The following is a 56,486-nucleotide window of genomic DNA, read 5'->3' as shown; positions in this document are numbered from 1 at the left end:
AGAACAGCCGCCAGCGCTTCAGGCCCGCCTCGATCCTGAGCCGGCGAACGCTGAAGCGGGTGTTGGCGTTGAAGCGGATCGAGACCCGGCGGCGGCGCCAGCCGAACTGATCGAGCACGCCGAGGATCGGATCGGCGACCATCTCCGGCAAGGCGTCGATCAACTCGTCGAGGCGCAGCTTCTTGACGTCGTCGGCGGAGCGCGCCGCAAGGCCGCCCGCCGCATTGACTTCGCCGAGCTTGAGCTGCGCGATGCGGATCGCATCCTCATAGGCCATGCGCTCGGCCATCAGCCGCGCGATCTCTGCCAGCAGGGTGTCGTCAACGCCGCGGCGCCCGACGAAGCGCTTGAGCCGGTCGATATAGAGCTGGGCGTAGCTCGTGCTCTGATAGACGATCAACAGCTGGATGGCCGCGGTGACCGCCGGCCCGAGATGGTCCGGGCAGGCCTCGGGCAACACCGGCGGTCCCTCGTCCTCGTCGCCGATGATATCGGCAAACAAGTAACGGAGCGAAGCCAGCAGACTGTCGTCATCCGGCACTGCGGCGCCTCCAGAACTGGTCGCGGGGCTCATGCAGGTTTTGGCTCCGCGACCTGTGGGGTGGCGTGTTGCGCGAGCCGTTGCTCGAGCGTCGCGATATTCTGGAACAGGCGGGCGCTGAACAGACGCAGCAAATAGAAGCCGAACGCCGGGTTCTGCACGTAAAGCTGCTCGACCTGGTCATAGGTCACCGACAGCACCATGCCGGTTTCGACGCACTCCAGCGTCTGGGTTCGCGTGTTCGACGGCGACAGCATGCCGAACTCGCCGACCAGGGCGCCGACCGGCAGCTCGATGCCGGATTCGACCAGGCGGAAGCGGCCGCTGACGATGTAGAAGATGCTGTCGGCCTTCTCGTCCTTGTAGAACAGGACCTCGCCCGCGGTGCATTTGCGCTCCGTCGTGAACGGCCGGAGCCAATCCATGGACAGATCGCTGTTGACCGATTTCTTCACGTTGCGGACCAGTTGCAGCATCTGGTGCAGACGATAGGTGTTCACCGGCAGCAGCACCGCGTGCAGGATCAGCGTCGCGTAATTGTGGGTCGGGACCGCGGTCGCGATCAGGATGATGTTGGTCAGGATGGCGAAGACGCGCAACGGGATCATGGTGCGCATCGAGAGCGTCGCAACCACGAAGATCGATGCGAAGAAACTGCCGGCGGCACCGGCGTGCTGGGCGAGATGTGAGGTATCCATCGGAAACCAACCAATTCTCAAGAAGTGAACAAGATCGCCTTATTAGTCGCTTCATTCCTGCTCAGGTTGCCCGCCCAAGTCGCATAGCTATCGCGTCCGCCGGCATCCTTGATATATGGGGAAAAAAGCGACGATTTGTCCGATTTCTCACATTCGCGGGCGCAAAAACGGGCCAACATGGTTAGGCCATTCGTCCAACAGACGGGACTTTCGCCGCGATCATCCCGCCGCGGCCTGCGCGTTGACGGCCTCAACCGGGAGAGGCACGTTGTGACACAGGCTCCACCGCTCGCGGGGCCTTGATTCCAGCAGTTCAGCGACAGGCAAGCTCCGTTCCGATGTCCAAGCCGCTCGTCCTTCCGGCCTTGACGCGCTTCGTTTCCGCCACCGCCGGCCGCAATATGACCACGGCGGCCTATGTCGCGGTCACGGTCGGCGTTGCCATGATGACGCTGCTGACGGTCGCGCCGGCCTATGACGCGGTGCCGCGCTGGGTCGATGCGCTGCTGTGGGCCTGCCTTGCCTATTTCGTGTTCGAATGGCTGGTGCGGCTGCGCCACATGCGGCGGCAGGACAAGTTCTGGTTCTACCAGCTGTCCAGCGCCGGCATCGTCGATGCGATCGGCGCGCTGGCGGTGCCGCTGGCGCTGCTCGCCGGCATCGAGCCGAAGACCGCATGGCTGCTCGGCGTGCTCTGGGTGCTCAAGGTGGTGCCCGGCATTCCCGGCCTGCGCCAGCTCCGCCGCGTGCTGGTAGTGGAATCCGGCCCGCTGCTCAGCGTGCTCGTGATCTTCCTGATGGTGGTGTTTCTGGCCTCGGTCGCCGAATACTTCCTGGAACGGGACGTCCAGCCGCAAACCTTCGGCAGCGTGCCGGCGGCGCTGTGGTGGGCGGTGGTGACGCTGACCACGACCGGCTATGGCGACGTGGTGCCGATCACCCCGCTCGGCCGCATCGTCGCCGCCATGGTGATGATCTCGGGCCTCGGCGTGTTCGGGTTGTGGACCGGTATTCTGGCGACCGGCTTTGCCAACGAAACCCGCCGCGACAATTTCCTGAGAACCTGGGAGACCGTCAGCAAGGTGCCGTTCTTCGCACATCTCGGCCCCGCCGCGATCGCCGACGTCACCCAGGTGCTGCGGACCATCGACCTGCCGCCGCGCACCATGATCATCCGCAAGGACACCAACGGCGATTGCATGTATTTCGTCGCCGCCGGCGAGGTCGAGGTCGACCTGCCCGGGCGCAAGGTCAAGCTGGGCGAAGGCGCGTTCTTCGGCGAGATGGCGCTGCTCGGCAACGCCAAGCGCGGCGCCAGCGTCGCGACCAGCAAGGTGACCCGGCTGTTGGTGCTTGACCTGGTCGATTTCCGCCTGTTGATGGCAAGGCATCCCGATCTCGCCGAGACCATCGATGCCGAGGCGAAGCGGCGCGAACGTGAGAATCAATAATGGAGACCAAGATGGCTGACGCGGCCGACACCGCCAGCGGACCCGTGCTCGAAATCGCGGGCGCGCGCGCCACGATCCGCCTCAACCGGCCGAAGCATCTCAACCGCCTGCAGGCTGAGGACCTCGGCGAGCTCGTGAAACTGTTCGACCGGATCGAGGCCGATCCTGCGATCCGGGTGCTGGTGCTGACCGGAACCGGCCGCGCGTTCTCGGCGGGCTACGATCTCAACTCGGTGGCCGAGCGCGCGGTGAGCGCCAATGAGCAGCAGAGCGCGGGCTCGGCGTTTGAGGTCGTGGTCAACCGGCTTGAGGATTTGAGCGTGCCGACGATCTGCCGGCTCAATGGCGGCGTCTATGGCGGCTCGACCGACCTTGCGCTCGCCTGCGACTTCCGCATCGGCGTCGATACCGCCGAGATGTTCATGCCGGCGGCGCGGCTCGGGCTGCACTATTACAAGAGCGGCATCCAGCGCTACGTCACGCGGCTCGGCGTCGACAACGCCAAGATGCTGTTCCTGACCGCGCAGAAGATCACGGCGCCGGAGATGCTGCGGATCGGCTACCTCACCGCGATGGTGTCGCTCGACCTGCTAGACGAGGAGGTCGACAAGCTGGCGACGATCCTGGCCGGCAATGCGCCGAAGGCAATGGCCGGCATGAAGCGCGCGATCAACGAATTCGCCCGCGGCGAGCTGGATGAGGCCGCCGCCGACGCCCGCCATCGCGACAGCATGCGCGGCGACGAGATCAAGGAAGGCATCAAGGCCTTCGCCGAAAAGCGGGCGCCAAGGTTCTAGGGCACCGCCCCACACTATCAGCACCGTCACCCTGAGGAGGCCGCGGAGCGGCCGTCTCGAAGGGTCGACGGCCCAGCTGGTGGCCGTGCATCCTTCGAGACGCGCGGAGCCTGTCATCGGGCCGCGCTTCGCGCGGACCCGTTGGCCCTCCTCAGGATGACGGGTCTAGCAGGAACGCACTGATACCACCTTACCCTGGAGGGGGAGGGTCGTTGCGCATGCAGCGCAGCGGAATGTAAGACGGGGTGGGGTGATCTCTCAACACGGGCAGCGCCCGATTGGAGAGATCACCCCACCTCGCCGCTCATTTCATTCGCGTCGATCCTCCCCCTCCAAGGGAGGATAAGAAGGGGACCTTACGCCCGCTTGCTCCGCATCGCGCGGGTCTGCGTGATGTCGGGGTCGCGCGCCAGTGCCTGGTAGCGCTTGCTGTCGACGGCGTAGATCGCGATGCGGCCTTCGGCGTCGGCGTGCACGCCCCAGCCGAAGCGTTTGCCGAGCGGCGAGGCGCGCATGCACGCCTGGCCGCGCGAGAAAAAGGTCTCCCGCGCGAGGCTGCGCTCCTTCTTCGCCGCCTTGCTATCGAGCGCGCGGCCGGCCGACGACGTGGCGAACACCACGTCGTCGGAGGTGTATTTGTAGGGCGCGCCGGAAATCATCCGGAATTGCAGCACGGCGACCGTCGGCTGGCCGCCGCGCAGCTGCGGCTCCTCGCCGCTCCGCGCCGGGCAATCCTCGGCGACGCGGATCAGGGTGTTGAAGCAGTTGGTGCTGTGCAGCTCTTTCGCCATCGGCACGATCCGTATCACACTCCCACGGCCGCCGCATGCTGCGCCGCCATCTCGTCGTCGGCCTTCGATATCCGTTCGAAAGCCGGGCGCGCGGTGATGCGTTCGGCGTAGCGGACGAAGACGTCCCTTTTCGGTACGATGCCGAACATCATGGTCCAGCTCAGCGCGACGCCCCACAGGATGTCGGCCGCCGTGATCGCATCGCCGAACAGATAGGGCCCCTTGGCGAGCTGCGCCTCCAGCGCGCCCAGCATGGTGTCGTAATCGGCATAGGGCGACTGCGTGATCGGTGCCGGCGCGCGCTTCATGAAATGGTCGATCACCGCCGGCTCGAATGAGGAGCCATAATAGGCGATCCAGCGCAGATACGGGCCGCGGCGCGGGTCGTTCAGCGCCGGCGTCAGACCGGCCTGCGGAAACAGGTCGGCGAGATAGATGAAAATCGCGACCTGCTCGGTCACCAGCGCGTCGCCATGGCGGATCGCCGGCACCTTGCCGAGCGGATTGATGGCGAGATACGCGTCCTTGCGCTGCTCGGCCGCCTTCATGTTGAGGACATGCAGATCGTAGGGCGCGCCAAGCTCCTCCAGCAGCACCCGGGTGCCGGTGGCGCGGCTCTGTGGCGAGTAATACAGCGTGACACGGTCCGTGGGTGCAGCATTGGTCATAGGCAGGTCTCCTTGTGCCGACAGGGGCATCGCCTCCTTATGTCCGCCTATACCTGACATCTTGTGTCAGGTATGATTTGGCCATGCGCGCGAGCCGGCTGTTTTCCATCCTCACCACCCTGCAGGCGCGGGGACAGGTCACCGCGCCCGAATTGGCCGAGGCCTGCGAGGTTTCGGTACGCACGATCTATCGCGACATCGATGCGCTGGCCGCCGCTGGCGTGCCCGTCTATGCCGACCGCGGCGCCGAGGGCGGCTATCGGCTGCTCGACGGCTACCGCGTGCGGCTCAACGGACTGTCGCAGGGTGAGGCCGAGGCGCTGTTCATGGCGGGACTGCCCGGCCCCGCCGCCGCGCTCGGCCTCGACGCCGCGATGGTGGCGGCGCAGACCAAGCTGACGGCGGCGCTGCCGGAGCATTTGCGGCCCACCGCGAACCGGATGCAGCAGCGCTTCCACTTGGACGCGCCCGGCTGGTTCGGCGAGACCGAGGAACCGAAGCATCTGCGCGCGATTGCCGGCGCGGTGCTGCGCGAAAACCTGATCGAGATACGCTACCAGAGCTGGAAGGCCGAGAAGCGGCGGCGCGCGGCGCCGCTCGGCCTCGTGCTGAAGGGCGGCAGCTGGTATCTCGCCGGCCTCGTCGACGGCAATGTGCGCACCTACCGCGTCGCGCGCGTGCTGGATTGCACCGTCCTGGAGACGCCGTTCGCGCGGCCGGTGGACTTCGACCTCGCGGCCTATTGGCGTGCCTCGATCGAGCGGCTCGAGGCCGAGCTGCATCCGAACGAGGCCACGGTGCGGCTGTCGCCGCTCGGGCTAAAACTGTTCGATGCGCTGGCGCATCCTTACGTGAAGGCGCGGATGCGGCTTGCTGATGGTACCGACGCCGACGGCTGGCACATCGCCACCATGCCGGTCGGCAAGACGGTGTGGCATGCCGCGACCGAGCTGCTGCGACTCGGCGCCGAGGTCGAGGTGATCGCGCCCGACGGGCTGCGCGAGAAGATGGCAGAACTCACCGGCGCGATGGCCGCGCGCTACGCGAATGCGCCGCGGCAGCGCCGCGTGGCGGGACGCAGGGGCTAATAGCGGCTGTCGGAGCTGATGACGAAGCGGTCGAGGAAATTGACCGGCAGGATCTCGAACTTGTCCAGCTCCAGCGTAATCCCGGTCACGAAATCGACGCCCTTGATCGTGCCCTGGAGATCGATCCTACGGCCGCGGCGCAGGCCGCGTGTTTCCGGATGTTGCTCGATGTCGATATAGGCATAGATCGGATTGTCGAGCCGTGCATGGCGGTGCCAGCCGCGTTGCAGAAAGCTGAATTGCAGCACCTGGCCCGCGCCCCAGTCGATCGCGTCGAAGAAGCGGGTCTTCCAGGCAACAGGCTGTCCCAGATAATGCGCGGCAATGAACGCGTCGCGCTCGAGCGCAGGCAGACGGTGCAGTTGCCAGCTGATCTCGGCTGGCGTCGGAGCGGCGTTGTTCGCCATTGTTCTTCTTGGGTTTTTCTTGTCGCTTCTTCTTGTCCTCGGCGGAGGGATAAGTTCCGCCTTGAGGAAATTATACATCAACGAATGTGACAGTATCAGCCACAGTTGCGCGCGAGGTGCGGTAGCTGTTCACCTTGTGCGCGTTGTCGGCATAGCCGAACGAGATACCGCAGACAACCCGGCGGTCGTCAGGCAGGTTGAAATGGCGGCGGATCAGCCCGGAATGACGCGCGAGCGCGGCCTGCGGGATAGTGCCGAGCCCGAGCGCCTGCGCGGCCAGCATGAAGTTCGAGACATAGCCGCCGCAGTCGATCGCACCATAGATGCCGAGCGGCTCGTTGGTGTGGATGACTGCGACATGCGGCGCGCCGAAGAAATTGTAGTTCTCCAGCGCCTGCTTCGAATAGGCCGCCTTGTCGCCGCGCGCGATGCCGAGCGTGTTGTAGAGCTGGAAGCCGCTCTCGCGGCGTCGCTCCAGATAGACGCCGACATATTCGCGCGGCGGCGTGAAGTCGTGGTCGTCCTTGGCGCCGGACGCAGCCTCGGCATAGATCGCCTTGCGGAAGCGCTCCTTGGCCTCGCCGGACGCGATCAGCACCTGCCATGGCTGGCTGTTGCACCAGGACGCGGTGCGCTGCGCGACGCTGAGGATATGTTCGATGACGTCGCGCGGCACCTCGCGCGGCAGGAACGCGCGCACCGAGTAGCGCTCGTTGAGCAATTCCTCGAGCGCGCCGATGCGGTCTTCGGATGAATAGCGCGGGCCCGGTGTCTTCGCGTCCATGGCGCTTCCTCTTTCCTGTCATTCCGGGGCGCGCGCAGCGCGAACCCGGAATCTCGATCCAAACCTCTGGATTCCGGGTTCGATGCTCCGCATCGCCCCGGAATGACGACTAGCCCCGCCCCTTGGTCGGGATCTTGTTATAGGGCACGTCCTTGTCGACGCGGATATCGCCGGGCAGGCCCAGCACACGCTCGGCGATGATGTTGCGCAGGATCTCGTCGGTGCCGCCGGCGATACGCATCGAGGGCGAAGACAAGAGCATCTGCTGGAACTGGCCGTTGGCCTGCTCCTCGTCCATGCCGGTGAGGCTGCCCGCGGCGCCTTCCAGATCCATCGCATAGGTCGCGATGTCCTGCAGCATCAGGCCGGAGACGAGCTTGCCGATGGAATTTTCCGGACCCGGCCGCTCGCCCTTCGACAGCGCCGAGATCGCGCGGTAGCTGGTGTATTTCAGCCCGCTCGCTTTCACCGCCCAGCTCGCAAGCTTGGAGCGCACCGCCGGATCGTCGATCGCGAGACCATCTTCCAGCATCAGATTGGAGCAGAACTCGAACATCTCGGGCACGCCGGTCGCAAGCCGCGCGCCGATCGACATGCGCTCGTTCATCAGCGTGGTCAGCGACACGCTCCAGCCCTCGCCGACGGCGCCGAGCCGCTGGCTGTCCGGGATCACGACGTCGGTGAAATAGACCTCGTTGAATTCCTGCATGCCGTTGGCCTGCTTGATCGGCCGCACTTCGACGCCGGGGCTCTTCATGTCGAGGAAGAACATCGTGAGGCCCTTGTGCTTGGGCACATTCGGATCGGTGCGCGCGATCAACAGGCCGTAGTCGGAGTAATGCGCGCCCGAGGTCCAGATCTTCTGGCCGTTGACGACCCAATTGTCGCCCTTCTTCTCGGCGCGGGTGCGCAGGCCCGCGACGTCGGAGCCGGCCGACGGCTCGGAGAACAGCTGGCACCAGATCTCCTCGCCCGCAGCAAGCTTCGGCAGATAGCGGCGCTTGGCCTCTTCGCTGCCCCAGGCCATCACGGTCGGGCCGCACATACCTTCGCCGATCTGGAACGGTTGCGTCAGCTTGCCGTAGACGCCTTCTTCCTGCTGCCAGATCACGCGCTCGATCGGGGTGGCACCGCGGCCGCCATATTCCTTCGGCCAGTGCAGGCAGGCCCAACCGCCTTCCGCCTTCTTCTTCTGCCAGGCCTTGCCGACCTCGACCATGTCGTGCTTGGCAAGCCTGATACGGCCGAGCGAGGACTTCGAGAGCTCCTCTTCGAACTCCCTCGGCGCGTTGGCGGCGATCCACTTGCGGGCGATGGACCGGAATTCGGCTTCCTGCGGCGTGTCATGGAAATTCATGGCGGCTCCTTTTTCTTTGTCATTCCGGGGCGATGCGAAGCATCGAACCTCAGATGCGCAATTGCGCATCGGGGAATCTGGAGATTTGTTATTCGGCTCGAGGTTCCGGGTTCGCCGCTGCGCGCTGCCCCGGAACGACAGTCATGACCTTCCCTTGGTCGGGATCTTGTTGAAGGGAACGTCCTTGTCGACCCGGATGTCGCCGGGCAGGCCCAGCACGCGCTCGGCGATGATGTTGCGCATGATCTCGTCGGTGCCGCCTTCGACGCGGGTGCCCGGCGCGCGCAGCAGCATCGCCTGGAATTTGCCGGCGACCTCGGCATCCTCGGGACCGCTCAAGGCACCTGCGGCGCCCTGCAGATCGAGCGCGTAGGTCGCGACGTCCTGGATCATCGAGCCGGCGACCAGCTTGCCGATCGAGTTCTCCGGTCCCGGACGCTCACCGCGCGACAGCGCGGAGATCGCGCGCATGCTGGTGTATTTCAGCCCGCTCGCCTTCACCGCCCAGTTCGCGAGTTTCGAACGCACCGCGCGGTTCTCGATCGCGGGACCGTCTTCCAGCATCAGGCTGTTGCAGAAGTCGAACAGCTCGGGGAAGCCGGTGGCGACGCCGGCGCCGATCGACATGCGCTCGTTCATCAGCGTGGTCAGCGACACGTTCCAGCCGTCATTGATATTGCCGAGCCGCTGCGAGTCCGGAATCCGCACGTCGGTGAAATAGACCTCGTTGAAGTCGGACGCTCCGCTCGCCTGCTTGATCGGCCTGACCTCGACGCCCGGGCTCTTCATGTCCAGGAAGAACATGGTGAGGCCCTTGTGCTTCGCGACCGTCGGATCGGTGCGGGTCAACAGGATGCCGTAGTCGGAATAATGCGCGCCGGAGGTCCAGATCTTCTGGCCGTTGATGACCCATTCGTCGCCGTTCTTCTCGGCGCGGGTGCGCAGGCCTGCGACGTCGGAGCCGCCGGCCGGCTCGGAGAACAACTGGCACCAGATCTTCTCGCCGGAGGCGAGCGGCGGCAGATATGTGCGCTTCTGCTCCTCGCCGGCGAACGCCATCATGGTCGGACCGCACATGCCGTGGCCGATAATGAACATCGAGCTGAGGCGGCCGAACGGGCCCTCCTCCTGCTGCCAGATCACGCGCTCGATCGGCGAGGCGCCGCGGCCGCCATATTCCTTCGGCCAGTGCAGGCAGGCCCAGCCGGCATCGGCTTTCTTCTTCTGCCAGGCCTTGGCGACCTCGAGAATGTTGGCGCCCTTGAGCGCAACGCGGCCGAGCGAGGCCTTGCGCAGCTCGTCCTCATATTGCTTCGGCGCATTGGCCGCGATCCAGGCTTTCGCCTCGGCGCGGAATGCGGCCTCCTGCGGGGTGTCGTCGAAATTCATCCTGATCTCTTTCCGTCATTCCGGGGCGATGCAAAGCATCGAACCCGGAATCTAGAGGTTATTTACTCATCTCGGGATTCCGGGTTCGCGAGCGTTGCTCGCGCCCCGGAATGACGACTCGGTGTTACGCCGCGTTCTTCTTGCGCATGCGATCGATCAGCGCGTCTTCCCAATAGGACAGGCTGCCGAGACCGAGCGCCATCGCATTGGCGCGGCGATAGTACATGTGGCAGTCGAACTCCCAGGTGAAACCCATGCCGCCGTGAACCTGGATGTTGTTCTTGGCGCAGTGCTGGAACGCCTGCGTCGCGCTGATGCGCGCGGCGGCGGCGGCTTCCGGCAGTTCGCCGGCATTGGTCGAAAGCGCCCAGGCGCCGTAGTAGCAATTCGAGCGCGCCAAGGTCGCCGAGACATACATGTCGGCCAGCATATGCTTGACCGCCTGGAACGAGCCGATCGGACGGCCGAACGCGATACGGTCGAGCGCGTAGTCGCGGCCCATCTCCAGCGCGCGGTCGGCGCCGCCGACCTGCTCGAACGCCGTCAACACGGCGGCGCGATCGAGCACCTGGGCGATCACGCTCCAGCCCTCGCCGGCCGCGCCGAGCGGCTCGGCCTTGCAATCCTTGAAGGTGATCTCGGCCTGGCCACGGGTGAGATCGATGTTGGTCAGCGACTTCACCTCGACGCCGCCGGCCTTGAGATCGACGATGAACAGGGAAATGTCCGACTCGCGTCCGCTTGAGCCGGTGCGCGCCGCGACAACAGCGAAATCGGCGATCGCACCATCCGGCACAGGCTTCTTGACGCCGTTGAGCACGCCGCCATTGGCGGTGACCTTGACCGCCTTCGGCGAGGGATTGCCCTTGCCCTCGAACAGCGCCAGCGTGCCTATGGCATCGCCCGAGGCGATCTTCGGCAGCCACTTCTGCTTCTGCGCGTCACTGCCCGCGATCAAGATCGCCTCGGCGGCGAGATAGACGGTCGAGGAGAACGGCACCGGCGCCAGCGCGCGGCCCATTTCCTCCGCGATCACGCAGAGCTCGAGATGGCCGGCGCCCGCACCGCCGAACTGTTCCGGGATCGCAACCCCGAGGAAACCCATCTCGGCGAGGCCCTTCCACAGCGACTTGTCGTAAGACGCCTTGCCGTCGAGCACCTCACGCACGGCCTTCGGCGGGCACTGCTCGCTGAGGAACTTCCGCGCCTCGTCGCGCATCTGCTTCTGTTCGTCGGAGAAATCGAAATTCATGGCGTTACCTTCTTGGTTCTTGTCGTTTCAATTAGCCGTCATTTCGGGGCGCGCGCAGCGCGAGCCCGGAATCCATGGAACAGCAGAGTATGCGGCTTGATGGATTCCGGGCCTGGGCCTCGGCGGCGCATCCCGGAATGACGAATGGAGAGAGAGACTAGCCTCAGCACAGCACGATCACCTCGCCGCAGGGCTGCTCGGCATAGAGCTTCTCCACCAGTGCGGCGCGGCGTTCGAGGCCGGCGCGCTGGTTGATGTAGCCCTTGTCGGTGAGCTCGTTGCCGTCGATCGACGGCGGCTCGACCATCAGCATCGCACGCGCGATGCGCATGCTGCTGCCGGTGGTGGACGCGTTGTGGGCCTGCAGGCCCTTTTGGAGACAGGCGATCACGTCGGGATGCCGGATAACGTCCTCATAGCTCGCGTCGGCATTGCCGACGAGCTGACGGCAGGCATGCAGGTTCGGCCAGCACAGCAGGCCGATGAACTCGCGGTCCTGCCCCGCCACCAGCGCATCATGCACGACCGGCGTCGCGGCCGCGATCGCGTCGGTGCGCAGTGAGCCAACATGGACGAAGGTGCCGGTGGTCAGCTTGAAATCCTCGACCACGCGGCCAGCGAAGATGATGCCTTGCAGCGGATCCGCAGGATCCACGAACACGCCGGCATCGCCGATGCAGTAGAAGCCTTCCTCGTCGAACATCTTCGCCGTGAGATCGGGCTGGCCGAAATAGCCCGGCGTGACGTTGACGCCGCGCAGCCGCAATTCGTATTTCGAGCCGCACGGCACCATCTTCAGCTCGACGCCGGGGAACGGCAAGCCGATCAGGCCGACGCGCTCGGTGTCCCAATAGGTGCCGGTCGAGGTCGGCGCGGTCTCGGTCGAGCCCCAGCCGGTGTAGAACACGATGCGCTCGCCGGTCGTTTTCACCGCCAGCGCCTGCATGCGGTCATAGAGATCGTCGGGCAGTCGGGCGCCGCCATAGGCCATGATCGAGAGATTCTTGAAGAAGCTCCGACAAAGCGCCTCGTCCTTCTCCATCGCGGCCGCGAGCGCGGCATAGCCGGCCGGCACGTTGGCGTAATAGGTCGGCGACACCTCGCGCAGATTGCGGATGGTCTCCTCGAACTGGCCCGGCATCGGCCGGCCGTCGTCGATATAGAGCGTGCCGCCATCGACCAGCACCGGATTGAACGCGGCGTTGCCGCCCATGGTGTGATTCCACGGCATCCAGTCGAGCACGGTCGGAATCGGCCCCGCCGTTTCGCGTGGCCGCACCTGCATCATCATCGCCGCGTTGGCGCACATCATCTGCTGGGTGTTGATGACGGCCTTGGGCATGCCGGTCGAACCCGAGGTGAACAGCAGCTTGCCGACGGTATCGGGCGTGATCTTCGCGATCGAATTGCCCACATCAGCCGTGACAGGCGTTGCCGCGAGCTCGGCAAACGCCACGCTCTTGATGCCCTCGCAGGGCCGCAGCACGTGCACGACCGTGATACCGGTGAGGTCGATCGCCCTGAGCGCCTTCTCGAAGGTCGGGCCATCCTGCACCATCACGACGGCGGGCTTGATCAGATTGAAGAGATATTTGAGCTTGAGATGATCCTGGCTCATCAGCGAATAGGCCGGCGACACCGGCGCGGCCGGCAGCCGCGCCTGCATCGCGGCCTGCGTCATCAGCGCGTGCTCGATCGAATTGCCCGACAGGATCGCGACAGGCCGGCCGTCGGCAATGCCGAGGTCGAGCAGGCCTTGCGTCAGCGCATCGACGGTGCGCTTGGCTTCGCCATAGGAGACCTTGCGCCATTGCCGGTCGGGACCGCCGCGTTGCGCGAGCCAGATGCGCTCAGGCGCCTGCGCCGCCCATTTGGCGAGATAGGCCGGGATGTGCGTCTCATAAGCCTGGAGCGGAATCCGCGACTTCAGGACGACGGTGCCGTCGCCGCGCCGATCAATCGCGATGTCACGCGCGAGCCAATCCACCTTACGGAAGGCGGGTTTCGTCAGCATCGCCGCGTCTCCATCCATTTTGCGTCTCCCGGAATTCTTGTCCTTTTGAGGATCTGTTCTCAGCGCCTGATATAGACAGGCTTTCGTTTCTCAAGGAAGGCCCTGATGCCTTCCTGGAAATCTTCCGAGCGGCTGCACAGCACCTGGTTGCGATCCTCCATCGCGATCACGGCCTCGATCGATCCGGCATCGACGCTCATGTTGATGCATTCCTTCGAGAGGCGCAGACCGACCGGCGAGGCCGTCATCATCGCATCGACATAAGGATTGGCGGCGGTATCGAGATCGGCGGCCTCGACGACTTCAGACACGAGACCGACAGCGAGCGCGCGATCGGCGTTGATGAAACGCCCGGTGAGGATCAGTTCGGAGGCGACCGACACGCCGACGAGGCGCGGCAGGAAATAGCTGGTGCCGATGTCGCAGCCCCCTAAGCCGAGCTTGATGAAGGCACAGTTCATCCGCGCGTTCTTCGCGGCGATGCGGATGTCGGCGGCGAGCGCCAACGCGAAACCGCCGCCGGCGGCAGCGCCCTGCACCAGCGCGATGATCGGCTGCGGAGCGCGCCGCATCAGCATCACGATGTCGGCAATGCGGCGCTGCGAGTCCAGGGAGTCAGCGACGCTCGGCGGCTCGCTCTGCCCGCCGCGCCGCGCCATCGCGTGCTTGAGGTCGAGCCCGGCGCAGAAATTCGCGCCGGCGCCCTTCAGCACCACGACGCGAGTGTCGCGATTGCGCTGCAAGCCCTGGAAATAGACGTTGAGCGCGTCGATCAGCGAGGGATCGAGCGCGTTGAGGCTTTCGGGACGATTGAGCGTGACCCAATCGACTCCGTCGTGATGTTCGATCAGCAGCGGATTTGTCACGCGCATGGTCCTCCCGATCGTCGTCCCGGCCAAGCGAAGCGCGAGCCGGCACCCATAACCACAGGCTTTTGTTGTTTTGCGCGGCGTCTGCCAGGTCTGCCTGTTACAGACGCCGCGGAGTATGGGTCCCTGCGCCAGCGCGCAATTGCGCGCAAGGCCGGGACGACGGCGGAATATGCCGCTAGCGCGGCGCCATGCGGATGGCGCCGTCGAGGCGGATGGTCTCGCCGTTGAGCATCGGGTTCTCGACGATGTGGACGGCGAGATTGCCGTATTCCGAGGCGTCGCCGAGGCGGGCCGGATGCGGCACCTGGGCGCCGAGGCTCTTGCGGGCTTCCTCGTTGAGACCCATCAGCAGCGGCGTCAGGAACAGACCGGGCGCGATGGTGTTGACGCGGATCTTCAGGCTGGCGAGGTCGCGCGCGGCCGGCAGCGTGAGGCCGACGACGCCGCCCTTCGAGGCCGAATAGGCGATCTGGCCGATCTGACCTTCATAGGCCGCGACGGATGCGGTGTTGATCACGACGCCGCGCTCCTCACCGATGGTCTCGGCGGTGGCGAGGCGCTCGGCGAACAGGCGGAGCACGTTGAAAGTGCCGATCAGATTGACATTGATGATGCGGACGAATTTCGCCAGCGGGTACGTTCCGTCCTTGCCGATAATGCGCTGCGAGCCGCCGATGCCGGCGCAGTTCATCAAGACGCGCGCGATGCCGTGCGCGGCCTCGGCCTTGGCGATCGCCGCCTTGATCGCTTCCTCGTCGGTGACGTCAGCGTGCAGGGCAACGCCCTTCACCTCAGCGGCGACCTTCTCGGCGTTTTCCTTGTTCTGGTCGATCACGCCGATCTTGGCGCCCTTGGCGGCCATGGCGCGCGCGGTTGCGGCACCGAGGCCGGAGCCACCGCCGGTGATGAGAACGGCAACGTCTTTCAACTGCATAAGAGCAACCTTTCCTTGGGCGTTTCTTCTCTAGACTTCGAACTTTTATCCGGCGGCGACCGCTACCGTTTCCTTATCGGGATTGAGCACGCCGCCGAAGATCAAGGCTTCCATATGCTTGATGTATTCGCGGCAGACCTCGTCGGTGACCGGACCGACGCCGACCGCGCGCGACATCGCGTGGCGGCCGAAGAACAGGTGATCGCAGGCACCGATCAGGCTGGTGTAGAACAGCACCGGATCGATCTTGCGGAATTGGCCGGCCTTGATGCCTTCTGCGAGCAGCCGGCGGTGAAAATCGAGCAGCGGCGCGACGAAGAATTTCGACACCTCGTCCGCGGCAGAGGGCGAGCTCTCGTGCAGGAGATAATGGATCAGCCGGTTCATATAGGGGAACTGGTGATAGGCGCGGATGATGCCGCCGATATGCAGGCGCAATTTCTCCGCCGGCGTGATCGGCTGCGCCAGCAGATATTCGAGCTGCGATATCTCGGTGGCGGCGTCGCGCGCCAGCAGCGCCAGCAACAGCCCGTCCTTGTTGCCGAAATGATATTTCACCAGCGCAGCGTTGACCCCGGACTTCTGCGCGATGTCGGACAGCGAGACCTCGATCGAGGCGCGTTCGATCATCAGCTCGCTGGCTGCGACCAATAGCTTGTCGGCAGTGGCGTTTCTGCCGGCGGCGAGTTTCGTCGGTACGCTGGTATTCAACTGCGCTCTGGTCCCGCTCTGTATCTGGGCTCGACGGTAAATCGCACATAAGCCCATGGCGGGGCTGCACTCAAGAGTTAATTGATTGATTGACTAAATGCTGAGCTGCCCCTTAAATCCGGCCCAACTTTTAGGACCCCCAATCCAGAAACATCAGGGAGATCAGACATGGCCGAGGCATACATCGTCGCCGCCGCTCGCACCGCGGGCGGCCGCAAGGGAGGGCGCCTCGCCGGCTGGCATCCGGCCGATCTGGCCGCGACCGTGCTCGATGCGCTGGTCGAACGCTCCGGAGCCGACCCGGCGCAGGTCGAGGACGTGATCATGGGCTGCGTGATGCAGACCGGCGAGCAATCCACCAACATCGCGCGCAACGCGGTGATGGCCTCCAAGCTGCCGGAGAGCGTACCCGCGACCTCGATCGACCGCCAATGCGGCTCCTCGCAGCAGGCGCTGCACTTCGCGGCGCAGGCCGTGATGAGCGGCACCATGGACTGCGTGATCGCCGCCGGCGTGGAATCGATGACCCGCGTGCCGATGGGCCTCGCCTCCTCGCTGCCCGCCAAGAACGGCTTCGGCCATTACAAGAGCCCGGGCATCGAGGCGAAATATCCCAACATCGTCTTCAGCCAGTTCACCGGCGCGGAGATGATGGCCGAGAAGTACGGCCTGTCGAAGGATGAGCTCGACGAATACTCCTACAACAGCCATCAGCGCGCGATCGCGGCGACGCAAGCCGGCCATTTCAAGGATGAGATCGTGCCGGTCAAGATCACCCGCGCCGACGGCTCGACTGACACCCACCACATCGATGAAGGCATCCGCTTCGATGCCAGCCTCGACGGCATCAAGGGCGTCAAGCTGATCGCCGAGAACGGCAAGCTGACCGCGGCGAGCGCCAGCCAGATCTGCGACGGCGCCTCCGGCGTGATGGTCGTCAACGAGAAGGGCCTCAAGGCGCTCGGCGTCAAGCCGATGGCGCGCATCCATCACCTCACCATGATGGGCGGCGACCCCGTGATCATGCTGGAAGCGCCGCTGCCGGCGACCCAGCGCGCGCTGCAGAAGGCCGGGATGAAGATCGACGACATCGACCTGTTCGAGGTCAACGAGGCCTTCGCCTCGGTACCGACCGCATGGCTGAAGACCACCGGCGCCGATCCGGCCCGGCTCAACGTCAATGGCGGCGCGATCGCGCTCGGCCATCCGCTCGGCGGTTCCGGCACCAAGCTGATGACGACGCTGCTGCATGCGCTGAAGCAACGCAACAAGCGCTACGGCCTGCAGACCATGTGCGAAGGCGGCGGCATGGCGAACGTCACGATTGTCGAGCGGCTGTAACGTCGCGCGAAACGAGGCACACAGCCTCCACATCAAAGATGTCGTCCCTGCGAAAGCAGGGACCCATAACCACAAATGCCCGTGGTTAGGCGCGGCTGGGGCCACACTCAGTCCAACAACAAAAATTGGTGGTTATGGTCCCCGCGTTCGCGGGGACGATCACTTTTGATGCCTCGAGGAAACACAATGACCCATCCGTCGATCCACGCGCGCAACCATCCGGACAAGATCGCCTACCAGATGGCGGCGTCCGGCAAGGCGATCACCTATCGCGAGCTCGACGAGCTCTCGAACCAGGGCGCGCATCTGTTCCGCTCGCTCGGCCTGAAGCCCGGCGATCACATCGCGCTGCTGATGGAAAACCGCCTCGCCTTCATGGAGATCTGCTGGGCCGCACAGCGCTCGGGGCTGTATTACACGGCGATCAGCCGTTACCTCACCGAAGAAGAAATCGCCTACATCATCAGGGATTGCGGAGCGAAGGTGTTCATTACCACCCCGCAGTGTGCCGACAAGGTGAAGGGCCTGATCAAGGGTGAGGCGGGCGAACCGCTGTTCTACATGATGGATGAGCCTGCACCGGGCTTCCGCTCCTTTGACAAGGAGGCCGCCGCGCAGCCGACCACACCGGTTGCCGACGAGGTCGCCGGCTACGACATGCTGTATTCCTCCGGCACCACCGGCCGCCCCAAGGGCATCAAAAAGGAGTTCGAGGGCAACCGGATCGACGTGCCGAACCCGTTCCTGCGGATTCTCACCGCCGACATGTGCGGCATGAATGCCGACAGCATCTATCTGTCGCCGGCGCCGCTCTATCACGCGGCTCCCCTGCGCTTCAACATGATGGCGACAGTGCTGGGCGGCACCTCCGTCATCATGGAGCATTTCGACGCCGAGGAGTTCTTGAAGCAGGTCGAGAAGCACAAGGTGACGCAGTCGCAGCTGGTGCCGACCATGTTCGTGCGCATGCTGAAGCTGCCCGACGAGGTGCGGAGCCGCTACAAGGTCTCCTCGCTGAAGGGCGCGATCCACGCCGCGGCGCCCTGCCCGGTCGACGTCAAGGCCAAGATGATCGACTGGTGGGGACCGATCCTGATCGAGTATTACGCCGGCTCCGAAGGCAACGGCGTCACGGTCTCGACCTCGCAGCAATGGCTGACCCATCGCGGCACCGTCGGCCGCGCGGTGGTCGGCAAGGTCAAGATCCTGGACGAGAACGAGGAGGAGGCGCCGACGGGGCAGATCGGGCAGGTCTATTTCGCCGACGCGCCGGCTTTCAGCTATCACAACGATCCCGAGAAGACGAAGAAGGCCTACAACGCCAAGGGCTGGTCGACGCTCGGCGATGTCGGCTACCTCGACGAAGAGGGCTTCCTCTATCTGACCGACCGCAAGAGCTACATGATCATCTCCGGCGGCGTGAACATCTACCCGCAGGAGACCGAGGACGTGCTGATCACGCATCCCGCGGTCTCCGACGTCGCGGTATTCGGCGTGCCGAACGAGGAGATGGGCGAAGAGGTCAAGGCCGTGGTGCAGCCGCACGACATCGGCAAGGCCGGCAAGGCGCTCGAAGCCGAGCTGATCGCGTTCTGCCGCCAGCATCTGTCGCCGATCAAATGTCCGAAGAGCATCGACTTCGAACAGGAGCTGCCGCGCACGCCGACCGGGAAGCTGGTGAAGCGGCACCTGCGCGACAAGTACTGGCCGAAGGCTCCCGCCAAGGCGTGACGCGCCTCACCTCCCCTGGAGGGGACGCCTCTTATCCTCCTCTGGAGGGGGAGGATCGGTTCGCATGAAATGCGAACCGAGGTGGGGTGAAGGTCCATCCACTCGGGCGCTGCCCGAGCGGAGAGATCACCCCACCCCGGCTCACATGTCTCGTCCTACGAATCTGGCTCCACCTACAACTCCGCCGCCGGCTCGCAGGCGGCGGAGGCTGCGGCGCGCAGATGCAGCTGGCCGTGCTTGCCTGATGCCGTGGTGGTCCACTGTGCATCGATCTGCTGCAGATCATCCGACAGCTTGCCGCGATGGCTGCCGTCGGACTCGAACGCACCGTCGCCATCGGGCGGCCGTTCGAATATCTCGACCTCGAGATCGGAGAGCCGGATGAACATCTCGACGCCGATCTTGGTCACGTGGCGACCGACCTCATATGACCCGCAGCCGCGCGCTTCGGCATTCTGCTCGTTCAGGGCCTTCACCTTGTCGAAGGTGATGACGACGTTCTGCACCGTATTGTCGCCATCCCACAGGAATTCACCGATATAGGCGCGCGGCAATTTTTCGGTCAGCTGCTTGATGTCGGCGGCTCGCGCGGCCGAAATCAGCACCAGACTCGTGGCCACGATGGTCAGACCGAAACGCGCCGTCCAGCCGGGCAGCTCTGCAATCCTCGCGTAGCGCATGCGGTATGCATCCTCTGGGCAAAGTTGCTATCGTCAGAACAATGGCCGCCAGCATACAGCCAATTGCGCTGGTTGTGCGGCGATGCCCAACAGGTGATCCCAGATGGAAGCCCTTCCCGACGTCCCGCTCCCCTCCATCATCCGCTCGCGCTATGTCGACGGGATCAACGGCCTCACCATGCATGTGCTCGAAGCCGGCTTCGAAACGTCAGGCCGGCCCTGCCTGTTGCTGCTGCACGGTTTTCCGGAGCTGGCGTTTTCCTGGCGCAAGGTGATGCCTGTCCTTGCCGCCGCCGGCTATCACGTGATCGCGCCGGACCAGCGCGGCTATGGGCGCACGACGGGCTGGAGCGCGGATTATGACGGCGATCTCGCATCATTCCGCCTGCCCAATCTGGTGCGCGATGCGCTCGGGCTGGTCGCGGCGTTCGGCTACAGCCACGTCGATGCGGTGGTCGGGCACGATTTCGGCTCGTCGGTCGCGGCGTGGTGCGCCTTGATCCGCCCCGACGTGTTTCGCGCGGTCGTGATGATGAGCGCGCCGTTCTCGGGCCCGCCGTCGCTGCCGTTCAACACCGCCAACGAACCGGCAAAGCCCGCGACTGACGACCCCGTGCATCGCGAGCTCGCCGCACTGCCGCGTCCGCGCAAGCACTACCAATGGTACTATTCGACCCGTCCGGCGAATGACGACATGCATCGCGCCCCGCAAGGCGTGCACGACTTCCTGCGCGGCTACTACCATCACAAGAGCGCGGACTGGAAAGACAACAAGCCGTACCGGCTGGAGTCGTGGTCTGCGGGCGAATTGGCAAAACTGCCGACCTACTATGTGATGGATCTCGCCAAGGACATGGCCGCGACCGTCGCCGAACAGATGCCCTCGCGCGAGGCGATCGCCGCCAACAGCTGGCTGCCGGACCGCGAGCTCGCCTATTACAGCGCCGAGTATCAGCGCACCGGATTCCAGGGCGGACTGCAATGGTATCGCTGCGGCACCTCAGGCGCGTTCACGGCGGAGCTGCAGACCTGGAGCGGCCGTACCATCGACCAGCCATCCGCCTTCATCTCGGGCAAACAGGATTGGGGCACCTATCAGCGTCCCGGCGTGTTCGAGGCGATGCAGACCAAGGCCTGTACCAAAATGATCGGCTGCCATCTGGTCGACGGCGCCGGTCACTGGGTGCAGCAGGAACAGCCGGATGAAGTGGGCCGGCTGCTGCTTCAGTTCCTCGCGCGCGCGGCGCAGTGACGGGCTGACGCAAGAAGAAATCTCCGGGAAATTCGTCGGGACATTTACGGGAACATTCCATGGAACCTGGCGTTGCAGCCAGCCGGTCTTGTCCGGCGGACCGAAGTGGAGAGGACTATGGAAAAGAAGATTGCCGGATTGTTGGGAGCGGTCGCATCGCTGGGCGCGCTCGGAGCAGCGCAGGCTGCGCCGGCACCCGCGCCGACTGACGTACTACAGGCGAACTCCTACGCAGAACTGCTGGAGCCGATCACCAACGCCTCGGCAAAGCTGCAAGCCCTGGACGAGGCGACGCCTCCTCCGGCGCGCGAGACCGTCCAGCTCGCGCAGTTCTATCACCACCATCATCATCACCATCACCACCACCATGGCTACTATCGCGACTATGATCGTGGCTATGGACCTCGGGTCATCGTGGTGCCGCGCTATCGGCGATACCATCACCATCATCACCACCACCATCATCACCACAGCTTCTATCGACGCGATTACTGAGCCGCGGCGGTTGGGCGACGCGACAACGGGGCCTGCGGGCCCCGTTTGTTTTCCCTGCAATGATGCGACGGCGCCTCAGGTCCCTCGCGTCTTCTCCTTGGCGGCGCGGTGGAGATGGCGGTAGGTGCCGTCGAACACCGTGTCGGTCGACGAGGTCCATTCGGTGCCGGCGGCCAGTTTGGGCCGATTGCTGTAGATGCGGCGCGCCTGCAATTCGCGCTCGGCGGCTTCTTCCTCGCCCATCGGCTCGAGCTGGAAATCCGCCTCTTCCGGAATCACGATGATCTGCGCGAACGGCTCATTCGGCCGGAAGATGTGCGTGCGTCCTTCCGCCGGTGCCTTGAACACACAGAAGAACATCATCGGCCACCAGTTGCGGATCAGCGCCGGAACGGCGATCGGCACGGTGTCGGTGCGGTCGGTGTAGAAACGCGGATGCGGCTCGGTGCGTACCGCCATGCCCTGTTCGACCTTGAGGTCGAGCAGGATCTGGTAGGTGTAGAACGTGTCGCCGAAATTCCGGAACGGCGGCCACTGCACGACGCTGTCCGGCGGCTCGCCCCAATCCGCATCGAGGTGCAAGCGGCCGTCGCGCATGGTGACGTGCAGCTCGAAGTCGTAGGGGTAGAACAACTCGATCCCATACTGCGCGCCTTCCGAGAACGGCACGCAGTGCCAGACCTGCTCGCGTGAACCGTCGGTGCGCGGCTCGCGTCGTCCCGCCCAGCCCGGAATCTCGAGCTTGGTCCGCCGCGGTGCCAGCCGTGGATCGTTCAGGCGATATTTGACCGTGCTCATGGAGTCTCCGCTGATCAGGACCGGAACTCGAACGGGCGCGAGATCGCCTGGTTCCCCCGTTCGTGATCAAAAACGCAACGAAGGCACGGCCCTTTGGATTGACCATGGCGTCGCGAAGCAATATTAGAATTATTCTAATTCTAAAGAAGGTGCTGCTGTGAAGAATTTCGCCGATCTGACCGAGCGCGAGGTGCTGGCGGTCGCAATTGCCTCCGAGGAGGAGGACAGCCGCATCTATATGTCCTTCGCCGAGGACCTCGCCGGCCGCTATCCCGATACCGCAAAAATCTTCGAGGAGATGGCGGAGGAGGAGCGCGGCCATCGCCACCGGCTGCTCGAGACCTACGAGCAGCGCTTCGGCCCGCATCTGCCGCCGATCCGGCGCGAGGACGTCAAAGGCTTCCTGCGCCGGCGTCCGATCTGGCTGACCAAGAACCTGCCGCTCGACACCATCCGCAAGGAGGTCGAGACCATGGAGCTGGAAGCCGAGCGCTTTTATGCCAAGGCGGCGGAGAAGGCCGAGGATACCGGCGTACGCCGCCTGCTCGGCGACCTCGCCGAGGAGGAGAAGGGCCACGAGAAACTCGCGGTCAAGCTGACCGGCGACATCCTCAAGCCCGACGTACGCGCCGAGGAAGACCGCACGCGGCGGCGGATGTTCGTGCTGCAATATGTGCAGCCGGGCCTTGCCGGATTGATGGACGGCTCGGTCTCGACGTTGGCGCCGCTGTTCGCCGCCGCCTTCGCCACCCATCATAACTGGCAGACCTTCCTGGTCGGCCTTGCCGCCTCGATCGGTGCCGGCATCAGCATGGGCTTTGCCGAAGCGCTGTCCGACGACGGCTCGCTGACCGGCCGCGGCTCGCCCTGGCTGCGCGGCATCACCTGCGGATTGATGACGACGCTCGGCGGCCTCGGCCACACCATTCCGTATCTCGTGCCCGATGCCTGGCCGAATGCATTCTGGATCGCGACCGCGATCGCAGGGATCGTGGTGTTCTTCGAATTGTGGGCGATCGCCTTCATCCGTTCGCGCTACATGGACACGCCGTTCCTGCAGGCGGTGTTCCAGATCGTGCTCGGCGGCGCGATCGTGCTCGCGGTCGGCATCTTGATCGGCGCGGCATAGGACGGCGAGGTCACCGATGCGATCCCGACGCAATTGTCGAGATACCGCCGGCGCGGCGCTGATTGCGCTCGCCGCGGTCGGATACGGCAACCATGCGCACGCGACCGACGAGATCCAGGTCTACAATGCCGGCATTGCGGCGGTCGGCCAGCTCACCGTCCAGCAGCACCTCAACTATGTCGGCATCGGCCAGAAGGACCCGCCCTTCCCCGGCGGCTTTCCGTCCAACCATAGCCTCAACGGCACGCCGGAGTTTGCCTATGGCATGACGGACTGGTGGGAGCTCGGGCTCTATCTGCCGTTTGCCGTGCAGGACCGGCAGTTCCTGTCCGACGCCTTCAAGCTACGCACGCTGTTCGTCTCGCCCAACGCCGACAAGCGCAACCTGTTCTACGGCATCAATTTCGAACTCAGCTACGAAATGCCGAAATTCGCGCAGACCCGCTGGGGCCTCGAAATCCGGCCGATCATCGGCGTGCGCAACGCGGACTATGAATTCATCGTCAACCCGATCGTCGACGTCGGCTTCGGCCGCTATGGCGAGGCGGATTTCGCGCCCGCCGCGCGCGTGGCGCGCAGGCTGAAGGACGATCTGTATGTCGGGCTCGAATATTACGCCGATTTCGGCAAGATCGGCAGTTTCAGCCCGCTCGCCGAGCAGCAGCATACATTGTTCGCGGTGACCGACTTCAAGGTGGGTGACGTCGACATCGATTTCGGCGTCGGCTACGGCCTGACACGCGGATCCGACCGGCTCGTAGTCAAGACCATCATCGGTTATGCCTTTCCAGTGCCCGGAACGAAGCAGGACGGCGAGCGCGCCAGCGCGAGCGGCGCCATCAATCCAATGGCGCACCTGTCGGCGCGCAGCACGCCGTATTAGGCGCGCGTCGGATTCGTCGCTCGAGCAGAGCCCGACGATCACGATCACGTCAGGCGATGTGTGACGTCGCCCGCGCGCGCCAGCGCAATTGCGATCAAGCCGGTCTTGCCCGTTCGCTCCATTCTGCGCATGATCGCCGCCAAAATCAGGGAGCACGCCGTGGCCAAATCACAATACAGTTTCAAGACCGCCGTCGAACTGTCCGAGGCGCTGCGCAACAAGCAGGTCTCGGCAGTCGAGCTCGCGGAAGACGCGATCGGCCGCATCGAGCGTCATGACGGCAAGGTCAACGCGGTCTGCGTACGCGATTTCGAACGCGGCCTCGCTGCTGCCCGCGCCGCCGACGCAGCGATCGCACGCGGCGAGCACAGGCCGCTGCTCGGCATCCCCATGACGGTGAAGGAATCCTTCAACGTCGCGGGATTGCCGACGACCTGGGGCTTCCTGCCGCAAAAGGATTTCGTGCCGACTGAAGATGCACTCTCGATCCAGCGGGTGAAGGACGCTGGCGGCGTGATTCTGGGCAAGACCAACGTGCCGGTCGCACTCGCCGACTGGCAGAGCTACAACGAAATCTACGGCACCACCAATAACCCCTACGACCTCAGCCGCACGCCGGGCGGCTCCTCCGGCGGATCGTCGGCAGCGCTTGCCGCGGGCTACGGCGCGCTGTCGCTCGGCTCCGACATCGGCGGCTCGCTGCGCGTGCCGGGCTTCCACTGCGGCATCTATGCGCACAAGCCGACCTTCGCGCTGCTGCCGTCGCGCGGCCATACCCCGCCGCCGCTGCCGCCACTGCCGTTCGATCGCGATCTGTCCGTGATCGGTCCGATGGCGCGCGGCGCGGCCGATCTCGCACTCGTGCTCGACGTGATGGCCGGCCCCGATCCGCTCGAAGCCGGCAAGGCCTACCGGCTGGACCTGCCGGCGCCGCGCCATACCGCCTTGAAGGATTTCCGCATCCTCGTGATCGACAGCGATCCGGTGCTGCCAACCGACAAGGTGATCCGCGGAAGCATCGACAAGCTCGCAAGCAATCTCGACAAGGCCGGCGCGAAGGTGTCGCGCTCAAGCCCGCTGCTGCCGGACTTCGCCGCGTCCTCGCGGCTTTATATGCGCATTTTGCTGTCGTTCCTCGCGGCGACCTTCCCACCGGAGGTCTATGCCGGCGCCTGCGCGGCGGCGGCGGCGCTGCCGCCCGGCGACACCAGCCTGCAGGCCGAGCGGCTGCGCGGCATCGCGCTCAGCCATCGCGACTGGGTGATCGCCGACGGCGGCCGCGCGCGGCTGCGTGCCCAATGGCGCGAGCTGTTCAAATCGTTCGACGCGGTGATCTGCCCGATCATGCCGACGCCGGCCTATCCGCACGATCATTCGCCCGATCAGGAGCAGCGCAAGATCCTGATCGACGGCGAGCCGCACGTCTACACCGACCAGCTCGCCTGGCCCGGCATCGCGACCCTGCCCGGCCTGCCCTCCACCGCGATCCCGACCGGCTTTGCGCCCGACGGACTGCCGATCGGCGTGCAGATCGTCGGGCCCATGCTGGAAGACCGCACGCCGCTGAAGCTGGCCGAGCTGATCGAGCGCGAGTTCGGCGGTTTCGTGCCGCCGAAGATGTTTGATGATTAAGTGAGTTGCTGCCGTCATTGCGAACGAAGCGAGGCAATCCATATATCCGCGTATGCGGAAGCATGGATTGCTTCGTCGCTTCGCTCCTCGCAATGACGAGGTGAACGGGAGGAATCAATGAGCACAGACCTCGAAGAGCTGACGAAACTCAACAAGGACTACGTCGATTCCGTCCAGAACTGCGACCTCAAGCGCTTCGATGAAATCCTGGCGCAGGACTTCTACGCCACCAATCCCGACAAGAGCCTGGTCGATCGCGCAGCCTTCCTGAAGCAGACGGCGATCCCGGTGAAGATCAAGGGACTGAAGGCCGAGGACGTCAAAATCCGCATCCTCGGCGATTTCGCCATCATCCACGCCCGCACCAGCTATCTCAACGCCGACGGCGAGCAAGCCTATGGCCGCTACACCGATTGCTGGGCGAGGCAGAACGGAAAGTGGCTTGCCGTCTCGGCACACGTCGCGCGGTGAGAGCGATCACAACCTCAACTCTCGTCCCGGCCTAGTGCGCAATTGCGCACTAGGCCGGGACGACACAAGCTCAGCTATCAAACATGATCACGCTGCGCAGCGTCTTGCCGGCTTTCATGTTGGCGAAGCCCTCGTTGATCTCAGAAAGCTTCAGCTTGGCCGAGATCCAGTCTTCCAGATGCAGCTTGCCGCGCATGTAGAAGTCGACGAGGCGCGGCATGTCGACGCGGAAGTGGTTCGAGCCCATCGACGAGCCCTGGATGCGGCGCTCGCGCAGGAAGTCGAAGCCGTGCAGCTCGATCTTCTGGCCGAACGGGATCATGCCGACGATGGTCGCGGTGCCGCCCGCCGCCAACATGGCGAAGGCCTGCTCGGCGGTGTCCTTGCGGCCGAGCACCTCGAAGGAGTGCTGCACGCCGCCGCCGGTGAGCTCGCGTACCTGCTGCACCACGTCGCCGCGGGCCGGGTCGACGATGTCGGTTGCGCCCAGCTTGGTCGCGAGTTGCAGCTTGGCCGGATTGGTGTCGATCGCGATGATGCGGCCGGCGCCGGCGATCTGCGCGCCGTTGATCGCAGCCATGCCGACGCCGCCGCAGCCGATCACAGCCACGGTCTCGCCGGCGGTCACCTTCGCGGTGTTCACCACGGCGCCGTACCCGGTGATGACGCCGCAACCGATCAGCGCGGCGAGATCGAGCGGCATCTCCTTCTTGATCTTCACGATGGCGTTCTCATGCACCAGCATCTGCTCGGCAAAGGACGACAGGTTGAGGAACTGGTTGAGCTTTTCCTTCCGGCCCCAGGACAGCCGATTGGAAGCGCCAGGCAGCATCTTCACCGTGGTGTCAGTGCAGAGCACGGTGCGGCCGGTGGTGCAATTATCGCAGGTGCCGCAGAACACCGACAGGCAGGTGACGACGTGGTCACCGGGCTTCACGTAATTGACGTCCGAGCCGACCTTCTCGACCACGCCGGCCGATTCATGGCCGAGCACGGCCGGCAGCGGATGCGGATAAAGTCCTTCCATGAAGTGCAGGTCGGAATGGCAGAGGCCCGCGACCGCGGTGCGGATCAGGACCTCGCGCGGCCCCGGATTGGGCACGCTGACATCCTCGATCACCAGCGGCTGATTGACTTCATGCAGGACGGCGGCCTTCATCGGGGTCTCCCTTGACGTTTTTGATTGTTTGAAAAGTGCGCTCGTGCCGCAGCCTACGCTGCGGTGAGCAATTCGCCAACCTCGGCCATGCCAATGGCGCGATCGCCGAGCAGGTGCTCGGTCATCCTGCGCTGAACGGTATTTTCCGTTAGCCGGAACGGATCGCCCGGCGTCACGCGATGATCGATCACCATCCGCGACAGCAACAGCCGGCGCGCATCGCCGCGCATCTCGTGGATGCGTCCGCCTTCCCACGCCAGCGCTACCGCGCTTGCGACATGATAGAGCAGGCTGGTGGCGCGCCGCGCATCGCCCTCATTGTCGATGCGGCTCGCAACCTCGCGCGCAAATGCGATCGCGCGATCGCCGAGATCGCGCAGCCGGTTGCGCCAGGCCTGCGGGACGTTGGGACTATCGTCGAGCCGCGCATGCAGATCGGCAGCGAGCGCGCTGTCGGCGCCATGGCGTCCGACCGCGCGCTTCAGCGCATCGATCGCGACGATGTTGCCCGTGCCCTCCCAGATCGAGCCGAGATGCGCATCGCGCAGCAGCCGCGGCGTGACGAATTCCTCGATGTAGCCGATGCCGCCGCGCATCTCCATCGCATCGCCGCAGACCTTGCGGGCATCGCGGGTGGCGCGGAATTTCAACGTTGGGGTCAGGATGCGGAGCAGCGCCGCGGCATCCTGGCTGCCGGCCTCGGCGCGGTCGAGCGCGTCTGCAGTCAAAAAGCTCATCGACAGCGCCTGCTCGGTCGGCAGCATGATCTTCATCAGCTGCCGTCGTGCCAGCGGCAGGTCGATGATGCGCTGGCCGAACACCACGCGGTTTCGCGCCACGGTGATGGCGTCGTGCCAGGCGCGGCGCATCAGCGCGGTGGATTTCACGCCGTTGGAGAGCCGCGACGAGTTCACCATCTCGGCCATCTGCACGAAGCCGCGATCGAGCTTGCCGACCGCATAGGCGATCGCACCGTCGAACTTGATCTCGCCCGAAGCCATCGAGCGGGTGCCGAGCTTGTCCTTCAACCGCACGATCCGGTAGTGGTTCTGCGAGCCGTCATCGAGGAACCGCGGCATCAGGAACAGGCCGACGCCTTTGGTACCCGGCCCCGCGCCCTCGGGGCGCGCCAGCAGCATCACCACCTTGGCGTCGGCGTTCGAGCAGAACCATTTCTCGCCATAGAGCCGCCAGTGGTCGCCCTCCTGCACCGCGCGCGTGGTCAGCGTGCCGACGTCCGAGCCGCCTTCCTTCTCGGTCATGAACTGGCCGCCCTGCGTCAGCTGGCTCATGTCGGTCTGGGTCAGGCCGTCGAGATATTTCGCCTTCAACGCCTCGCTGCCGAAATTATTGAGCAGCTTGGCGCACCCGTCGGTGACATTGATCGGGCAGCCCATGCCGAATTCGGTCTGGTTGAACAGGAAGGTGAAGGCGTGCTTGGCGACGACGGGATATTTGTCGGGCCAGCCCATGATGCCCTTGCGGATCGATAGCGCGTGGATGCCGAATTCGCCGAACGCGGCCTTCTCGATCTCGCGATAGGCCGGATGATATTCAATTGTTTGTACGTCGCGGCCGAACTTGTCGCGCTGGTGCAGCACCGGCGTGTGGCGATCGGCAAGCCGCGCGCATTCGTCGAGATGGCCGCCGGCCAAGCCGCCGAGCCGGTCGAGATGAGGCTCGATGTGGCGGAACAACGCATCAGGCAGATGCAGTTTCAGAATATCCGTCAGCGCCGGATCGGCGCGGTAGAAATTCATTCCGGTCGTATCGGGCGCAAGCAGGCCCGGCTGGCTGGCGGGTGGCGTTTTCGGATCGTGCTTGTGCGGCTGCATTGAATTCCCGGCTGCGGTGCTCATTTGTTTGGGCACGACTATCCTCCTCCGGCCGAGCAAAGGAAAGCCCAATGGATATTCCCAAGTACAAGATCGCCCTGATCGTCGGCGCCGGCGCGGGCCTCAGCGCCTCGCTGACGCGGCTATTTTCGCGAGAGGGAATTCGCGTGGCGCTGGGCGCCCGCAGCATCGAGAAGCTCGGCGCGCTCTGCACCGAAACCGGCGCGCGCGCCTATGCCTGCGATACCACCAAGGCCGAGGATGTCGAGCGTCTGTTCGGTCTGGTCGAACGCGAGATCGGAACGCCTGACCTCGTGGTCTACAACGCCTCCGGCCGCTCGCGCGGGCCGTTCGTTGAACTCGTCCCCTCCGAGGTCGAGCAGGCGATCGCAGTCTCGGCGTTCGGCGGCTTCCTGGTGGCGCAGGAAGCGGCGAAGCGCATGCTGCCCAACAAGAAAGGCGCGATCCTGTTCACCGGCGCCTCCGCCAGCGTGAAGGGCTATGCGCAATCGGCGCCGTTCGCGATGGGCAAGTTCGCGCTGCGCGGCCTGGCGCAGAGCATGGCGCGGGAACTGTCGCCGCAGGGCATCCATATCGCGCATTTCGTGATTGACGGCGGCATCCGCAGCGCCGCGCGCACCGAGCCCGCCGACCGCCCGGACTCGATGCTCGATCCCGACGCGATCGCATTGAGCTACTGGAACGTGCTGCAACAGCCACGCAGCGCCTGGACCTGGGAGTTGGAATTGCGGCCCTGGGTTGAGAAGTTTTGAGATGACGGAAATCATGTAAACGGCGTAGGCTTAGGTATCAGCCACCGCCATATTCGTCATTGCGAGCGAAGCGAGGCAATCCATGCCACCGCAAGCGAAGAATGGATTGCTTCGGCGCTTCGCGCCTCGCAATGACGGGGAAACAGGGGAAGGAAACATGACCGCTGAAATCAAGATCGAGACCGGCACCGACGAGCTGCTCTGTGTGATCCGCGACCGCGTCGCGGTCATCACGCTGAACCGCCCCGATGCGCGCAACTCGCTGTCGGACACGCTGACGCCGGCGCTGCGCACGATGATCAGGACCTGCGGCGAGAACCCCGAGGTCGGCGTGCTGCTGGTCACCGGCGCCGGCAAGGCGTTCTGCGCCGGCGGCAACGTCAAGGGCATGGGCGCCAATCGCGACGCGAAGAAGCTCGAAATGTCCTATGAGGACAAGGTTGCGGATTTGCAGGAGCGCCAGCGCCTGCTCACCGGTGCGCTTGCCTCGGTGCGCAAGCCGACCATTGCCGCGCTGCCCGGCCCCGCGGTCGGTGCCGGCCTTGCGATCGCGATGGCCTGCGACATGCGGATCGCCGCGCAATCCGCCTTCATCTCGACCGGTTATCTGCGCGTGGCGCTGAGCGGCGACTACGGCATGGCCTGGCTCTTGACGCGCCTGGTCGGCACCTCGCGCGCCCGCGAGCTGATGTTCACCTCGGAGAAGGTCGATGCCGCCAGATGCGAGCAGATCGGCCTCGTCAACCGCGTGGTGCCGGACGAGACGCTGCAGGACGAGGCGCTTGCGCTCGCGAAGTCGATCGCCGAAGGCCCGACCTTGGCGCTGCGCTACATGAAGGACAATCTCGACGAAGCGCTGCAGTTCGACTTCGCGACCGCGCGCGACCACGAGGCCGAGCGGCTGATCCGTCTGACCACGACGGCGGATCACAAGGAAGCGGTGCAGGCCTTCATCGAGAAGCGCAAGCCGGTGTTTAAAGGGAGCTGAGCGCATAGCGCCCGTGAAGTCACCTCTCCCCTTGTGGGAGAGGCGGCAGCGGGGCAAGTTGAAGGGACAGGGAAATCAAAAAGAAAAGGGCCCGGTTCTGGAGGGGCCAGAACCGGGCCTAGTCAGTCAAACCGCAAGCGAGGACATCACGGCCGAGCGGGAAGTGGCGGCAAGCCGCCAGCTGGCACAAGGAATGTCTTGCGGTTCGACGTGGATCTCTTTCGCGAAGCGCACCAGCTTCCAGTCGCCGGGGCTTGCAGCGAAGGCATAACCGGATTTGCGGGCGAGGCCGATCATCGTCGCGTTGGACCGCAACGTGTCGCCAAAGATGCGCTCGGCTCCAAAGGACGCCGCGCGGCATTCGAGATTCTTCAACAGCGCCTTGCCAATGCCGTGGCCCTGCCACCGGTCGTCGATCGACAGGCCGAACTCGACGCTCGACGTATCGGCATGGAAGGCGTAACGGGCTTCGCCGACGATGGTCTCAAAACCATCGACAAGCATCGTCGCGACCACCGTGAACCGGTCAGCCTCGCCGACGTGAACGAAACGCTCGAGCTCCGTCTTCGGCAGCTCGCTCAATGCACCCAGGAAGCGGTTGTAACGGGACCCCGCGGAGAGCGAGCGGATGTAGCTCTGCAGCTCTTCGCGGTCGCGCGGCTCGACGAAGCGCACCTTGATCTCGCTGCCGTTCTTGGCGCGCAGCACGTCAGAGTATTGCCTGAGATCGTCGAGATGCAGCGCAGTCATGACACGCTCCTCGGGTGAAGAAATTGGCCGGCGCCCCTCATCGAGGCGGCGCCGGCGAAGGCGTCCTTGTCAGGCCCGCCAGAACGGCTTCTCGGTCTCGAAAACGATGTCGCTGCGGGACATGCCGATGTCGTGCAGGTCGCGCTCGGTCCACTGCGACAGCTCGCGGCGGCGCTCATAGCGCTCCCACCAGACATGGAGGGTTTCGCCGACCTGGTTCAACAGGCCCGACGCATGATGCTCCGGCATATGATGATTTGTCATCGATTCATGGGTGAAAATGGACATTTACGGCTCCTACCGGTAACCTGTTGGCGCTAATATCTGAGCTATTCGGCCCGTTCACAAACGACACTTTGTACCGTTTCGCATGAATTGAAGTCATGCATCTGGAGACCACCCAGGGATGACCAGCCGCCTGCCTTCGCTGAACGGCCTCCGGGCATTCGAGGCCGCCGCGCGGCACATGAGCTTCACGCTGGCGGCGTCCGAACTGAACGTGACGCAGACCGCGATCAGCCATCAGATCCGCCGCCTCGAGGAAGAGCTCGGCGTCCGCCTGTTCGTCCGCCAGAACCGCTCGCTGAGCCTGACGCCGGAGGCTACCGAATACCTTCCCGGCGTCCGCGCCGCCTTCAATGACCTCAGGCTCGCGACCGACCGCCTGCTGCGCCGGGATGACGATCACGTGCTGACGGTCTCGACGCTGGCATCGCTCGCGGCGAAATGGCTGCTGCCGCGGCTGTCGGCCTTCCAGGAGGCGCATTCCGGCATCGATGTCCGCATTACCACCTCGACCAGCCTAGTCGACTTTCAACGCGACAAGGTCGACGCGGCGATCCGCTACGGCCGCGGCCAATGGGCCGGCCTGCGCGCGGACTGGCTGATGGCGGACGAACTGTTTCCGGTGTGCAGCCCGTCGCTGCTGCAGGGAACCAGGCCGCTCAAATGCCCCGAGGACCTCAGGGATCACGTGCTGCTGCACACCAGCAACGCCAACAGCGACGACTGGCGGCTGTGGCTGACTGCGGCGGGCCTACCGACCGACATCTCCAAACAGCCCGGCGTGACCTTCGACCTGCTGTTCGTGACAATCCAGGCCGCGATCGACGGCATCGGCATCGCGATGGGCCGCACCTCCTATGTGCAGGACGACATCGCCAAGGGCCGCCTCGTGGTTCCCTTCAAGATCGCGCTGCCGGCCGATGCGGGCTTCTATCTGGTCACGCCGCAGGGACGGGCCGATTCACCGAAGCTGTCGGCATTCCGCTCCTGGCTCGGCGCCACCGCCCATACCACGGCATGATGCGGCGCACGCCGCGCTGGGTTGTTGTGTCGACGCGTTTTCCTCACACCAACCGGTGTCCACGTCGCTCGGAAGCGCTCTAGCAAAATCACCTACGGCTTTTTTCCGATAGCGGCGGCGCGATTTCGGGTTGGTCGCGCCGGATGGGCGTGCCAAATTGCCGCATATGGCAGCCAACTGCCTTGGCCGGCGAGACAATTTGCGCCGGCCATTTCGTCACGGGGAGGAAAGGGCGTTATGTCGCAGTCGAGTCCATCGCAAGTACCGCAAATCAAGTCACGTCTCGGCGCGATCCTGCGCGCGACCAGCGGCAATTTCCTCGAGCAATTCGACTTCTTCCTGTTCGGCTTCTATGCGCAGGACATCGCGAAAGCGTTCTTCCCGGCCCAGAACGAGACCGCGGCGCTGCTCAATGCCTATGGCGTATTCTGGCTCGGCGCGCTGATGCGCCCCGTCGGCGCGATCGTGCTCGGCTCCTACATCGACCGCATCGGCCGCCGCCAGGGCCTGATCGTGACGCTCGCGCTGATGGCGCTCGGCACCGTCGTGATCGCGTTCTGCCCGGGCTATGCCGCGATCGGAATTGCCGCACCGATCATTGTCCTGATCGGCCGCCTGATCCAGGGCTTCTCGGCCGGCGTCGAACTTGGCGGCGTGTCGGTCTATCTCTCCGAGATCGCGACGCCCGGCAACCGCGGCTTCTACACCTCGTTCCAATCGTCGAGCCAGCAGGTCGCGATCTTCGTTGCGGCGATCATCGGCTATGTTCTGCGCGAGGTCATGCCGGGCGACACCTTCCTGGATGCGATCGGCGGCATCGCCAAGTGGCGCATTCCGTTCTTCGTCGGCTGCATCATCATCCCCGTCATCTTCATGCTGCGGCGTTCGCTCGAGGAGACGCCGGCCTTCCTCGCCATGAAGAAGCATCCGACGCCGAGCGAAGTGTTCGCCTCGGCGATCGAGAACTGGCGCATCGTTATCCTCGGCATGATGATCGCGGTGCTGACCACCACGACGTTCTATTTCATCACGGTGTATGCGCCCGGCTTCGGCAAGGAGCTGCATCTGTCGGCGTCCGGGACACTGCTGGTGACCCTGCTCGTCGCGGTGACGAATTTCATCTGGAATCCGGTCGGCGGCGCGCTATCGGACCGGATCGGCCGCAAGCCGGTGCTGCTCGCGATCGCGGGCCTGTCGTTCGTCACCGCCTACCCGGCGCTGTCGTGGCTCTCGCATGAGCCGACGCTCGGGAAATTGCTGGCGGTGCAGATGATGTTCTCGTTCTACTTCGGCGTCTACAGCGGCACCATGCTGGGATGCCTGGTCGAGATCGTGCCGGCGCATGTCCGCACCACCTGCTTCTCGATCGCATTCGCGTTGGCGGCGGGCATCTTCGGCACGTCGACCCCGTTTGTCGCAACCAAGCTGATCGCAATGACCGGCCAGGACAAGGCCTCGCCGGCCTACTGGCTGATGTTCGGCGCGGCGCTGGGCATCGTCGCTGCGCTGATCGTCTATCGCGGCGGCCAGACCATCGAGCAGCGCAAGACGGTCGCGGCCTGATCGGCATATGCATTCGGGGCAGGCCGATCGCCTGTCCCGGCATGTTGCTTTCCATGCCAACAACGATCACAAGAACGCATGGTTGATCTGACACGCAGGTTCGACGTGCTGGTGATCGGCGGCGGCAACGCCGCCCTTTGCGCTGCGATCAGCGCGCGGCGTGCCGGCGCCTCCGTGCTGGTGCTGGAAGGCGCCCCGAAATTCTACCGCGGCGGCAACACCCGCCACACCCGCAACATGCGCTGCGCCCATGACGCGGCGACCGAGATCCTCACCGGTCCCTACACCGAGGAGGAGTTCTGGAAGGATTTGCTGCTGGTGACCGGCGGCCAGACCGACGAGGAACTGGCCCGCTTCATGATCCACGAGTCCAAGGACATATTGAACTGGATCGTCGAGCAGGGCGTGCGCTGGCAGCCTTCGCTCGGCGGCACGCTGAGCCTTGGCCGCACCAACTCGTTTTTCCTCGGCGGCGGCCGCGCGATGCTCAACGCGCTCTATCGCACCGCCGAGGAGCTCGGCGTCGATATTCTCTACGATGCCGAGGTGATCGATCTGAATATCGAGCACGGCATGTTCCTCTCGGCGCAGCTGAAGCAGCCGGTCGGCGGCAGGACCGAAGTGCGCGCCTCGACGCTGGTGGCGGCCGCCGGCGGCTTCGAGGCCAACATCGAATGGCTGAAGCAATATTGGGGCGAAGCCGCCGACAATTTCCTGATCCGCGGCACGCCCTATAATCGCGGCGCCATCCTGAAGATGCTGCTGGCCAAGGGCGTGCAGGAGATCGGCGACCCGACCCAGTGCCATGCGGTCGCGATCGACGCCCGCGCGCCGAAATTCGACGGCGGCATCATCACGCGCCACGACTCGGTCGTGTTCGGCATCGTCGTCAACAAGCATGCCGAACGCTTCTATGACGAAGGCGAGGACATCTGGCCGAAGCGCTATGCGATCTGGGGCCGCCTGGTCGCAGCCCAACCGGACCAGATCGCCTACATCATCTTCGACTCCACGGTGGTGACGAGCTTCATGCCGACGCTGTTTCCGCCGATCGCGGGTGCGACGATCGCCGAGCTTGCCGGCAAGCTCGAGCTCGACGCGTCGGCACTGGAAAAGACCATCACCGACTTCAACGCCGCGGTGCAGCCTGGGACCTTCGATCACACCATCCTCGACGACTGCGCTACCCAAGGCATCACCCCGGCCAAGACGCACTGGGCGCGCAAGATCGAGACGCCGCCTTACCTCGCCTATCCGGTGCGGCCCGGCATCACCTTCACCTATCTCGGCACCCGCGTGAACAAGCAGTCACGGATGCTGATGAAGGACGGCAAGCCGTCGGCCAACATGTTCGCCGCCGGCGAGATCATGGCCGGCAACGTGCTCGGCAAGGGCTACGCCGCCGGCATCGGCATGACCATCGGCAGCGTGTTCGGCCGCGTCGCCGGACGGGAAGCGGCGAAGAATGCGCGGAACTGAGCCTCGCGCGATTGGGGAGGAGCGATGTCACGTCTTGCGATTGTCGCCGCTGCGGCTGCCGCGCTGATGGCGTCGACCACAAGCAACGCCGCCGAACCGATCGCGCTGCGCGACATGGGCTCGTTCCATGTCGGCGGCCGTCTCGTCGAGATATCAGGCAAACCGGTCAAGGAAGTCATCTTCACGCCCGGCGGCGTGCCGGCGAAGGTCGATCCGAACGGCACCTACCAGGTCGAGCAGATGTACGTGCAGTACTTCCTGCCGCAGAACGAGAGGGGCGCCTATCCGCTGCTGCTGTGGCACGGCGGCGGGCTGACCGGCGTCACCTACGAGACCACGCCGGACGGACGCGAAGGCTGGCTGAACTATTTCCTGCGCAAGGGCTGGAGCGTCTACAATTCCGACGCGGTCGAGCGCGGCCGCGCCGGCTGGGCGCAATATCCTGACATCTTCAAGGGCGATCCGGTGTTCCTCACGACAGCCAATCCGTTCGAGCGCTTCCGGATCGGCGACGGCCCTGGCTCCTACGATCCCGATCCGGCCAAGCGCCGGCTGATGCCCGGCAGCCAGTTCCCGAACGAAGGCTACGAGAACTTCGTCAAGCAGAACGTGCCGCGCTGGACCACCACCGATGACGCGACGATCGCGGCCTACATCGCCGAGATCGATCGCGTCGGCCCGTGCATTATCCTGTTCCACAGCCAGGCCGGCACGTTCGGCTTCAAGGTCGCGCAGGCGCGACCCGACAAGGTGAAGGCGCTGATCGCGATCGAGCCGGCCGGCGTCGGCGATCCCGCCAAGGTCGAAAGCTTGAAGAACATTCCAACGCTGATGGTCTATGGCGATTACATCGAGCGCGATTCGCGCTGGCCGAAGATCCGCGCCACCGGCGGCGCCTTCGCCGACGCCATCCGCGCCGCCGGCGGCAGCGTCGACGTGGTCGATCTGCCCAAGACCGGCATCAAGGGCAATTCGCATATGATGATGATGGACAAGAACAATGCCGAGGTCGCCAGCCTGATCCAGACATGGCTGTAAGGCAAGGGGCTGACGAAGAAGTAACATAGCGCTTTCAAGCGAAGTGGGAACCGGTTCGCGTCAAGAAAGCGTGTCAAACAAAGAGTCTGCGATGCACGGGACGAGGACATTGCAGGAAGCCGACCGTCTGATGACGGTGTGCAATTCCTGCCGCTATTGCGAGGGCCTGTGCGCGGTGTTTCCCGCGATGGAGATGCGCCGCGCGTTCTCCGACGGCGACCTCAACTATCTCGCCAATCTCTGCCATTCCTGCGGCGCCTGCTACACCGACTGCCAGTTCTCGCCGCCGCACGAATTCAACGTCAATGTTCCGAAGACGCTCGCGGTCGCGCGTGCCGAATCCTACGCCGCCTATGCCTGGCCGCGCGCCTTCTCCGGCGCGTTCGCCCGCAATGGCCTCGTCATCAGCGTGATCGCAGCGCTCAGCGTCGCCACCTTCATCTTCGGCTTCGCCGCGATCAACGACCGCGGCGTGCTCACCGGCATCCACACCGGCCCCGGCGCGTTCTACAAGCTGATGCCGCACAATGCGATGGCGCTGCTGTTCGGCGCCGCCCTGCTCTACGCGATCCTGGCGCTGGCGATGGGCGTGCGCGCGTTCTGGCGCGATATCGGCAAGCCGGTCGGCATGACGACCGACGCGAAGGCGCTGTTGCAGGCGGTCCGCGACGCCGGCGAGCTGCGTTATCTCGACGGCGGCGGTGTCGGCTGCTTCAACGAAGACGATCACCCGACCGACCGCCGCAAGCTGTACCACCACTTCACGTTCTACGGCTTCCTGCTGTGCTTCGCCGCGACCTGCGTCGGCACGCTCTATCACTATTTGCTGGCGCGCGAGGCGCCCTATGCGTGGTGGGACCTGCCGGTCGTGCTCGGCACGCTCGGCGGCATCGGCCTCGTGGTCGGCCCGATCGGGCTCTTGTCGGAGAAATGGAAGCGCGACCGCGTGCTGGTCGACGAGCAGGCCATGGGCATGGACACCGCGTTCATCCTGATGCTGTTCCTGACCAGCATCACCGGCCTTGCCCTGCTGCTGTGGCGCGAGACCGCCGCGATGGGCCCGCTGCTGGCGCTGCATCTCGGCGTGGTGTTCGCGCTGTTCATCACGATGCCCTACGGAAAGTTCGTACACGGCATCTACCGCTTCGTCGCGCTAGTGCGCTACGCGCGGGAGCGGCAGACGATGGCGGAGTGACTTCTCCCGTCATTCCGGGATGCGCCGAAGGCGCAGGCCCGGAATCCATCGGGCCACAAAATAGCCGGTGAAATGGATTCCGGGCTCGCCGCTTCGCGGCGCCCCGGAATGACGAGCGGCTACAGATCCACCACCACGTAGTCGCTCTCCACTGCGACCTTGATGGTCTCGGCGACATACGGTCCCTTCACCACATTGGTGCCCGGCTCGACGCTGACCGGATAGGCGCGCACGCGGAAGCGGCGCGGATCGCAATAGGACTGGCCGGTGCGGATGTCGAACTCCCAGCCGTGCCACGGACAGCGCAGGATTTCGCCGAGCTTGGTGTATTCGATCTCGCCGGGATCCGACGACGACGCCAGCCCGATCAGCGGCCCTTCGCACAGCGCCGCGCCCTGGTGCGGGCAGCGGTTCAACAGGCCGAAGAACTCGCCCTTGACGTTGAACACCGCGATCGGCCGTCCGTCGATCTCGAGGAATTTTCGTGACCCCGGCGGCAACTCGTCCACCGGAGCGATCACATGCCTTGCCATTAGTTGCTCTCACGCATGATCTGATTCGAAAAACCGGTTCCCACTTTTTCGGATCATGCGATACCGTACAGCTGCTTCGCATTGTCGAGGTAGAACGCCTGGCGGTTGGCGTCGCTGACGCCGGCCGGCAGTACGCGCGACGGCTCGTCGTAATCCCAATGCGGGTAATCGGTCGCGAACAACAGCTTGTCCCAGCCGATCCACTCGATGGTCTGGAACAGATGATCGCGGCTCTCCGGGTCCTCCATCGGCTGCGTCGTCCACCAGATGTGATCGCGGATATATTCCGACGGCTTGCGCTTCAAATGCGGCACCTCGGTATGCAGCCGCGCAAACACCTTGTCGAGCCGCCACGCCAGCGACGGCGCCCAGCCGAAGCCGGCTTCGACCATCACCATCTTCAGTTTCGGGAAGCGCTCGAATACGCCTTCGAGCACGAGGCTCGCCAGCGCGGTCTGCTGGCACTGCGAATGCCCGACCATCTCCTCGATGTAGTGGCTCGGCCAACCTGAGGCGGTGATCGGGTTGCCGCCGAATCCGAAGGCGTGCACGCCGATCGGAAGACCCACTTCCTGCGCCGCCTCATAGATCGGCCAGTAACGGCGCTGGCCGAGGGGTTCGACATTGCGGCTCAGCAGCAGCACCTGGACGAAGTTCTTGTCCCCCGCCCGCCTGCGGATTTCCGCGGCGGCAGACACGCCATCCTCGTTGGCGACGACGACCGAGCCCTTGAGGCGCTGGTCCTTGCTGGTCCACTTCTCAATCTGCCAGTCATTGATCGCCGCGCAGACCGCGCCGGCGAGATCCTGGTTGCGGAGCCCCTGTCCGGTGGCGAGCGGGTTGAGCACGCCGAGCGCGACATTGTTGGGATCGAGATGCTGCTTCTGCATGAAGGACAGCGACGAGCCCTGCGGGCCGCCTTCCGGCGGATAGGCATCGCGGCGCGACGCGTTGGGCTGCGCCTTCGGATAGGGCGGGCCTTCCATCATGCCCTGATAGGCCTGGATGCCGAAGGTTTCGAGATGCGCGTGCCAGCGCTTGGCGAGATAAGGATACAGCTCGTCCTTGGTCGCGCGCGCCGGATGGATGTCGCAATCGGCGATCGCGGTCTTGATGCCGGTTGACGATGCCGCTTCCGGGCGTTCCCGAATCTGGACGTTCATCGCGTCGTCTCCTATTCAGTTGCGGGCATGATCTTGTCCGAAAACCGGAGGCCACTTTTCGGGATCATGCCCCACCTTGAGCCGCGGATAGGTCGCATGCGGATTGTCGATCATGATCTTGCGCACCAGATCCTGCGACAACCCCTGCGGCAGCACCTCGTCACCGTCGAACTGCCAATGCGGGTAATCGGTCGAGAATAGGAGCAATTCGTCCGACTGCATATGGTCGAACAGCCGGTTCAGCGTCTCTGGTTCCGGCGGTGCGTCGACCGGCTGCAGCGAGAAGCGGATGTTGCTGCGCACAATCTCCAGCGGCGCGCGGTCGACCCACGGCGTTTCCATGCGCACGCCGCGCCAGAACTTGTGCAACCGCCACAGGAATGGCGGCAGCCAGGTGAAGCCGGACTCCAGCATCACCATTTTCAAATTCGGATGACGTACGAACACGCCCTCGACGATCAGGCTCGTGAGCTGGGTCTGGAACGCCTGCGCCTGTGCGACATAGTCCTCGATGTGATAGGAGCCCCAGCCGACCGAGGTCGGCGGGTTGTGATAGGCGCTGCCGGCGTGGATACCGATCGGCAGGCCGAGCCGCTCGGCGGCGGCGTAGATCGGCCAGTAGTGACGCTTGCCGAGCGGCATGTCGCCCATGACAAGCATCAGCACCTGAACGAAGCGCTTGTCCTGCGCGCAGCGCTCGATCTCGGCGACCGCCTTCTCGATGCTCTGCACCGGGATCACGATCGCGCCGCGCAGACGATCGTCCTTGTCGAGCCATTCCTTGGCCAGCCAATCGTTCAGCGCGCGGCAGAAGGCATCGGCCATGTCCTCGGAGAACACCATCTGCACGCCGTAAAGCGGATTGCAGATGCCGTACGCGGAGCCGAATTTGTCGAGCGCCTGGCGCTGCATGTCGGCGAGGCTCGAGCCCGGTTTGCCCTGCGCGGGGCGCCAGTCCGGCCGCGACGAGATCGGCGAATTGGTGGGATAGGATTGCGAGATCAGGTCCGTCATGCCGCGCGTCGTCACCTGGTCGCGCCAGTAGTCGTTCATGTATGGCAGCAGGCTGGTGAGGTGAGGCACGGCGGGATGCAGATCGCAATCCACGCCGCCCACGATCGGCAACGTCATGGTGTTTCCTCGGCTCCGCGCACGCTCACAATATCTTGCGAGGCGCAGCTTGATCGTTGTTCGATATTCAAGCAGGCCGAGCCGCGATCCGCAACTCGGCAGGGACGGATGTGGTGTGCTAGGAAGGCAGAACGCCCTACGGGATTTTCATGGCAAGCCACGAGAAAGAGCGCCGATGAACGCACTCACATCCATCGCTGAACAGGTCGCCGCGAAACTGATCGCGAACAAGCAGACGATTGCGGTCGCGGAATCGTCCACCGGCGGGCTGATCTCGGCATCGCTGCTCGCAGTGCCGGGCGCGTCGGCCTACTTCCTCGGCGGCGGCGTGATCTACACCCGCGACGCGCGGCGCGCGCTGATGGATATTCCGGACGACGCAATGCGCGGGCTCCGCTCGTCATCGGAACCCTATGCGCAGCTGCTGGCGCGGCAGATCCGCGAGCGCCTCTCGACCGACTGGGGATTGTCGGAGACCGGCGCCGCCGGCCCGACCGGCAATCGCTACGGCGATGCCGCCGGCCACAGCTGCATGGCGGTCGCAGGTCCCAGGCAGCAGGTGATCACGCTGGAGACCGGAAGCGGCGACCGGCAGGCCAACATGCAGGCGTTCGCGAAGGCGGCGCTGGAGTTACTGTTGAAGAATTTGGAGCGGTGATCGCTTCACATGCGCGACACGCGACGACATCGAATCTTCGCTCACGAACTCGATCTCCCCCCGTCATCCTGAGGAGCGCGAAGCGCGTCTCGAACGATCGACGGCCACCAGCGGGGCCGTGCATCCTTCGAGGCTCGCCCAGCGGCGCAAGTGCGCCGCAAGGCTCGCACCTCCAGCGACAAAGGCGAAGCCTTTGCGCGGGGATGACGGGGTCAATTATCTAGCTCGCTAACCTACTTCTCGCGGAACGAGCGCATGAACTGGTCGCTCAGCGGCTTCATCAGATACGACAGCATGGTGCGGTCGCCGGTCTGGACGAAAGCCTCCACCGGCATGCCGGGGATGATCTTCACCTCGCTGCCGAGGCGCGCGACCTCTTCCGGCGGCATCGAGACGCGGATGGTGTAGTAGCTCTGCCCGGTGCGCTGGTCGGTTGTGGTGTCGGCGGAGACGCGGGTAACGACGCCGTTCAGCTCCGGCGTGGTGCGCTGGTTGAAGGCGGAGAGCCGTAGCACCGTCTTCTGTCCGACCTGAAGCTTGTCGATGTCCTGCGGATTGACCTTGGCCTCGACCGACAGGTCGTCGGCCCTCGGCACGATCATCATGATCGCATCGCCCGCGGTGATGACGCCGCCGACGGTGTGGACGGTGGATTGCAGCACGACGCCATCCTGCGGCGCCCGGATGTCGATGCGACGGAGCTGGTCTTCGGCGGTCACCTTGCGCTCGACGAACTCGCCGATCTTGTCGTTGGCCTCGCGCAGGTCCTTCGAGACCTCCGAGAGCATGTCCTTGTCAACCTGTATGATCTGCAGCTCGGTCTCGGTGATCTTGCCCTTGGCCTGCGCGCGCGACGCGATGTACTGTGCGCGCTCGCCGGAGAGCCGCGCCGCGTCCCGCTCCAGTGTCGTCAGGCGGGTGAGTTGCACCAGATGCTGCTCATAGAGCTGGCGGACGCCGACCAGCTCCTGCTGCACCAGCGCGATCTCCTTGTCCTTGGCGGTTTCCTGCGCCTGCAGGCCGGCGATTTCCTCGTTGAGCTGGGTGACGCGCTCGCGCAGTTGCGCCTTCTGGCCGGCGCGGCCGTTGACCCGCACCTCGAACAGCTTGGTTTCGCTCGTCATGATATCGCGAACGTCGGGATCCCTCGCCTGTTCGGTGAGCTGCGGCGGAAACGCGATCTTGTCGAGGCCTTGCTGCTCGGCCTGGAGCCGGGCCGCGCGCGCATAGAGACCGTTCAGCGTCTTGACCACGATCGCAAGGCTCGCCTTCACGACGGTCTCGTCGAGACGCACCACAACGTCGCCCGCCTTGACCGTGTCGCCGTCGCGCGCCAGGATTTCGCCGACGACGCCGCCGGTCGGATGCTGTACCTTCTTGACGTTGGTATCGACCACCACCGAGCCCGGCGCGATCAGCGCACCCGAGATCGGCACCGTCGCCGCCCAACCGCCGACGCCGCCGCCCAGCACCAGAACCACGGCGAGGCCGACCACGAGGTGCTTCCTGATCGAAGCATGTGCGTTGCGCGGTTGAACGGTGACGCGATCGTTCATGCGGTCGTTCATGACTTGGCCGCCCCGGCATCGGCGACGATCTTGATTGGCGTCGGCACCGGCGGGGCGGCGCGCTGCAGCACCTGCGCCAGCACGGTTTCTTTCGGCCCGAAGGTCTGCATGCGGCCGTCCTTCAACACCAGCAGCTGGTCGACGCCCTCGATGCCGATCGGCCGATGCGCGACCACGATGACGACGGCGCCGCGCTCGCGAGCGCCACGCACCGCGCGGGTCAGCGCCTCGTCGCCTTCGCTGTCGAGATTGGAGTTCGGCTCGTCCAGCACGATCAGGAACGGACTGCCGTAGAGCGCGCGCGCCAGCGCCACGCGCTGGGCCTGGCCGGCGGAGAGCGCGGCGCCCTGCTCGCCGACCTGGGTGTCGTAGCCCTCGCGCATCTTGATGATCATCTCATGCACGCCGGCCTCCTTGGCCGCCGCGATGATGCCGTCGGACTTGGCCTCGGGATCGAACCTACAGATGTTCTGCGCGACCGTGCCGGCGAACAGTTCGACATCCTGCGGCAGATAGCCGACATAGCGGCCGAGTTCATCCGACGACCACTGATCGAGCGCGGCACCGTCAAGCCGCACCTTGCCGCGCACCGGCACCCAGACGCCGACCAGCGCCCGGATCAGCGACGACTTGCCGGACCCGCTCGGGCCGATCACGCCGACGCCGCTGCCGGCTTCGACGGCAAAGCTGACGTCCTGCACGATGGGACGTTGGTCGCCCGGCGCGACCATGGTCACCGCCTCGACCGTGAGCTTCTTCTCCGGCGCCTGCAGCAGCGTCTGCTCCGGCCGCGCCGGAATCTGCTGCAGCAGGCGGTTGAGGCGATGCCAGCTCTGACGCGCGGCGACGAAGCTCTTCCAATGCGCGATCGCAAGATCGACCGGCGCCAGCGCCCGCGCGCTCAGGATCGAGCCGGCGATGATGATGCCGCCGGTGGCCTCCTGGTGGATCACGAGATAGGCGCCGACCGCGAGCACGGCGGACTGCAGCATCATGCGCAGCACCTTGGCGACCGCACCGAGCCCGCCGGTGACGTCGCTGGCACGTTGATTGCCGGACAGATACTCCTCGTTGGCCTCGTTCCAGCGCTTGTTCATGCGCCCGGCCATGCCCATCGCCACCAGCACTTCGGCATTGCGGCGGCTGGAGGCAGCGAGATCGTTGCGCCGCGCCGCGAGCGACATCGCCTCCCTGGCCGGCGTGCGCGACATGTATTCGGTGATCAGCGTCAGCGTCACCAGGATGATGGCGCCGACCAGCGCCGTGACGCCGAGCAGCCAGTGGAACGCGAAGCAGATCAGCATGTAGAACGGCAGCCAGGGCAGGTCGAAGAAGGCACCGGGGCCCATGCTGCCGAGGAAGGAGCGCACATTGTCGAGGTCGCGCAGCGGCTGCAGTCCCTCGCTGCGATTGCCGGCTATCAGCGGCAGCCGCACGATGGTGTCGAACACCCGCGCATTGAGGGCTTCGTCGAGCGAGGTGCCGACGCGGCCGAGGATCCGTCCGCGCAGCAGATCGAGCACGCCCTGGGCGATGTAGAGCACGGCGGCGATGACGACGAGGCCGACCAGGGTCGGAACGCTGCGGCTCGGTAGCACGCGGTCGTAGACCTGCAGCATGAACATCGAACCTGTCAGGTACAGCAGGTTGATCATGCAACTGATGAGGCCGACGCCGATGAAGGCACTGCGGCATGCGCGCAGCGCCTCAGCCAGTTCGGAACGCCGGACAGCGGGCGCAGCTGCCATAAAAACCGATCTCTGCAAAACAAAAGAGTTGCGTGATCACCACGTTGTACAGACGTTTGTGACCACCGTCCATTTCAAGTCGCGCCGAGCAGAGCACGGTTCGCCAGCTATTTTTGTGATCCCACAGACAGTTGACGGAATAATTAGGGTTAACCGGCCGCGGAACCCGGGCTTGAGCCGGCGGCGCTTCCCGGAAAGGGCACGAGAATGACCGACATCGAGACCCGGCCGACCTCGCCATCGATATCGAGCAACACCCCGCTGCCGACACCAAGCCCGACCTCCGGGCGCCAGCGGGCTTCGGCGCGAACGCCGATCCACTCGCCCCGCGGCGGCCTGAACAGCTGCACCGCGAGGTTCGGATTGGGGTCGGCCACCACGTTCTGCACCGGGCGCGCGATGCCGTGGGTCCAGTCGGCCGGACCGAGCACCTGCGCCATCGGGCCGGCATCCGCAATCACGTCATGATGCATGCGAAACCAGGCGACATCGCCGTCGGCCCGGGCCTCCATCGCGTCCATGAACCAGCTGCGGCCATGGACGGCATGCGGGCTGCGCAACGGAAAGCGCACGGGATCGACCGGGTCGGCTGCGCTGCGGTGAAAGCCGGGGATCTCCACCGCACGGTCGCGCGACAAGGTCACCCGCACGGTCGCGCAGGGCTGCGCCTCACCGGCCGGCCAGAGCGTGTTGTCGACGACGCTGACCCGGCCGCCTTCGGCCACGACCGTCACTTGCGTACGCAACTCCGCCATCGGTGTCGGCCGCAGGAACCAGGCCGACGCCGAGATCGCGGTGCCCCAATTGCGCGCATTTGCCATGGCCTCGACCTCGGCGGTCAGGAGGCTCGCGACCGCGCCGCCCTGAAGGCCAGCGAACGGCCCGGCCGCCAGCGCGGCAGGCCTCCAGTGATGCGGCGTAGCTGTGGGTTCGAAGATGGCCAAGGCGAGCGGTCCCTGAGGTGAGCGGGATTGAGCGTTTGGCCAATCTGATCCAAGAATAGTGGCCATGACAAAAGGCCATTCATCACTCGAGGTAAACAGGATTCACCCATTGGATGCCCCCGATCCGCGGGTCATCCCGCCGCTTGCGGCGCTGCTCGCCTTCGAGCGCGCCGCCACGCAGCTCAGCTTCCGCCGCGCCGCCCGCGACCTGTCGCTGAGCCCGTCGGCGATCAGCCACCAGATCCGCGGGCTGGAACAACAGTTCGGCACCAGGCTGTTCGTCCGCGGCGCGCGCTCGGTGCGGCTGACCGCGGACGGCGAACGCTACCTTGCAAAGGTGTCGGCGGCGCTGGCGACGCTGGACGAGGCGAGCCGCGACATGCTGCGGCAACGCGGCGAGACCGGCGGGGAACTGTGGATCAGCTCACTGCCGTTCTTCACCAGCGCGGTGCTGCTGCCGGCGCTGCCGGAATTCAAGCGTCGCCATCCGCAGCTGACGCTGCGGATCGAGGCCACCCATCAATATGCCGACTTCAACAGCTCCCGCGTCGACGTCGCGATCCGCTACGGACGGGAACATGCCGCCGGGCTGCGGGTCGAGCCGCTGCTCCAGGTCAGGGGATTGCCGGTCTGCACGCCAGCGCTGGTCAAGGCAGGGCTTCGGACGCCAGCAGACCTGTCGCGCGAGGTGCTGATCCACGTCACGACGCAACCGCGGGCGTGGCCGGCCTGGCTGAAAGAGGCCGGGCTGCCGCATCTCGCCCCGCGCGGGCATCTGTGGCTCGACAGCGTGCCGGCGATGCTGGAAGCCGCCGAGCACGGGCTCGGCGTGGCGCTGGCGTTGGCGCCTCTCATCAAGGTGCGGCCGGGCTTCGGCAAGCGGCTGGTGGCGCCGTTTGCGTTCGAGCCGGCGCAGCACGAGACGATCTACCTGGTCTCCCGCACCGAGCAGGCGCGGGACCGGCGGATATCAGCGGTGCGGCGCTGGATCGCCGACGCGGTCGCGCGGGCGAGCTAGACCGTCACTGCCGTTGGCTCGGCGAGGACACAGCGTGCCAGACGGCCGGCCGCAACCTGCACACTGGGCGGCAGGCTCTCGCTGCAACGTGGCTCGGCGAACCTGCAGCGTGGTGCAAAGGAGCAACTGACCGGCGCGTGGTCGAGCGAGGGCGGCGTGCCGGGAATAGTCTCGAGCCGCTGGCCGCGCATCGCGCCGTGAATGGTCGAAGCCAGCAAGCCCTTCGCGTAAGGATGCACCGGCGTGCGCACGATATCGCGCAAGGCGCCCTGCTCCACGATCTGCCCGGCATACATCACCGCGACGCGGTCGCAGATCTCGATGGCGACGCCGATGTCATGGGTGACGAAGATGACGGACATGCCGAACTCGCGCTGCAATTCGCGCAGCAGCAGCAGGATCTGGATCTGCACGGTGGCATCGAGCGCCGTGGTCGGTTCGTCCGCGAGCAGGATCTTCGGCTTGCAGGCCAGCGCCAGCGCGATCATCGCACGCTGGCGCATGCCGCCCGACATCTCGTGCGGATAGGACTCCAAGCGCCGCTTCGCCGAGGGGATCCGCACCACTTCGAGCATCTCGAGCGCGCGCGCGGTGGCCTCGCGCTCGCTCTTGCCCTCGTGACGCATCACCGTCTCCGCGATCTGGCGGCCGATGGTGTAGACCGGATCGAGCGCCAGCGCCGGCTCCTGGAAGATCATCGAGACGGTCTGGCCGCGGAATGCGGACAGCGCCTCATCGTCCATCGCCAGCACCTCCCGGCCCAGCACTTTCACGCTGCCGGAGATCTGCGTGCGTTTCCGCGGCAGCAGCCGCATCAGCGCGCGCAAGGTCACACTCTTGCCCGAGCCGGACTCGCCGAGCAGCCCCAACACCTCGCCCTCGCCGAGCTGCAGGCTGAGATCGTTCACGGCGTGGACCGTGCGATCGCCGGTGAAGCGGATGTTGAGGTTGTTGATCTCGACGAGGTTGGTCATGCGAGCTTGGGGACCCTGGCGTGGAAGTCGGTCGCACGCTGGAAGGCGGCGCCGATCCGGAGCAACACGGCTTCCTCGAAAGAGCGGCCGACCAGTTGCATGCCGACCGGCAGACCCGTCTTGGTGAAGCCCGAGGGGATCGAGAGCGAGGGCACACCGAGATAGTTGAACGGGCGGGTGAAGCGTGAGAGCCGCTGGATCACCGCCTCCGCGCCCGGGCCGTTGCCGACGTCGCTTTCGGCGATCGTCGGCGCCGGCACCGGAGCCGATGGCGCGATCAGAGCATCGACGCCGCTGACCGCCGCGTTGTGCGCCGCGAGCGCCGGACCGCGCCAGCGCATCGCCTCGAGATAGCTGACCGCGGGAATGGTCAGGCCGTTCTGCAACCGCATCAGGACCTGCGCGCCGTAATCCTGCGGCCGCTCGATCATCCAGCGTTTATGGAAGGCGGCGGCTTCGGCCGCGAGCACCAGCTGCGACGCGGCGCTGAGCTGGCGCTGATCGGGCAGCTCGACCTTGACGATCTCGGCGCCTTCCTTCTTCAACGTCGCCACCGTCTCGTCGAGGATGCGCGCCACCTCGGGATCGAGGTCGTCCACATAGAATGCCGTCGGCACGCCGATCTTGAGACCCTTCAGCGACTGCCTGGTCGCTGCCATGTAGTCCGGCACCGGCTGTGTCGACGCTGTGAGATCCTCGGGATCGGCGCCGGCCATCAGGCCGAGCAGCAGCGCGCAGTCCTCCGCGGTCTGCGCCAGCGGGCCGACGGTATCGAGCGACTGCGACAGCGGCATCGCGCCGGCGCGGCTGACGCGGCCAACGGTGGTCTTCAGGCCGGTGACGCCGCAGAAATGTGCGGGCATCCGCACCGAGCCGCCGGTGTCGGAGCCGAGCGCCGCAAACGTAAGCCGCGCGGCGACCGCCGAGCCCGAGCCCGACGACGAGCCGCCGGTGATGTGCTCGGTGTTCCAGGGATTGCGCACCGGGCCGTAATGCACGTTGTGGCCGGTCGGCCCATAGGCGAACTCGACCATCTGCAGCGAGCCGAGCCGGACCTGTCCGGCATCCTTCAGCCGCTGCAATGCCGTCGCTGTGGTCTTCGGCACGAAATCGCGGCGGATCAGCGAGCCGCAGGTCACGACCTTGCCGGCGTCATAATACATGTCCTTGTGCGCCAGCGGCACGCCGTGCAGCGCGCCACGGCTGTTGCCCTTGGCGAGCGCGGCATCGGCCTCGGTCGCGGCGGCAAGCGCCTGTTCGGATTCGATCGCCATATAGGCATTGAGCCGTGGCTGCCACTCGGCAATGCGATGCAGCACGGCGCGCGTCACCTCGTGCGAGGAGACCTTCTTGTCGGCAATCGCCTTGGCGACCGCGGTCAGCGTCATCAGGGCCGGATCAGAGGTCATTTCGACTCCTTTGCGATCTGCGCCAGCAGGAAGCTCGCGGGTTCGAGATCGAAGGGCAGCGTGCCGGCGATCGCGGCGAAGCCGTCGAATGCCGGCCCGATCGAATTGGCGATGCGGGTGGCGGTTTCGTCGTCAGCGGGCACGTCGGCAACGTGCGCGATCACCTTGACGTCCTTGGCAGTGGGTCTGGTCATGCCGCGTTTTCTCCTTTTGCTTTTGCCGGCGCGCGGCTGTGCCCCGAGCCAGGAATGGCCATGTAGCACGCCGCTTGATGGCCCATTGTATCGAGATCGCTGAGTTTAGGCGTGTCGTTTGCGCAGAGCGGCTCCGCAAACGGACAACGGGTGTGAAACCGGCAACCTGACGGCGGATCGATCGGGTTGGGCGGATCGCCCGAGATCGGCGGCACCTCGGTGCGCTTGTCGGGATCGGATGACGGCATCGCCGCCAGCAGCGCGCGGGTATAGGGATGCGCCGGCGCGTCCCAGACCGCATCGACCGGACCGAGCTCGACGACCTCGCCGAGATACATCACCAGCACACGGTCGGAGATGTAGCGCACGACGTTGAGATCGTGGCTGATGAAGAGATAGGTCAGGCCGAATTCGCGCTTCAAATCGGCGAGCAGATTGAGCACCTGCGCCTCGACCGATTTGTCGAGCGCCGAGACTGCCTCATCGAGGATCACGAGCCGCGGCGACAGCGCGAGCGCGCGGGCGATATTGACGCGCTGGCGCTGGCCGCCGGACACTTCGTGTGGATAGCGATTGGCGAAAATCTCCGGCCGCAGGCCGACCTTGCCGAGCAGCTCCCGCGCCAGCGTCCGTGACGTGTCATCGGCCATGCCGTGGACTTTCGGTCCGAAGGCAATGGACTCCTCGATGGTGAGGCGCGGATTGAGCGAGGCGTAGCTGTCCTGGAACACCATCTGCACGCCGCGCCGCAGATCGCGCAGCGAGAGCGACGGACCGACCTGCCTTCCGTCATAGATGATGTCGCCGGCATCGCGCGTCATCAAATGCATCAACAGCCGCGCCGTGGTCGACTTGCCGCAGCCGGATTCGCCGACGATACCGACCGTCTCGCCCTTCATCACCGCAAAGCTGACGTCGTCGACGGCGCGCACGGTCTTGCGCGGGCTGAACAGCCCGCCGCGCACCGGGAAGTGCTTGGTCAGCCCCTTGACCTGCAATAGCGGCTGCGCGGCACCGCCGATGTCGGCGACCGGCTCCAGCATGTCGATGGGAGTTGTTGTATCGGTCATGTCGAGCACGCAAGGATTACCTCTCCCCACTGGGGAGAGGTCGGCGCGCAGCGCCGGGTGAGGGCCTTAGGTCCCACGAAAGGGCGTAACCCCTCACCCAGATCGCATCTAACGATGCGATCTGACCTCTCCCACAAGGGGAGAGGTGAACCGCCGCTGCGGAGAGAGGCTGCGAGCATTGTCATCGCATTAGTTCCTGATGTCCATGGCGCTGCGCATGCCGTCGCTGAGCAGATTGAAGCAGATCGAGACCGCGAAGATCATGGCGCCCGGCAGCGCCGCGACCCAGGGATTGACATAGATCGCGGTGCGCAGCGTATTCAGCATCAGGCCCCATTCCGGCTCCGGCGGCTTTGTCCCCAGCCCGAGGAAGGAGAGACCGGCGGCCAGGATCATCGACACCGAGATCAGGCCGGTGGCATAGACGAAGATCGGGCCGAGCACATTGCCGAGCATGTGCACGCGCATGATCGTGAAGGGACCTGCGCCGGACGCGCGCGCCGCCTCGACGAAATCCATGTTGCGGACGCCGGTGGTGACGCTTTCGGCGACGCGGGTGATCTGCGGCACGAATACGATGGTCAGCGACACGATCGAATTGGTGATGCCGGCGCCGAGCGCGCCCGAGATCGCGATCGCCAGCAGCACCGACGGAAAGGCATAGAACACGTCGACGGTGCGCATGATCGCGGTATTGAGCTTGCCGCCGACATAGCCGGCGACGAGGCCGAGCGAGGTGCCGATCCCGAAGGCGAGGATCACCGGCAGGATGCCGATCACCAGCGAGAGCCGTCCGCCATAGATCAGCCGCGCCAACATATCGCGGCCGAGTTCGTCGGTGCCGAGCGGATAGCCCGGCGTGCCGATATGGCGCAGACGACGGATCATCGAGCCCTGATAGGGATCGGCGAGATGCAGCCACGGCGCCAGCAGCGCCGAGGCAAAGATCAGCAACAGGATGACGGCGCAAGCCATGCTGACCTTGTCGCGCCGGATGCGGCGACCAACCGTCGCCCAATAACCGCGCGCCTTGGTCGCGGGGACGGCCTGCAATGCGGTATCGCTCATTGCGCTCATACTCAGCTCCGCTTGATACGCGGATCGATCGCGGCCTGCGCGATGTCGACCAGGAGGTTGAGCAGCACGAAGAACAGCGCCAGCACCAGGATTGTGCCCTGCAGCAGCGGCAGATCGCGCTGGAAGATCGCCGAATTCAGCAGCAGCCCCGACCCCGGCCAGGAGAACACGGTCTCGATCAGGATCGAGCCGCCGAGCATGTAGCCGAGCTGCAGGCCCATCACCGCGAGCGCGGTCGGCGCCGCGTTCTTGACGACGTGGCGAAATACCTCGGTCTCGCGCAGGCCCTTGGCACGCAGCGCCTCGACGAAATCCTGGCTCAGGATATCGCCGGTCAGCGCACGCACCGTGCGGGTGACGATGCCCATCGGGATCACCGACGTGGTGATCGCCGGCAGCACCAGATAACGCAGATGCTCCCAGTCCCACGCCCAAGCGCCGGAGCCGCCGGGGCCTGCGCCGACCGCGGGCAACCAGTTGAGCTGCACCGAGAAGATGATGACCAGCACCATGCCGAGCCAGTAATGCGGCAGCGAGACGCCGGCGATGGCAATTGATGTCGCGACCTTGTCGACCCAGGTGTCGCGGAAATATCCGGCGATCAGCCCGAACAGCAGACCGAGCGTGAAGCCGATCATCGCAGCCGAGATCGCCAGCATCACGGTGTTGCCGACCGCGCGCATCACCTCCGACAGGACGGGCCGCCCGGTCGCGATCGAATTGCCGAGATCGCCATGGATCGCGCGCCACAGCCACAAGCCGAACTGCACGGGCAATGGACGATCGAAGCCGTAGGCGGTGCGCAATTGCGCGGCGAGCTCCTGCGAGGCATCGGCCGGCAGCACCGCGACCAAGGGATCGCCGGGCGTGATGTGCACCAGCAGGAAGCACACCAGCGCGACGCTGAGCACGATCGGAATGACGTAGACGATCCGTCTGGACGTATAGGCGAGCACGGTGCGTTCTCTCTTCCTTCTCCCCTTGTGGGAGAAGGTGGCGCGCAAAGGCGCGCCGGATGAGGGGTTCTTTCCGCGGATGCAGTCAGTTCAATTCGGGAAGAAGCGTCCGCGGAGACAACCCCTCACCCGGCTTCGCATTCGCGAAGCCACCCTCTCCCACAAGGGGAGAGGGTGCACCGATTACGTTGCCGGCATCACGGCGCGACCGTGACCGGCGAGAAGTCGACGAACCAGCTCTTCGGCTGCACGAAGCCCTTGATCTTCGGGCTCATCACTCGCGGTGCGACGTCGTGGGCGACATAGAGGAATGCCGCGTCGTCGACCGAGGCCGCGTGCAGCTCGGCGAGCGCCGCGTCGCGGGCGGCGGGCTCAAAGGTCTGGCGGGCCTTCTTCACGAGCTCGTCGAATTTCGGATTGTTGATGAAACCCCAATTGTTGGAGACCGGCGGCGCCATGCCCGATTGCAGGAAGCGCACCAGCGCGAAGAACGGATCCATCGCCGCATAGGTGACGTTGATCGCATTCGAGCCGTTGGCCGACGGATCCTTGGTGCCGCGCCGCCAGTTGGTGAACAGCGTGTTCCACTCGATGACGTCGAGCTGCACATCGAAGTAGCACTCGGCCAACGCCTGTTGCAGATACTCGTTCATCGGCAGCGGCAGCATCTGGCCCGACCCCGACGCCGAGGTCTGGACCTTGACCGTCAGCTTCTTGTTCGGACCGAAACCTGCCTCCTGCATCAGCTTCTGTGCAGCCGGCTTGTCATACTTGATCTGGAAGGTCGGGTTGCCGCGCCAGGGATGTCCGGGCTCGAACGTGCCGGTGGCCGGCACCATCAGGCCCGCGAGCAGGCCGTCGCGCAGTCCTTCGCGATCGATGCAGAGATTGGCGGCCTTGCGGACGCGGATGTCATTCCACGGCGAGCCCTCGACGCGGGAGAACTGCCACGGCCAGACGTGCGGCTCCTCGTTGGAATAGAGATTGAAGCCGCGCTGCTTGATCTCGGGCAGCGCGTCCGGCGCCGGCGCCTCGATCCAGTTGACCTGGCCGGATAACAACGCCGCGGTGCGCGCATTGGCTTCCGGCATCGGCAGCAGCACCATCTTGTCGGTCTTCGGCACCCGCGCCTTGTCCCAGTAGTTATCGTTCTTCACCAGCTCAAGCCGCTCGCGCGGGGTGAAGCTCGACATCTTCCAGGGCCCGGTGCCCGACGCATCCTTGGCGAACGCGGCCCATGCGGCCTGCGACTTGGCCTTGGCATCGGCGCCTTCAGCCTTATCGTAGAACTGCTGCCACTTGGCCGGGCTCGCCATGAACAGATTGGTGAGGTTGATCGGCAGGAAGCTGTCGGGCTCCTTGGTGGTCAGCTCCACCGTCATGTCGTCGACCTTGCGCGCCGAGACCAGGGTCGGCATGCGCGAGGCGGTGACGCCGACCTGGCTCGGATCGAATTGCGGCGCGTCCTGCTTCAGGACCTTGTCGACGTTCCAGACCACGGCGTCGGCATTGAACGGCGAGCCGTCGTGAAATCTGACACCAGAACGCACCTTGAATATCCACTTGGTCTTGTCGGCGTCGTCGACCTTCCATTCGGTGGCAAGGCCCGGGATCAATGTGCTCGCCTTGTCCGACGAGGACAGGTCCCACATCGTCAGCGCGTCATACATCGTCAGGCCGGTGAAGCGATTGCCCTCAAAACCCTGGTCGGGCTGCCCGAGCGTGCGCGGAATGTCGGCAGCGGTCATGCCAATGCGCAGCACGGTCTCGGCGCCAGCGATCGCCGGCATACAAGTGGCTATCGCAAGCGCCAGCATGATCGCCGTCGCATTGGTCTTCCTGTTACGCATCTCAGCAACCCCTTCGAAGTCTGGTGACGTTTTTGGTGATTATTTCTTGGGCAAGCGTATGCAATGCCTGTGCCAAGGGGAATAGTTCTTCAGCAAAATACCGTTGGGCGCGTCATTTCTTCCCACTTCGCACCTGAAGCGTGCGAAGATGCCTATTCTGGCATCATGCTTGCAAGATTTGGTTCCGACTTCCCACCAACGGAGCCTTTCATATGCGCGCGCGCAATTCGATCCTGACGGCAGCAGTGGCGCTGGCCCTGGCTGCGGGCTGGCCGGCCCCGTCGGCGCAGGCCGAGTCCATTGTGCGCTACGGCATTTCGATGGCCGACATTCCGCTGACGACCGGCCAGCCCGATCGCGGCGCCGGCGCCTATCAGTTCACGGCCTACACGATCTACGATCCGCTGGTCGCCTGGGAGATGGATGTTGCCGACCGGCCGGGCAAACTGGTGCCGGGGCTTGCGACCGAATGGAAGGTCGACGACAGCGACAAGACAAAGTGGCGCTTCACGCTGCGCAAGAACGTCAAATTCCACGACGGCAGCGACTTCAACGCCGACGCCGTGATCTGGAATCTCGACAAGGTGCTGAACGACAAGGCACCGCAATTCGACAAGCGGCAGAGCGCGCAGGTGAAGACCCGCCTGCCCTCGGTTGCGAGCTACGCCAAGATCGACGACTTCACCGTCGAGATCACCACCAAGACGGTCGATTCCTTCTTCCCCTACCAGATGCTCTGGTTCCTGGTCTCGAGCCCCGCGCAATATGAAAAGCTCGGCAAGGACTGGGACAAGTTCGCCAGCCAACCCTCCGGCACCGGTCCGTTCAAGCTAACCAAGCTGGTGCCGCGCGAACTCGCCGAGCTGACCAAGAACCCGGACTATTGGGACAAGAAGCGGCTCGCAAAGGCCGACAAGCTGATCCTGATCCCGATGCCGGAGGCGCTGACCCGCACCAACGCGTTGCTCGCCGGTCAAGTCGATCTGATCGAGACGCCGGCGCCCGACGCCGTGCCGCAGCTCAAGGCCGCCGGCATGAGGATCGTCGACAACGTGACGCCGCATGTCTGGAATTATCACTTGAGCGTGCTGCCGGGCTCGCCATGGGCCGACATCCGCCTGCGCAAGGCACTCAATCTCGCGATCGACCGCGACGCGGTGGTCGGCCTGATGAATGGCCTCGCCAAGCCCGCCAAGGGCCAGGTCGACCCGTCGAGCCCGTGGTTCGGCAAGCCGAGCTTTGAGCTGAAATACGACCTCGCGGCCGCGAAAAAGCTGGTGGAGGAAGCCGGCTATTCCAAGGACAAGCCGCTGAAGACCACCTTCATCATCGCCCAGGGCGGCACCGGGCAGATGCTGTCGCTGCCGATGAACGAATTCCTGCAGCAGAGCTTCAAGGAGATCGGCATCGATATCGATTTCAAGGTGGTCGAGCTCGAGACGCTGTATTCGCACTGGCGCAAGGGCGCGGCCGACGAGATGAACGCCGGCATCACCGCCAACAACATCGCCTATGTCACGTCGGACCCGCTGTATGCCATCGTGCGGTTCTTCCATTCCGGCCAAGTGGCGCCGACCGGCGTCAACTGGGGCGGCTACAAGAATCCGAAGGTCGACGCGCTGATCGACGAGGCCAAGCAGACCTTCGACGGCGCCAAACAGGATGCGCTGCTGGCGCAGGCCCACGCGCTGATCGTCGACGATGCCGCGCTGGTGTGGGTGGTGCACGACACCAATCCGCATGCGCTGTCTCCGAAGGTGAAATCCTTCGTGCAGGCGCAGCACTGGTTTCAGGATCTGACGCAGATCGGATTGGAGTAGATCTCTCTACCGTCGTCCGCGTCCTTCCATCGTCGTCCCGGCGAAGGCCGGGACCCATAACCACCAATGTGCGTTGTTAAGAAGCCGTCTGGCCGCCTGCCCATTGCGTCGGCCACGGCGT

The 56,486-nt window shown here is 65.0% G+C and carries 53 protein-coding genes (1 of these 53 running past the window's edge); 21 read left to right on the top strand and 32 right to left on the bottom strand.

Annotated elements, in window-relative coordinates:
• Both QDT69_RS34280 and QDT69_RS34275 read right to left on the bottom strand, forming a co-directional pair.
• Nucleotides 1–574: the 5' portion of a DUF6537 domain-containing protein gene (locus tag QDT69_RS34280; protein ID WP_279710888.1), read on the bottom strand. It extends 329 nt beyond the left edge of the window; the window shows 574 of its 903 coding nt (coding positions 1–574); it begins with the start codon at nt 572–574; its stop codon lies off the left edge, out of view.
• Nucleotides 571–1,239 (bottom strand): Crp/Fnr family transcriptional regulator, encoded by a 669-nt coding sequence (locus tag QDT69_RS34275; protein WP_279710887.1) that lies wholly within the window; start codon nt 1,237–1,239, stop codon nt 571–573. The genes QDT69_RS34280 and QDT69_RS34275 overlap by 4 nt, the downstream gene beginning before the upstream one ends.
• 338 nt (nt 1,240–1,577) lie before the next feature.
• On the opposite strand from QDT69_RS34275, the gene QDT69_RS34270 reads away from it, so the two are divergent.
• Together QDT69_RS34270 and QDT69_RS34265 are read left to right on the top strand one after the other, a co-directional pair.
• The gene (locus QDT69_RS34270; RefSeq protein ID WP_279710886.1) at nt 1,578–2,690 is read left to right on the top strand and encodes a cyclic nucleotide-gated ion channel; all 1,113 of its coding nucleotides are present in this window, start codon (nt 1,578–1,580) and stop codon (nt 2,688–2,690) included.
• Nucleotides 2,691–2,701: 11 nt separating this feature from the next.
• Complete coding sequence (locus tag QDT69_RS34265) at nt 2,702–3,487, top strand: enoyl-CoA hydratase/isomerase family protein (RefSeq protein ID WP_279710884.1); 786 nt, start codon at nt 2,702–2,704, stop codon at nt 3,485–3,487.
• A 356-nt stretch (nt 3,488–3,843) separates the two neighbouring features.
• On the opposite strand, the gene QDT69_RS34260 is transcribed toward QDT69_RS34265, so the two are convergent.
• Both QDT69_RS34260 and QDT69_RS34255 read right to left on the bottom strand, forming a co-directional pair.
• Nucleotides 3,844–4,278 carry a DUF6157 family protein gene (locus QDT69_RS34260; RefSeq protein ID WP_279710883.1) on the bottom strand — a complete coding sequence of 145 codons (435 nt, stop codon included), beginning with the start codon at nt 4,276–4,278 and terminating at the stop codon, nt 3,844–3,846.
• A gap of 14 nt (nt 4,279–4,292) precedes the next feature.
• Nucleotides 4,293–4,946, bottom strand: coding sequence for a glutathione S-transferase family protein (locus tag QDT69_RS34255; protein ID WP_279710882.1), 654 nt, complete (start codon nt 4,944–4,946; stop codon nt 4,293–4,295).
• A gap of 83 nt (nt 4,947–5,029) precedes the next feature.
• On the opposite strand from QDT69_RS34255, the gene QDT69_RS34250 reads away from it, so the two are divergent.
• Nucleotides 5,030–6,034, top strand: coding sequence for a YafY family protein (locus QDT69_RS34250; protein WP_279710881.1), 1,005 nt, complete (start codon nt 5,030–5,032; stop codon nt 6,032–6,034).
• Here QDT69_RS34250 and QDT69_RS34245 read toward each other — a convergent pair.
• The 9 genes from QDT69_RS34245 to QDT69_RS34205 form a co-directional block, all read right to left on the bottom strand.
• Nucleotides 6,031–6,441: a hypothetical protein gene (locus QDT69_RS34245; RefSeq protein ID WP_279710880.1), complete on the bottom strand. Its 411-nt coding sequence runs from the start codon at nt 6,439–6,441 to the stop codon at nt 6,031–6,033. The two genes, QDT69_RS34250 and QDT69_RS34245, sit on opposite strands and share 4 nt — an antisense overlap.
• Before the next feature lie 70 nt (nt 6,442–6,511).
• Nucleotides 6,512–7,225 (bottom strand): nitroreductase, encoded by a 714-nt coding sequence (locus QDT69_RS34240; protein WP_279710879.1) that lies wholly within the window; start codon nt 7,223–7,225, stop codon nt 6,512–6,514.
• A gap of 109 nt (nt 7,226–7,334) precedes the next feature.
• A complete protein-coding gene (locus QDT69_RS34235; protein WP_279710878.1) occupies nt 7,335–8,582 on the bottom strand; it encodes an acyl-CoA dehydrogenase in 1,248 nt (415 codons plus the stop codon).
• 141 nt (nt 8,583–8,723) lie between these two features.
• Complete coding sequence (locus QDT69_RS34230; RefSeq protein ID WP_279710877.1) at nt 8,724–9,971, bottom strand: acyl-CoA dehydrogenase; 1,248 nt, start codon at nt 9,969–9,971, stop codon at nt 8,724–8,726.
• 124 nt (nt 9,972–10,095) lie between these two features.
• Nucleotides 10,096–11,223, bottom strand: a complete 1,128-nt coding sequence (locus QDT69_RS34225; RefSeq protein WP_279710876.1) for an acyl-CoA/acyl-ACP dehydrogenase — start codon at nt 11,221–11,223, stop codon at nt 10,096–10,098.
• Nucleotides 11,224–11,386: 163 nt separating this feature from the next.
• Nucleotides 11,387–13,255 carry an AMP-binding protein gene (locus QDT69_RS34220; protein ID WP_279710875.1) on the bottom strand — a complete coding sequence of 623 codons (1,869 nt, stop codon included), beginning with the start codon at nt 13,253–13,255 and terminating at the stop codon, nt 11,387–11,389.
• Nucleotides 13,256–13,296: 41 nt separating this feature from the next.
• Nucleotides 13,297–14,103 carry an enoyl-CoA hydratase/isomerase family protein gene (locus tag QDT69_RS34215; protein WP_279710920.1) on the bottom strand — a complete coding sequence of 269 codons (807 nt, stop codon included), beginning with the start codon at nt 14,101–14,103 and terminating at the stop codon, nt 13,297–13,299.
• Nucleotides 14,104–14,284: 181 nt separating this feature from the next.
• Nucleotides 14,285–15,043, bottom strand: a complete 759-nt coding sequence (locus QDT69_RS34210; RefSeq protein ID WP_279710874.1) for an SDR family NAD(P)-dependent oxidoreductase — start codon at nt 15,041–15,043, stop codon at nt 14,285–14,287.
• A 45-nt stretch (nt 15,044–15,088) separates the two neighbouring features.
• The gene (locus QDT69_RS34205) at nt 15,089–15,754 is read right to left on the bottom strand and encodes a TetR family transcriptional regulator (RefSeq protein WP_279710873.1); all 666 of its coding nucleotides are present in this window, start codon (nt 15,752–15,754) and stop codon (nt 15,089–15,091) included.
• 168 nt (nt 15,755–15,922) lie between these two features.
• On the opposite strand from QDT69_RS34205, the gene QDT69_RS34200 reads away from it, so the two are divergent.
• On the top strand, nt 15,923–17,095 hold the full coding sequence (locus QDT69_RS34200; RefSeq protein WP_097677133.1) for an acetyl-CoA C-acetyltransferase: 1,173 nt from the start codon (nt 15,923–15,925) through the stop codon (nt 17,093–17,095).
• A 186-nt stretch (nt 17,096–17,281) separates the two neighbouring features.
• Complete coding sequence (locus QDT69_RS34195) at nt 17,282–18,826, top strand: acyl-CoA synthetase (RefSeq protein WP_279710872.1); 1,545 nt, start codon at nt 17,282–17,284, stop codon at nt 18,824–18,826.
• A gap of 173 nt (nt 18,827–18,999) precedes the next feature.
• Here the strand turns inward: QDT69_RS34195 and QDT69_RS34190 are convergent, their stop codons facing one another.
• Nucleotides 19,000–19,506 (bottom strand): hypothetical protein, encoded by a 507-nt coding sequence (locus tag QDT69_RS34190; RefSeq protein ID WP_279710871.1) that lies wholly within the window; start codon nt 19,504–19,506, stop codon nt 19,000–19,002.
• Nucleotides 19,507–19,609: 103 nt separating this feature from the next.
• Between QDT69_RS34190 and QDT69_RS34185 the strand changes: the two genes are divergently transcribed.
• Both QDT69_RS34185 and QDT69_RS34180 read left to right on the top strand, forming a co-directional pair.
• Nucleotides 19,610–20,758, top strand: a complete 1,149-nt coding sequence (locus QDT69_RS34185; RefSeq protein WP_279710870.1) for an alpha/beta hydrolase — start codon at nt 19,610–19,612, stop codon at nt 20,756–20,758.
• A gap of 117 nt (nt 20,759–20,875) precedes the next feature.
• A complete protein-coding gene (locus tag QDT69_RS34180) occupies nt 20,876–21,253 on the top strand; it encodes a hypothetical protein (protein WP_146992172.1) in 378 nt (125 codons plus the stop codon).
• Nucleotides 21,254–21,328: 75 nt separating this feature from the next.
• On the opposite strand, the gene QDT69_RS34175 is transcribed toward QDT69_RS34180, so the two are convergent.
• A complete protein-coding gene (locus QDT69_RS34175; protein WP_279710869.1) occupies nt 21,329–22,051 on the bottom strand; it encodes a hypothetical protein in 723 nt (240 codons plus the stop codon).
• Nucleotides 22,052–22,208: 157 nt separating this feature from the next.
• On the opposite strand from QDT69_RS34175, the gene mbfA reads away from it, so the two are divergent.
• From mbfA to QDT69_RS34155, 4 genes are all read left to right on the top strand, one after another.
• Nucleotides 22,209–23,180: an iron exporter MbfA gene (gene mbfA, locus QDT69_RS34170; RefSeq protein ID WP_173640298.1), complete on the top strand. Its 972-nt coding sequence runs from the start codon at nt 22,209–22,211 to the stop codon at nt 23,178–23,180.
• Between the two features lie 16 nt (nt 23,181–23,196).
• A complete protein-coding gene (locus tag QDT69_RS34165; protein WP_279710868.1) occupies nt 23,197–24,063 on the top strand; it encodes a hypothetical protein in 867 nt (288 codons plus the stop codon).
• A 159-nt stretch (nt 24,064–24,222) separates the two neighbouring features.
• Nucleotides 24,223–25,695: an amidase gene (locus QDT69_RS34160; RefSeq protein ID WP_279710867.1), complete on the top strand. Its 1,473-nt coding sequence runs from the start codon at nt 24,223–24,225 to the stop codon at nt 25,693–25,695.
• A 117-nt stretch (nt 25,696–25,812) separates the two neighbouring features.
• Nucleotides 25,813–26,166 carry a nuclear transport factor 2 family protein gene (locus QDT69_RS34155; protein ID WP_279710866.1) on the top strand — a complete coding sequence of 118 codons (354 nt, stop codon included), beginning with the start codon at nt 25,813–25,815 and terminating at the stop codon, nt 26,164–26,166.
• 70 nt (nt 26,167–26,236) lie between these two features.
• On the opposite strand, the gene QDT69_RS34150 is transcribed toward QDT69_RS34155, so the two are convergent.
• The gene (locus QDT69_RS34150) at nt 26,237–27,325 is read right to left on the bottom strand and encodes a Zn-dependent alcohol dehydrogenase (RefSeq protein ID WP_018269116.1); all 1,089 of its coding nucleotides are present in this window, start codon (nt 27,323–27,325) and stop codon (nt 26,237–26,239) included.
• Nucleotides 27,326–27,378: 53 nt separating this feature from the next.
• A complete protein-coding gene (locus QDT69_RS34145; RefSeq protein ID WP_279710919.1) occupies nt 27,379–29,160 on the bottom strand; it encodes an acyl-CoA dehydrogenase family protein in 1,782 nt (593 codons plus the stop codon).
• Nucleotides 29,161–29,231: 71 nt separating this feature from the next.
• Between QDT69_RS34145 and QDT69_RS34140 the strand changes: the two genes are divergently transcribed.
• Complete coding sequence (locus tag QDT69_RS34140; RefSeq protein WP_279710865.1) at nt 29,232–29,933, top strand: SDR family NAD(P)-dependent oxidoreductase; 702 nt, start codon at nt 29,232–29,234, stop codon at nt 29,931–29,933.
• A gap of 157 nt (nt 29,934–30,090) precedes the next feature.
• Complete coding sequence (locus QDT69_RS34135; protein ID WP_279710864.1) at nt 30,091–30,921, top strand: enoyl-CoA hydratase; 831 nt, start codon at nt 30,091–30,093, stop codon at nt 30,919–30,921.
• 126 nt (nt 30,922–31,047) lie between these two features.
• Here QDT69_RS34135 and QDT69_RS34130 read toward each other — a convergent pair whose 3' ends face one another.
• A complete protein-coding gene (locus tag QDT69_RS34130; RefSeq protein WP_279710863.1) occupies nt 31,048–31,671 on the bottom strand; it encodes a GNAT family N-acetyltransferase in 624 nt (207 codons plus the stop codon).
• A gap of 69 nt (nt 31,672–31,740) precedes the next feature.
• Nucleotides 31,741–31,959 (bottom strand): DUF1127 domain-containing protein, encoded by a 219-nt coding sequence (locus tag QDT69_RS34125; RefSeq protein ID WP_279710862.1) that lies wholly within the window; start codon nt 31,957–31,959, stop codon nt 31,741–31,743.
• A 118-nt stretch (nt 31,960–32,077) separates the two neighbouring features.
• Between QDT69_RS34125 and QDT69_RS34120 the strand changes: the two genes are divergently transcribed.
• The 5 genes from QDT69_RS34120 (at nt 32,078) to tcuB (ending at nt 38,252) form a co-directional block, all read left to right on the top strand.
• Nucleotides 32,078–32,977, top strand: a complete 900-nt coding sequence (locus tag QDT69_RS34120; protein ID WP_279710861.1) for a transcriptional regulator GcvA — start codon at nt 32,078–32,080, stop codon at nt 32,975–32,977.
• A gap of 237 nt (nt 32,978–33,214) precedes the next feature.
• The gene (locus QDT69_RS34115) at nt 33,215–34,540 is read left to right on the top strand and encodes an MFS transporter (RefSeq protein ID WP_279710860.1); all 1,326 of its coding nucleotides are present in this window, start codon (nt 33,215–33,217) and stop codon (nt 34,538–34,540) included.
• A gap of 87 nt (nt 34,541–34,627) precedes the next feature.
• The gene (gene tcuA / locus QDT69_RS34110; protein WP_279710918.1) at nt 34,628–36,019 is read left to right on the top strand and encodes an FAD-dependent tricarballylate dehydrogenase TcuA; all 1,392 of its coding nucleotides are present in this window, start codon (nt 34,628–34,630) and stop codon (nt 36,017–36,019) included.
• Nucleotides 36,020–36,043: 24 nt separating this feature from the next.
• The gene (locus QDT69_RS34105; protein ID WP_279710859.1) at nt 36,044–37,057 is read left to right on the top strand and encodes an esterase; all 1,014 of its coding nucleotides are present in this window, start codon (nt 36,044–36,046) and stop codon (nt 37,055–37,057) included.
• 91 nt (nt 37,058–37,148) lie between these two features.
• Nucleotides 37,149–38,252: a tricarballylate utilization 4Fe-4S protein TcuB gene (gene tcuB, locus QDT69_RS34100; RefSeq protein WP_279710858.1), complete on the top strand. Its 1,104-nt coding sequence runs from the start codon at nt 37,149–37,151 to the stop codon at nt 38,250–38,252.
• 119 nt (nt 38,253–38,371) lie between these two features.
• Here the strand turns inward: tcuB and QDT69_RS34095 are convergent, their stop codons facing one another.
• From QDT69_RS34095 to QDT69_RS34085, 3 genes are read right to left on the bottom strand one after another with little or no spacing between them, the layout of a single operon-like run.
• Entirely contained in the window at nt 38,372–38,785 is a 414-nt protein-coding gene (locus QDT69_RS34095) for a Rieske (2Fe-2S) protein (RefSeq protein ID WP_016846808.1), read from the bottom strand.
• A gap of 53 nt (nt 38,786–38,838) precedes the next feature.
• The gene (locus QDT69_RS34090) at nt 38,839–39,948 is read right to left on the bottom strand and encodes an amidohydrolase family protein (protein WP_279710857.1); all 1,110 of its coding nucleotides are present in this window, start codon (nt 39,946–39,948) and stop codon (nt 38,839–38,841) included.
• A gap of 15 nt (nt 39,949–39,963) precedes the next feature.
• Nucleotides 39,964–41,079, bottom strand: a complete 1,116-nt coding sequence (locus QDT69_RS34085) for an amidohydrolase family protein (RefSeq protein WP_279710856.1) — start codon at nt 41,077–41,079, stop codon at nt 39,964–39,966.
• 175 nt (nt 41,080–41,254) lie between these two features.
• Between QDT69_RS34085 and QDT69_RS34080 the strand changes: the two genes are divergently transcribed.
• The gene (locus QDT69_RS34080) at nt 41,255–41,737 is read left to right on the top strand and encodes a CinA family protein (protein WP_279710855.1); all 483 of its coding nucleotides are present in this window, start codon (nt 41,255–41,257) and stop codon (nt 41,735–41,737) included.
• Between the two features lie 233 nt (nt 41,738–41,970).
• Here the strand turns inward: QDT69_RS34080 and QDT69_RS34075 are convergent, their stop codons facing one another.
• From QDT69_RS34075 to QDT69_RS34065, 3 genes are all read right to left on the bottom strand, one after another.
• Nucleotides 41,971–43,305, bottom strand: coding sequence for an HlyD family type I secretion periplasmic adaptor subunit (locus tag QDT69_RS34075; protein ID WP_279710854.1), 1,335 nt, complete (start codon nt 43,303–43,305; stop codon nt 41,971–41,973).
• Entirely contained in the window at nt 43,302–45,053 is a 1,752-nt protein-coding gene (locus QDT69_RS34070; protein ID WP_279710853.1) for a type I secretion system permease/ATPase, read from the bottom strand. Before QDT69_RS34070 ends, QDT69_RS34075 begins: the two co-directional genes overlap by 4 nt.
• 149 nt (nt 45,054–45,202) lie before the next feature.
• Nucleotides 45,203–45,997 carry an acyl-CoA thioesterase domain-containing protein gene (locus QDT69_RS34065; protein WP_279710852.1) on the bottom strand — a complete coding sequence of 265 codons (795 nt, stop codon included), beginning with the start codon at nt 45,995–45,997 and terminating at the stop codon, nt 45,203–45,205.
• A 109-nt stretch (nt 45,998–46,106) separates the two neighbouring features.
• Between QDT69_RS34065 and QDT69_RS34060 the strand changes: the two genes are divergently transcribed.
• Nucleotides 46,107–47,015 (top strand): LysR substrate-binding domain-containing protein, encoded by a 909-nt coding sequence (locus QDT69_RS34060; protein ID WP_279710851.1) that lies wholly within the window; start codon nt 46,107–46,109, stop codon nt 47,013–47,015.
• On the opposite strand, the gene QDT69_RS34055 is transcribed toward QDT69_RS34060, so the two are convergent.
• The 7 genes from QDT69_RS34055 to QDT69_RS34025 form a co-directional block, all read right to left on the bottom strand.
• Complete coding sequence (locus QDT69_RS34055) at nt 47,012–47,989, bottom strand: ABC transporter ATP-binding protein (RefSeq protein WP_279710850.1); 978 nt, start codon at nt 47,987–47,989, stop codon at nt 47,012–47,014. The genes QDT69_RS34060 and QDT69_RS34055 overlap by 4 nt on opposite strands.
• The gene (locus tag QDT69_RS34050; protein WP_279710849.1) at nt 47,986–49,398 is read right to left on the bottom strand and encodes an amidase; all 1,413 of its coding nucleotides are present in this window, start codon (nt 49,396–49,398) and stop codon (nt 47,986–47,988) included. Before QDT69_RS34050 ends, QDT69_RS34055 begins: the two co-directional genes overlap by 4 nt.
• On the bottom strand, nt 49,395–49,592 hold the full coding sequence (locus QDT69_RS34045) for a hypothetical protein (protein ID WP_279710848.1): 198 nt from the start codon (nt 49,590–49,592) through the stop codon (nt 49,395–49,397). The genes QDT69_RS34050 and QDT69_RS34045 overlap by 4 nt, the downstream gene beginning before the upstream one ends.
• Nucleotides 49,589–50,662 (bottom strand): oligopeptide/dipeptide ABC transporter ATP-binding protein, encoded by a 1,074-nt coding sequence (locus tag QDT69_RS34040; RefSeq protein WP_279710847.1) that lies wholly within the window; start codon nt 50,660–50,662, stop codon nt 49,589–49,591. Before QDT69_RS34040 ends, QDT69_RS34045 begins: the two co-directional genes overlap by 4 nt.
• A gap of 189 nt (nt 50,663–50,851) precedes the next feature.
• Nucleotides 50,852–51,739 carry an ABC transporter permease gene (locus QDT69_RS34035; protein WP_279710846.1) on the bottom strand — a complete coding sequence of 296 codons (888 nt, stop codon included), beginning with the start codon at nt 51,737–51,739 and terminating at the stop codon, nt 50,852–50,854.
• Nucleotides 51,740–51,741: 2 nt separating this feature from the next.
• Nucleotides 51,742–52,695, bottom strand: a complete 954-nt coding sequence (locus QDT69_RS34030) for an ABC transporter permease (protein ID WP_279710845.1) — start codon at nt 52,693–52,695, stop codon at nt 51,742–51,744.
• A 197-nt stretch (nt 52,696–52,892) separates the two neighbouring features.
• On the bottom strand, nt 52,893–54,512 hold the full coding sequence (locus tag QDT69_RS34025) for an ABC transporter substrate-binding protein (protein WP_279710917.1): 1,620 nt from the start codon (nt 54,510–54,512) through the stop codon (nt 52,893–52,895).
• A gap of 245 nt (nt 54,513–54,757) precedes the next feature.
• Here QDT69_RS34025 and QDT69_RS34020 point away from each other — a divergent pair, with 245 nt between their 5' ends.
• Complete coding sequence (locus QDT69_RS34020; RefSeq protein ID WP_279710844.1) at nt 54,758–56,365, top strand: ABC transporter substrate-binding protein; 1,608 nt, start codon at nt 54,758–54,760, stop codon at nt 56,363–56,365.
• Nucleotides 56,366–56,486 lie beyond the last annotated feature (121 nt).

Origin of the sequence: Bradyrhizobium sp. CER78, from assembly GCF_029846235.1 — a bacterium.
Lineage (GTDB): Bacteria > Pseudomonadota > Alphaproteobacteria > Rhizobiales > Xanthobacteraceae > Bradyrhizobium.
This window is presented reverse-complemented; position numbering and strand designations above follow the sequence as displayed.

Bases quoted from the DNA above. Each gene is read 5' to 3' on its own strand.
- QDT69_RS34275 (WP_279710887.1), bottom strand. From the start codon at position 1,239: ATGGATACCTCACATCTCGCCCAGCACGCCGGTGCCGCCGGCAGTTTC.
- QDT69_RS34270 (WP_279710886.1), top strand. From the start codon at position 1,578: ATGTCCAAGCCGCTCGTCCTTCCGGCCTTGACGCGCTTCGTTTCCGCC.
- QDT69_RS34265 (WP_279710884.1), top strand. From the start codon at position 2,702: ATGGCTGACGCGGCCGACACCGCCAGCGGACCCGTGCTCGAAATCGCG.
- QDT69_RS34260 (WP_279710883.1), bottom strand. From the start codon at position 4,278: ATGGCGAAAGAGCTGCACAGCACCAACTGCTTCAACACCCTGATCCGC.
- QDT69_RS34255 (WP_279710882.1), bottom strand. From the start codon at position 4,946: ATGACCAATGCTGCACCCACGGACCGTGTCACGCTGTATTACTCGCCA.
- QDT69_RS34250 (WP_279710881.1), top strand. From the start codon at position 5,030: ATGCGCGCGAGCCGGCTGTTTTCCATCCTCACCACCCTGCAGGCGCGG.
- QDT69_RS34245 (WP_279710880.1), bottom strand. From the start codon at position 6,441: ATGGCGAACAACGCCGCTCCGACGCCAGCCGAGATCAGCTGGCAACTG.
- QDT69_RS34240 (WP_279710879.1), bottom strand. From the start codon at position 7,225: ATGGACGCGAAGACACCGGGCCCGCGCTATTCATCCGAAGACCGCATC.
- QDT69_RS34235 (WP_279710878.1), bottom strand. From the start codon at position 8,582: ATGAATTTCCATGACACGCCGCAGGAAGCCGAATTCCGGTCCATCGCC.
- QDT69_RS34230 (WP_279710877.1), bottom strand. From the start codon at position 9,971: ATGAATTTCGACGACACCCCGCAGGAGGCCGCATTCCGCGCCGAGGCG.
- QDT69_RS34225 (WP_279710876.1), bottom strand. From the start codon at position 11,223: ATGAATTTCGATTTCTCCGACGAACAGAAGCAGATGCGCGACGAGGCG.
- QDT69_RS34220 (WP_279710875.1), bottom strand. From the start codon at position 13,255: ATGGATGGAGACGCGGCGATGCTGACGAAACCCGCCTTCCGTAAGGTG.
- QDT69_RS34210 (WP_279710874.1), bottom strand. From the start codon at position 15,043: ATGCAGTTGAAAGACGTTGCCGTTCTCATCACCGGCGGTGGCTCCGGC.
- QDT69_RS34200 (WP_097677133.1), top strand. From the start codon at position 15,923: ATGGCCGAGGCATACATCGTCGCCGCCGCTCGCACCGCGGGCGGCCGC.
- QDT69_RS34195 (WP_279710872.1), top strand. From the start codon at position 17,282: ATGACCCATCCGTCGATCCACGCGCGCAACCATCCGGACAAGATCGCC.
- QDT69_RS34190 (WP_279710871.1), bottom strand. From the start codon at position 19,506: ATGCGCTACGCGAGGATTGCAGAGCTGCCCGGCTGGACGGCGCGTTTC.
- QDT69_RS34185 (WP_279710870.1), top strand. From the start codon at position 19,610: ATGGAAGCCCTTCCCGACGTCCCGCTCCCCTCCATCATCCGCTCGCGC.
- QDT69_RS34180 (WP_146992172.1), top strand. From the start codon at position 20,876: ATGGAAAAGAAGATTGCCGGATTGTTGGGAGCGGTCGCATCGCTGGGC.
- QDT69_RS34175 (WP_279710869.1), bottom strand. From the start codon at position 22,051: ATGAGCACGGTCAAATATCGCCTGAACGATCCACGGCTGGCACCGCGG.
- QDT69_RS34165 (WP_279710868.1), top strand. From the start codon at position 23,197: ATGCGATCCCGACGCAATTGTCGAGATACCGCCGGCGCGGCGCTGATT.
- QDT69_RS34155 (WP_279710866.1), top strand. From the start codon at position 25,813: ATGAGCACAGACCTCGAAGAGCTGACGAAACTCAACAAGGACTACGTC.
- QDT69_RS34150 (WP_018269116.1), bottom strand. From the start codon at position 27,325: ATGAAGGCCGCCGTCCTGCATGAAGTCAATCAGCCGCTGGTGATCGAG.
- QDT69_RS34145 (WP_279710919.1), bottom strand. From the start codon at position 29,160: ATGCAGCCGCACAAGCACGATCCGAAAACGCCACCCGCCAGCCAGCCG.
- QDT69_RS34140 (WP_279710865.1), top strand. From the start codon at position 29,232: ATGGATATTCCCAAGTACAAGATCGCCCTGATCGTCGGCGCCGGCGCG.
- QDT69_RS34135 (WP_279710864.1), top strand. From the start codon at position 30,091: ATGACCGCTGAAATCAAGATCGAGACCGGCACCGACGAGCTGCTCTGT.
- QDT69_RS34130 (WP_279710863.1), bottom strand. From the start codon at position 31,671: ATGACTGCGCTGCATCTCGACGATCTCAGGCAATACTCTGACGTGCTG.
- QDT69_RS34125 (WP_279710862.1), bottom strand. From the start codon at position 31,959: ATGTCCATTTTCACCCATGAATCGATGACAAATCATCATATGCCGGAG.
- QDT69_RS34120 (WP_279710861.1), top strand. From the start codon at position 32,078: ATGACCAGCCGCCTGCCTTCGCTGAACGGCCTCCGGGCATTCGAGGCC.
- QDT69_RS34115 (WP_279710860.1), top strand. From the start codon at position 33,215: ATGTCGCAGTCGAGTCCATCGCAAGTACCGCAAATCAAGTCACGTCTC.
- QDT69_RS34105 (WP_279710859.1), top strand. From the start codon at position 36,044: ATGTCACGTCTTGCGATTGTCGCCGCTGCGGCTGCCGCGCTGATGGCG.
- tcuB (WP_279710858.1), top strand. From the start codon at position 37,149: ATGCACGGGACGAGGACATTGCAGGAAGCCGACCGTCTGATGACGGTG.
- QDT69_RS34095 (WP_016846808.1), bottom strand. From the start codon at position 38,785: ATGGCAAGGCATGTGATCGCTCCGGTGGACGAGTTGCCGCCGGGGTCA.
- QDT69_RS34090 (WP_279710857.1), bottom strand. From the start codon at position 39,948: ATGAACGTCCAGATTCGGGAACGCCCGGAAGCGGCATCGTCAACCGGC.
- QDT69_RS34085 (WP_279710856.1), bottom strand. From the start codon at position 41,079: ATGACGTTGCCGATCGTGGGCGGCGTGGATTGCGATCTGCATCCCGCC.
- QDT69_RS34080 (WP_279710855.1), top strand. From the start codon at position 41,255: ATGAACGCACTCACATCCATCGCTGAACAGGTCGCCGCGAAACTGATC.
- QDT69_RS34075 (WP_279710854.1), bottom strand. From the start codon at position 43,305: ATGAACGACCGCATGAACGATCGCGTCACCGTTCAACCGCGCAACGCA.
- QDT69_RS34070 (WP_279710853.1), bottom strand. From the start codon at position 45,053: ATGGCAGCTGCGCCCGCTGTCCGGCGTTCCGAACTGGCTGAGGCGCTG.
- QDT69_RS34055 (WP_279710850.1), bottom strand. From the start codon at position 47,989: ATGACCAACCTCGTCGAGATCAACAACCTCAACATCCGCTTCACCGGC.
- QDT69_RS34050 (WP_279710849.1), bottom strand. From the start codon at position 49,398: ATGACCTCTGATCCGGCCCTGATGACGCTGACCGCGGTCGCCAAGGCG.
- QDT69_RS34045 (WP_279710848.1), bottom strand. From the start codon at position 49,592: ATGACCAGACCCACTGCCAAGGACGTCAAGGTGATCGCGCACGTTGCC.
- QDT69_RS34040 (WP_279710847.1), bottom strand. From the start codon at position 50,662: ATGACCGATACAACAACTCCCATCGACATGCTGGAGCCGGTCGCCGAC.
- QDT69_RS34035 (WP_279710846.1), bottom strand. From the start codon at position 51,739: ATGAGCGCAATGAGCGATACCGCATTGCAGGCCGTCCCCGCGACCAAG.
- QDT69_RS34025 (WP_279710917.1), bottom strand. From the start codon at position 54,512: ATGCTGGCGCTTGCGATAGCCACTTGTATGCCGGCGATCGCTGGCGCC.
- QDT69_RS34020 (WP_279710844.1), top strand. From the start codon at position 54,758: ATGCGCGCGCGCAATTCGATCCTGACGGCAGCAGTGGCGCTGGCCCTG.